Genomic DNA, 57671 nt, shown 5'->3' with positions numbered 1-57671 from the left:
TCAATTACTTTAAGAATAATGAGGGCTTACATAATAACGGTAGCGGCCAGCCTCTGGGCGTTATGTCTATACAGCAGTTGGGTTCTTCCATGCCCACTGTCAACTATCTCATGTTCTACTTTAACGTAAATGAAGGCAATCCTATGTATATACCTTCATCGCAGAGCTATACGTCCCAGTTTAATATAGGAATGTAGCAATCTTTTTTAATGATTTTCTATCAAAACAAGGTGTAAGAAAATGAGAGTTACTATACACTACGACGACGGAAAGGAAGAGGAAATAGAACTGCAGAAACAGGAGGTTATAAGAACAGAGGATGGAAACGTAGCACACTTCAAATATGTTAAGATAAGCAAGGAAGCTAGTGTTTTAGTTCATATTTATCTTCCTACAAGTGAAAGTCCTACCACTAAGCCCGTGGACGTTTCTAGAGAAGTGGAGGAAAAGAAAATATCGATTTCGAGGTATAATAACGTAGCAGATGACTTAATAAGTAGGGCAAGGATGTTCAGACCTCCAAGCGAGACATGTGTCTATTGTGGTGATATTGCAAGCAACACTTTTAACGGGAAGAAGGTTTGTTCCTCGTGTTTCTCACAGTTAAGTAAACATGGTGAAAGGTCTGAGGAATTTAATAAATACTTAAGAAATAAGACAATACATAGATGGAACTCCTGAGCTAAGCAAGTTCTATATGAAGGAAGCATAGCTTTTTTGATCCATTCATTTTTGGTTACTTTCTATTATTGTAATCTACAGTTCTTATGATAGCTAAATTAAAAGTAAGGATTTATTAGTATATGTAAGTAAATCTATCTTTTTTATACAACTTTATTATATTAATCTATCAGATATCTCTATAGTTGTAGCGTTATTTGCTATTAATTTACAGAAATATTCCCTGTCTTGATCCGTGCACTCGCCTCTTATAGGCTTCCTGTTAGACTTCATTTCCTGCTGGACTTCGTTGTATTTTTCCTGAGGTACTATAGTGGTGATTACTTTAGCTCCGTTCTTAAAGGCTAACATTCCCATTACCATGCTAATTGCCTTTCTTCCTCCGGTAATATCAACATAATCCCCAGCGTTAACTTTATCGCTCGCTATTTTCATCAGTTGTATTAAATCTTCCTCAGATGTAATGTCGTCAAATGGAAGCCTTATTTCTTCGATATAAACGTCTTGATACTTTAATTTTATACAACACGAGAACATCGATAGAAGATAATCGTAGGCTTTCTTAACATTAGGATTTCCAGTCGTAATAATTACTATATCAGTAACTAAATCTCCCTTTTTTCTCAGATATTCGAATGTCTCTAGTACACCTCCAGGGGATGTACCTAAGGTCGCAATTAACTTCATAGCAATAATTAAAAATGGTAGTATTTAAGCGCTTTTCATTTCTATGTAAGGTTTAATGCTATACATGGATTCACTAAATTGTAGTAGAGGTGGAAAATTAAATATATAAGAGAGATACTTACGAAATTGTATTTTAGTTATATTAGAAACACAGTTTTAGTAAACTATTTCCACTCTCTGACGGGGTTTCTGTTGTGAAAAGAGGAAAAAGATATTTTATACAATATCACTCTGGTTTCATAAATTTCTAGTTAAAAATGTAAGTAAAAATAAGTTGCTGTTAAATGTATTATACTTACTGAAAGAATTTAAAAAATAATAAAATACATATAAGATTCTATGTTTTCACTTTTGTAATAATTTTTATATATGTTTGTATGTTTGCTTCAATTATAGCCCAGTCTTAGCCTCGTTAATTTCTTCTAAACTCTTTCCTATAGTGTTTGGTAATATTATTATTAAGCTCAATCCTAGAATTACCATAGGAATCTGGAAACCTATCCAAATTGGTATAGCTCCTACTGTGCTGATTAGACTCAGGATTATTGCGGTTGAGATTGCTGCACCTAGGTGTGCGAAACCATCTATGAAGGCGAACGCGGTTCCCCTCGCATACGTAGGAACGTTTTCAGTTCCGTTCAAATAGTTCAGTTGATTACTCCAGCCTACTCCTATTAAATTAGCCAACACGAATCCTGCAGCCATTAGATCCAGATTTGCTGACGTCGCTCCAATAACAGCTATTGCGACTCCTAAAACCATACCCACGAAGTAAGAGAACGTTACAAGTATTGATCTCCTTACCTTTTCTACCACGTATCTTAAGACTATGGCTCCCAAGAAGGTTGCAACGCCTGCATCTCCGTAAAGTAAGGTTACTTGGTTTGCCGATGATGACAAAGAACTAACGCTGCCAGTCCACAACAGAAATTCCGTCAGGTAAGGATACTCCCCAAAGTAGAAGAAGAAAACAGCGAGCATTATCAGTATTACCCTAATTCTGTACTTAGGATTTTTAAACACGTAGAATGGATCCACCTTTCTCTCTTCGAATTGAAGGGGAACTGGTTCAGGTAATCGCTTCATCCCAGTCTTTTCCATTGCCTTCTTCTCCATTTCAGACACAACTCTTTCGGCCTCTTGTACCTTTCCCTGAAGGGCAAGCATCCTGACTGTCTCAGACGCATGACCTCTTATTGCAAGGGTTATGAAAGCTAAAGTTGCTCCTAGCATGAAAATTATCCTCCATCCTATTGCAGGATTTGCCACATCTATGTAAGATGCCATGAATGGTCCTAGACCTAGTCCAGCCCACCCAGCAATGTAAACTAAGTTGAAGTACTTAGCTCTGTTTTTAGCCGGAACCATTTCAACTATGTATGTAGGAACAAGTATCAGATCTCCTCCAATTCCCATGCCGGTTATGAATCTAAATAGCACGAACATGGGATAATTAACCGAAAGCGCGTTACCTAAGCTTCCTACCGCAGTCAAAAGTGCAGTTACCATCAGCATAGGTTTTCTGCCTACTTTGTCGCCTAAGTAACCCAGCAGAAGTGCACCTGGGATATAACCAAACAATCCCATGGAAACTACTGTTGACGCTTCAGCGGATGTTAAGCCGGTGTACTTCAACGACGTGGAAGAGAATGCTATTCCTAACATCTATAACATCATATAGAGCTATAAAGTATCCAAACGCTAGGGCCAACACTATAGAAATTGGTAAAATCATAACAGGGAGTCGGTCTACCCTAGCGGTTAACGTTGATACGATTTTCTTTGAGGTGTAGTCCTTGTCCATGAGAATTAAGAATCACATTTAACGTAAAAGATTATTTTCATAAAAGTTGGGAGAATGTTAAAATAATAATACCTGAGCCATACATTATATTTAAATCGTGATACTTGTTCCCTCTTCTCACAGTTAATTTACTCCTAAGACCTTTCTATAGAGTTTCATGTTTAAACATGATAATAAACATATAGTACTAAAGGAAAATCCTAAAATATAAAAAGAAAGGGAAAACATGAGAAAAAAAAGGCGAGTACTTATTGTGGAAAGGTTACGTTTAATGATGTTCCGGCTGCTTCTCTTATAGTGCTCTCTATTACGTTAACTCCCTGCCAGATGTTGGGGAACATTTTATGGTCGTATATATGCTCCATTATGTACTGTCCGTTAGCTTCCTTCAATGGAAGTATATTATATAGAGGACCGTATGCCATATAAGTTCCGTTAGGTCCGGTTATTATTAATACAGTAACTATGTGAGTCTTTAAGATAGCTAAAGGTTCGTGAGTTCCATTAAACATAGCGTCCAGTTGATAGTGCATTACCAATTGAGCTAATGGAGTTGGCAGGAAATGCTCTGTTTCATTTGCTCCCACTGGAATTAAGTCTCCCTGAGGAATTGGTTCACAGTTAGCAGTTTCATTCATCCACTTGTTGTATAAATAAATATAGTAGAAGTGGACTGGCTCATCAGGTTCATAGGGTTGGTACTCAGTGAATATGAGTCCGGTCGTGTTAGGGAACGGTCTATAAGGATTAGACGTTCCGAAGGTGTAATTCAGTTGTCCAAACCCAGACATGATAATGTAAAGAGGCCATCCATCAGATAATGCGACGTGGCACCCAGTCCACCCTACTAAATACACGTCAACTTGTCCTGGTGGGGCAAAGTCCTCAGAGGATGCGTAGAAGAACTTTCCTGAAGGTACTGTGGCATACATCGGCGGAACTTGATTGTTTGCTACTGTAACAGATGCTGCAGGATAAGTCGTTGAAGAGTTTGACGCTCCAGAGTACGCAGCAAAAAACTCTGGAACCACTGCTCCTGCGATTAGGATAGTTAATACTCCGAGCAGGACAAACTTTTCCCTTCCTTTCAAACTTATCATTTTTTATCTGACTAAAAAAAGAATGTTTTCTTTATTTAAGCTTTACGTAAATAAGTTAAAAAGGTAAAGTTTTTTTATATCTTATAAACTTCCCCTTCTAGAGATACAAAAATGGATAAAAGAATTGCAACAGTCCTAATAGTGGGCTTAGTTATAGGCCTGCTAATTGGGGGCACGGTTGGTTTCTTTTTTAGTCATTCGAGTCCATCTTCAGAGATAACGTCGTCCAGTGAGTACTCAAGTAGCGAAAGTCAAGTGACTCCTACTACTCTGCATCAACAAGAGAATGAAACATTTAATGTTTATATGGACGGGATTCTCTTCACAGATTACTTATATCCTTCAAATATTCCCTCTTCGTCTGATCCGTCGTCTTTTAACATGTACGGTATGACTTCCAACAGAGATCCTGTAATTTCAGGTAACCTTAACGTATCCTGGTTAACTCCGCTCATGGGTAACTTCGAGCAAAATATGACCTTATGGAACGAGATTAATCAGAAGCTTGGAAAATCGTTTGGAGCAGCTTATAGGCAAGCAACGGGTATAGCTGTAGGTCCGACAGAGGCAAATAACATTGTTTATGTATCCAGCGATGCTGGTTGGGTATACGGAGTAAATGAGTTTACTGGAAAGATAATTTTCATGTTGTACACCCCTGGAACGCTAAGTATGTGGGAACCAGTTGTCTATAACGGCATAGGAATTGTAGGATTAGGCAGCGCAATGTTTGACTATCAACAAGGCGCTCTTAACGGATTTGGAGGAGGACATAGAGGACAATACACAGGAATAAATGGTCTGCTTGCTTTCAACGCAACTACTGGGAAACCACTGTGGTTAGATCTAACAAGATCTCAAGCTATGCCTACGGGAGTAGTAGAAAATGGAACTGTATATTGGGACGATGGCGACGGAGTTATTCATGCAACAAACGTAACTAACGGTAAAACTCTCTGGACGTATGAATACGATGGAAGCGGTAATATGGCATCTCTAGACTACTATCACGGTATAGTTATAGCAGGGTTTTCGCAAGCTTACCCAACTAACGTTTCCGCTTTGGTGGGAGTTTATGCATCTAACGGCAGTTTGGCTTGGATGATTAAGTTACCATACGCTACAACCTCAGCCGTAGGAGATGCAGTAATGGCCGTCTATAACGGTTATCTAGTTGACGGATTCTTAGGTTTTGCCAAGGGGAGTATGCCCCTATTAAAGGATATTAATTCAAGACAAGTCCTCCTTGTAGCTAATGCAACAACTGGTAAGATAATTTGGATAGAGAACGTCACTAACGGAACTGTTCATCCTGGCGATACAAACAACGGTTATAACCCAGAGATAGTTAACGGCGTCATTTATGAACCTACAATAGAAGGAAAAGTGATAGCATATAACTTAACTACTGGAAACATACTATGGGAATCTCCGAAGCTATCAAACGGAGTTCTACAAGCTGCACCTACGTATTACAACGGTTACTTATTGGTACCAGCAGGAACTTCAATTGCAGTGCTTAATTCTACAAATGGGAACGTGATAAACGTATTCCATACACAGTTCATAATGAGACAGCAGATGATGGTAGTAGGTAACACTGTAATAGAGGCTAGCGGAACTAACTACTTGTTCGCAGTTCCGTTCTATAATTTGTTACACGATTCCTCTATCTCTGACATAGGAATGTCTTAATTTAAATGAAAAAGATATTTTTATTTTTCCATCTATATAGAGAAAAAGAAGAAAAATGTATATATGAAGGTATATTTACTAAAAAATATTTTAAGTATACCTTATTTTTTACCTATATCTCGAGGTTTATATAAAATATTTATCAAGCTTTACAGAGAAGGGGGTTAAGGGGGCGGAAAGCCTCGCCTTTTAAGGCGGGGATGAATAGCCCCCTTATATTTAAATATTTCTTTGTCAAAAATCTTTTACTGACGCTAACGATGCTCCTCCCCAGCTCGATTGAGGGCTTAATGGGACTGTGGGAGGAGCAACCATCATCTTCCTTTTCCTTACAAGGGACTAGAGCTCAGCAATGAAAGTCCCCTACCCACTCTGTCCAAATGGGAGTGGTTCTCTGAGCCACTCGACTGCCCACCAAATGAGAGATGTAATCCCGAATCGATGGTGGGAACTATGAACCCTCTGGAGGGGAACCCTCGCCCTTCCAGGGCGGGGAGGAAGTCAGTATAAAGCAAAAGCTACATTGTCTTCTTGTAAGAAAAATGGGCGTATCAACATTTTTCTCTCTAAAAATCATGGCAATATTTTAAGTAATATAAATTAATCACGGGATCTGATATCCCTTTTAGCTAAAAGACTTTAAGCTTATCAAAGAGAAGACTTAAAACCACATAAAATATATACCCACGAAAATTCATGGGAGAAAATTCAGTTTTCACGCGTGAATCTTCCGGTCTCATAAAGGACGTAAATGGTATAGATGCAGTTATGCTAAATCTTGGAAATATGTCAGCTGGGGTTGCACTATACATCAGCATAAGCCCTTTTATTCCTCAAGGAGGAATCATTTGGATTGCAGCAATTATAGGTTTGATCCTAACTCTACCTCAAGCTTACATTTACAGCTATCTTAGTGGTAAGATCGCTAGAACGGGTGGAGACTACGTTTGGATTTCCAGAACCTTTAACGGTTTTTTGGGAACTACAATGGCATTTGCTCTTATGATTGAATCTACGGCATACTTCGCTCTTATAGCCTTCTTTTTCTCTCAGGCAATAGGTTCAGTTCTAAGCACTATAGGAAGGATGGATGGAATAACTTCTCTGGTATCGATATCAAATACACTTAGCGCGCCTGTGTATTCTTACTTGTTAGGTGCAATGATATTTGGAATAGCGATAGGCTTCAACATACTGAAGGCAAAGTGGGGTTATGCTTTAGTGACAGTAAGTGGTTTGATAGCAATGGCAGCTACAATAATAGCAATGGTTGTTTTAGCTATGAATTTAGGAGACTTTCATACTGCAATATCTAAGTTCATCTCAGTTGAGGGAATTACTCCTCCTTCAAACTATGCATCCTCTGTGGCTCCGTTTAGCTTAGTTGCTACAATTGGAATTCTTCCCATCATTGCAATATTCACATATCCATGGATGCAGGCAACTCCTGCTGTCGCCGCCGAAGTGAAAAAGGTGAAGTTTGTAAAGTACGGAGTCTTCGTTCCTCTCTTAATAACTGGTGCTCTAGTGACTCTAGGCTTCTTCTTGATGTACCAAGCTGGAGGATACGCATTCACAAATTATGAGTTCATAAATAACGGATTCACCTATACCTTCTGGACCGTAGCTATAGGGCTCACAAACAATTTACCGCTTCAGCTTTTCATGGGAATAGGCTTGTTAATGTGGGAGTTCTCAATTCTAGCTTACGGTGTAGTTGTCTTCGCCAGATACATATTTGCAATGGCCTTCGATAGAGTGTTCCCAGAGATATTTACAAGGTTAAACAAAGGAGGATCTCCGGTTTATACTCATGCTTTTGATCTTGCTCTCACCCTGGGATTATTAGTGTTCCCCGTAGTTTCAATATCAGGCGCTACTTCGCTTTATGGTGCAATAGTAATTGGAATGGTATATTTTATGGTGGTAAGTATAGCTGCACTCCTATACGGTTCTAAGAATAAAGCCCCAGCTCTGATAGTTGCTTCCGTTATTGAAATTGCTTACTTCCTGTTCTTAACATATGAAGCAGTAACGAATCCAACATTTAGCTTCGTAAATTCCAATGGAACTCCAAATCCCATTACCTTAGCTTTCGTAATCCTTTCCTTCGTAATAGGAGCATTGATATTTCTTGCATCTAAGTTCTATAATAAGAAAAGAGGAGTCGATATAGACTTAGCATATAAGGAAATACCTCCAGAGTGACCTCTAATTTTTTTAAGAATTAAGAGAAAACATAAAAGAAAATAACTTAAAGATAATATAAATTTATATTTAAATTTTCTATTTTTTAGACCAGTTTAATATTTTATCTCCTAGGATCATGGCAGATATAGTTACCATAGGAACTCCTATTCCAGGCTGGGTGTATTGACCAACATAGAACAAATTAGATAGTTTTCTGTTTTTCATAGGAAGTCTAAACGGACCTGTCTGATCTAAAGTATGAGATAATCCGAAGGCAGACCCCTTATATGCGTTATAATCCTCTTCGAAGTTCACGGCTCTATATACCTTTTCGTATTTTATATGGAAGCTACTTCTAGTCTTTGCTTTGAAATCATCAATTACTTTCCTGACATAATCTTGATAATTTGGAAGTAAAAGTCCAGGAGAAACTGGTATAAGAAATACCAAGTCCTTTCCCTTCAAAGAGCTGTCAGTAGCTTTCCTATAACTTACGTAGTAAGACATATTTTCAGGGTCAGGTTCATTTCCCTTAGAAATTGAATCAAAGTGTAATTTCCAATTTCCGTTGATGAAGATTCCGTGATGTGGAGCATTAACTTCTCCTTCAACTCCAACATAAGCTAAGACTGCAGATGGAGAAAGTTTTCTTCTCTCCCAGTAGGATTCTCCCCTCATTGTGTATTCCATAGGGAGCAGAGTATCAGCGTAATGATAATCCATGTTAAATATGAACACGTCTCCTCTTTCCACGTCTTCACCTGATCTAACAGAAATGACCTTATCGTTATCTACGTCTATCTTATCTACCTCATGATTGAACTTGAATTGAACTCCAGACTTCTTACAAGCTTCAAATAGTTTAGTTACGTATCCTGCAAATCCTCCTTTGGGGTAGTAAACTCCCTTTCCGTATATTGCATAATTTACCATTGCATAAACTGCTGGGGTGTTGAAAGGAGAACCGCCAAGAAAAACTGAGGAGAAACCTAAAGCCTTCAATAGAAAATCGTCGGAGAAATATCTCCTGTTAAATGAATCTAAGCTGGTAAATATTGGAAACCTCTTTAAGTTGCTTATTATTGCTGGATCGAGGAAATCCGAAAATTTCATCTCTTTAAATAGGAATTTCTCCATAGCCAGAGAATACATGAATTGAGTGTCTTCCAAGTAGCTTTCAAAGTCCTTAAACTGAGAAAGGTCATGATTAAATTCCTCGCTTCTCTCTAGAATGTTTAACTTCCCCGTATATAAGGAAAATAAAGGGTTAACTTTCATTATTTGAGGAGGTTCTTCTCCTACCTCATGGAAGAATTTTTCGAAGACTTCAGCCATCAAGTACCATGATGGTCCCATGTCAAATGAGAATTCCTCATGTGAGAAGCTTCTAGCCCTTCCACCTGGCTGATCCAACTTTTCTATTATAGTTACTTCCTCTCCCTTCTTTCTTAAATAAAGTGCAGTTGAAAGTCCCCCTATTCCAGCTCCTACTATTACTACTTTCATGCCTTTTGCCTCGCTTCCTCCGGTATCTTATCTATTCCTCTTATTACCAGAAGGAAACCCCAATTTCCTCTCCCATCACGATGATGTACGTCGTGAACAAGTATTAACTCCCTAAAGGGTTGGTGTCTTAAACCCCAAGAACGTAAATGTAAATGTCTGTCGTGTATTATCATATCGTGCACAAAAGCATAAGCAGCACCGTAAGCTGTCATTCCTACAGCTACTGCAAAAGGAAGCGGATTTCCAGTTCTTAACCACTCAACAATCAAGAGTATTGCAATGCCCGCGAAAATTATTCCAAATGCATCGTTCTTTTCAAGTTCAGCTTGTTTCTTTCTATGATGATCCTCGTGTAGGAACCAAAGAGCTCCGTGCATTACATACTTATGAAGAAATCTGGCTAAGAATTCCATTCCGAAGAAGGAGAGGATTCCGATTGCAGTGAGCTCTAACGTTTCTAACATAGGATAAAAGGAGAAAGACGACATAAAAGGTTCTATTAGTTGAATTTTAATTTCCCTTTAAAACAAGTGTTAAGAAAATTTTTTACACAATTACTTTTGCTGGATGTTTAATAAACTCTTAGTTATGAAGGATCAGCTTAACAGCATTTTCAAGAAGGGCAGCATAACTTACTATAACAGCACGTTTCTTTTCCCTCGAGAGATTAGGAGAGATGTGACGAAACTTTATGCTTTCGTTAGGGTTTTTGATGATCTAGTTGACTCCGTTCCGCAAAAGGTTAAAGAATTTTACTCACTCAGAGAATTATATTATAAGGAACTTGATAACGGTTCTAGTGGAGACGTAGTATTATCAAATTTCGTTGAGATGATGAGGAGAAGAGGAATTAAAGAGGAATGGGTTGAGGCATTCTTAAACTCTATGGAGAGTGACTTAAAGAAGAAAGTATACTATACAATAGACGAGACCTTAGGCTACATGTGGGGATCTGCAGAGGTAGTGGGTCTTATGATGATGAAAGTACTTAACTTAAGGGATGAAGCTACATACCACGCTAGAATGTTAGGTAGAGCAATGCAATATCTAAACTTCATTAGAGACGTGAAAGAGGACATGGAAATGGGAAGACAATATTTGCCTGTTAACGAAATGAAGGAATTCAAGGTTTCAAGTCTGCTAGAGTGCAACGAAGCTTTCAAGGAATTCATGAGATTTAACCTCAAAAGGTATTTCTTCTTTCAAAAGGAAGCCGAAAGGGGATATCATATGATACCTAGTAGATATTTGATTGCAGTAAAAACTGCTGGCGATATGTACAAGTGGACCGCAAGGAGGATAATGGCCGATCCTTGTGTGGTCAATAGAATGAAGGTAAAACCTAAAAGGAGAAGAGTGCTAGCTCGAGGTTTATATAATTTCTTGGGTGTACCTATTTGGAATTTAATATCTTTCTACCGCATTTAGCCTACGTCGAAATTGATTCAATGATATTTTTCCCTACCTTGCTAATATCAATCCTTTTCAAGGTCAGAAGATATTATAAGTCATTAGCATTCTCTATAGGGATAGTTGCCCCTCTTTACGTAATATGGGACTTCTTAGCTACTCTTAAGGACTCTTGGAGTTTCAATCCTAAGTGGATCTTAGGTATTCGAATTGTTGATCTTCCCATAGAGGAGGTATTTTTCTTCATTGTTACGCCGTTTGCTACCCTCTTAATATACGATTTTGTAAGAACTAAGATAAGTGACAGGGAAGTGAATTGGATTACAAGAGAATTGATGATATTAATAGCCTTGTTTCTTCTCGCAATAGATGTATTTTTGACGGAGTACTCATATACCTTCATAGTATTGATTTATTTATCATCGTCAATTCTGCTTGTTGAGTTCCTCGATCCTGAAATGTTCAGATCCAGGAACTATTGGATATTCCTTGGATTAACATATATTCCTTTTTTGATCTTTGACTATTTCCTGACGTCATTGCCGGTGGTTGTTTATGGTCCTCATTCAATTCTAGGGGTTAGAATATTCGCAATTCCAATTGAGGATGCAATATACTCCTTTTCAATGATGAATTTCTATACTGTATTTTATAGAAAAGGTGTAAAGGTTTGGAATTCCGCATGATTGAGGACATGTTTTCAAGCAAAGACCCTTCAGTTGTGGAGAAAATATATTCTCTAGATAGGAATTCTATAATAGAGTGGATGAGAAAAAGGGAAACCGCACAAATGAAAGTGTTGCAAACGGGTAACGATGATATAGCTGTGGTGATACCTACGGCTGACGTTGAAAATCAACGCGCCAAGGAATCGATGAGAATATTCTCAGGAGCTAAGATTGTAATGGTTGAAAGTAAAGGGAATTTCTTTAATTACGCTAGGAGCGTTAACAAGGGGTTGTCTATTGCGTTGGAAAGTTCACCTCGTTGGGTCGTGATCTCTAACGATGACGTTCACGGCGTAGACAACTTAAAGAAGTTGAAAGACGAACTTTCAACGTCAAGCAAGGGAATGGTTCTAGCCAAACCTTCTAGATACCACTCCTATAAGGTTTCTTTGATTAAGCTGAAACCCTACTTCCTGAAGGGAATGAACTTCATTGGAAAGTTTATGAAAATACCTCCTGCAGAAGTTTATAGTTACCTTCAGACGAAATACGGTGCAAAGCTGGGAGTTACAACTCTTACTATAATAGACTCAATGATAGGATTAATGAGGAACTTTGCTGGAGAGGTGAAAGATTCATTCGTTAACGGAGGAAGCTTCATGGTTTTGAATAGAAGGGCGATAAACGGTAAAGTTTTCGACGAGACCTTCATAAACGGTTATGAAGACGTTTACCTTTCAATGAAGATGAGAAATGATATGGAAATCGTGAACTTTAGAATAAACGAGGAAAGGGGAGCTAGCCTAGGTTTCGGTAAGTTAAGATTTTATAGATCCTTCGTTAACGAGATATATCTTAACTATCTCCTTTGGGGATAACGGTATAATAGACGAATTAAGGATTTTATTTTATAACCTTTCTAATATAGATAGCAGAAGACGTAAGAAAAATTCTCTACTTGATCTTGATTAACATCATTATAAGATTTGCTCAATCGTTCAAAATATTCTATTACATAAACTTAAAAGTTCGGCTCCTAAATGAAATTATCATGAACAGGACAATCACGCTAGCTATAGTCTCAATAGGAACCCTTATGGCAGCTGTAGATACTACAATAGTGCTGTTAGCGTTACCGTCATTGACAATATCTCTCCATACTGATCTATATCATACTATCTGGGTTTTACTTAGCTATTTGTTAGTGCTTTCTGTTCTGTCTACTCAAGCGGGAAGGATAGGCGATATCTTGGGAAGATCGAGAGTATATAATGCTGGCTTCGTCATTTTCACTTTAGCCTCTCTTATGTGCGGTCTCTCGAATGAAGTTTATGAGTTAATATTGTTTAGGCTGATTCAGGCGGTTGGAGGTGCGTTTCTGACCGCAAATAGCTATGCAATAATAGCAGACAACTTCCCTCCTAATGAGAGGGGAAAAGCTTACGGCATAACTACCGTAGGGTGGAATGTTGGAGCGTTACTTGGCATAGTCCTCGGTGGAGTACTAACTACCTTGGTAGGTTGGCAATATATTTTCTTCATAAACGTTCCAATAGGAATTGTTGCAGTAGTACTGGGAATAAGGAATTTGAAGGATTTGAACAAGGTTAAGACTTCTCTAGATATTCCAGGGACGGTATTGCTTGGGATTTCCTTGACTTTGATTTCCGTTGGGTCTATACTCATTGCCAGTAACGGAGTGAACTTATACGAGACTATCTCAATATTTGCTGGATTATTGATACTTCCCTTCTTCGTGTTAAACGAAATGAGGGTTAAGAGTCCCATCATAAACGTTAATCTATTCAGAGAGAAGTTACTGTCCTTTTCGCTTATGGCAAGCTTTCTGCAAGGAATAGGCGGACTTTCAATTACATTTCTGCTTATAATGTATCTTCAGGGAGTTAGAGGGCTTACACCGTTGGATTCTTCCCTATTCTTAACTCCGGGTTACTTACTAGCGAGCATATTGTCTCCCTTCATGGGAAAAATAGCTGATAGGGGAAATCCAGGGAAGGTAGCTGGAGTAGGTTTAATTTTCATTTTCGCTTCCTTAATGGTGTATTACTTCTTTCTGACGCCCAGTTCACCTTTGTTCTTTATTTTGTTGACAACGGCTATAACTGGGATAGGCTCTTCAATGTTTTGGCCTTCAAACGCTACAGCTATTATGTTCAGTGCGCCGAAGCAATATTATGGTTCAGTTTCAGGCGTATCTAGAACGCTAGGAAGTATTGGCACAACCCTAAGTTACGTCTTAAGCATAACGGTTGCGACTCTGTCCATACCTAGATATGTTGCATTCGAAATATTTCTAGGGACTAATGTATTAAACGGAAAAGTAGATAACGTATTCGTTTCAGGCTTACATGTAGCCTTTCTAGTTTCAGCTATAATTATATTGGCTGCTTCCATATTCTCAGTGCTGGGAGGAAGGACAAAGGAAAAGAGGAGAGAAGAGAAGGTTATGGTGAAACCTTAGATACTAAGACTAAATTTGTTTTTTATAAATTATATCAATTAAATTCTACTAGAATAGTATAAATGTTAACGACTTAGATTTAAACTTGTGAATTTAGTCTAGAAAGAATCTTTTTTATCCTTGAAAGTGTCTGTTGTTCGGTTGAATAATACGTTCAAAGACGACTTTTCTTTTTACTTTGCCATGGTAGATCAAGATATAATTCAATACAGCGAAGTCAAGCATCGATATTCAAAGGACGGCGTACTATTTTTCCTTGAAACTTTTCCCTTTCTAGTTTATACAGAGGATGATATAATACAGTCAATAGAGCTAAAACGAAAGGATTTGAAACAGTTTCTGGGTTCTATAATTAATGTAAATGAAACTAACGTGGACGATCTCATCAAAGAAGCCCTCAAGTGATTTTCCCCTCTTTTCATTCGTCGTGTAGATAACCTTAGTTGTCCCTTAACGTTATAGAGACTATGTTATGTTCTTTTATATCTTAAAAAAAGTCAAGTAATTATAATTCTGGATTATCTTATTACTATTTATATTACTATTCTAGTGATAATTTCATCTATTTCAGCATGAAAAGCTCTTCAAAATGACGATTTTTTAACATAAAATAAGGGGCTTAAAAGTTTTTAATAAACTCTAGATTTTTTCTCTCTTATCTTTCTATGAAATCTAAATACATTTCTTAATGATTATATAGTTTATATAAGAAATATAGATAACGTTTATTATTGAATTTAGTTTAAGGATAACCATGTCTGGCTTTAACGGAATAGAAGGAGACGTAAATGCACCTGGAGAAATACCTATATGGATGGCTGTTCTTTATTTCATAGTTGTAGGGGGAGTTTACGTTGCAGCGTTAGCAACTAAAAAAATGAAATTCAGTACCTTAGATTTAGTGTATATAGGAATAGGCGGAGCTCTCTCTGTAGTTTTGGAATTTTATGTAGGTCCAATATTTTCTAGGGCTATACCTAAGATTCCAGGACTAGATATCTCCTTTGGTTTGCGTCTTTTCATGGTCTCTATATTCGCCGCCATAATCAGAAAGCCGGGGGCTGCTGCAGCAATGTTAGCATTGTTCGATATTCTAGGGGATATATTTCACTACGGGTTTGGAGGCGAGCCAATTTATCTAATATATGAGGCATTTACTTACGGTTTCTTCATAGACCTTGTTACGTTCCTTTCAGGAAATCACCTATTTGGAATAGGAATGAAGAAGATGAGTGCTTCTAAGACACTCTTGGCAGGATTCTTCCCAGCAGCAGCTAGATTTTCCACAGTCACCATATCAGAGGAGGAAGAACAAAAGGACCTCTCTTGGGTTCCTCTAGTAATAGTACAAGCTATAGTAATAGGAATCCTAGTTTCTACAGCAGACCCAATATTTTACGATGGATTTTTTAATCCTTTCTTGTACGGAGGTGTAGTCACTTGGTCAGCTCTGATATTCAAGTTCGTAAGTTACATACCTTGGAACGTAATAACGGTTTTCTTAGCTGGTATAGTTGCTAGAAGGGTGGCTAAGGTTTTAGGTTAATTGGTGACTGAAATGAAAGTAATAGAAGTCAAAGATCTTTCTTTTACTTATTTGAATTCACAACGGCCTGCAATTGAGGTGGACGAGTTCTCAATAGACGAAGGGGAAAGCATACTTATAACTGGAAAATCAGGAGAAGGAAAATCAACTTTCATAAGTTGTTTGAACGGGGTAATACCCCACATGACTAACGGTGAGCTAAAGGGAGAAGTAAGGATTATGGGAATGGAACTTAAGTCCACTCCTATGCATAAACTCTCATCTATTGTTGGAACGGTTCTTCAAGACCCTGAGGCGCAGACAATAAATTACACAGTAGAGGAGGAAGTAGCATTTGGTCCCGAGAACCTAAAATTACCTCCAGAGGAAATAAGAGAAAGAATTAATGAATCCCTAGAAATAACTGGAATATCTTCCCTTAGAAATGAGGTAATTTACAACCTTTCTGGAGGTGAACTACAGAGAACCGTAATAGCTAGTATACTAGCTATGAGACCTAAGATCCTAATATTCGACGAGCCAACCTCCAATATAGATCCAGAAGGAACAAATAGAATTTTTAGTATGATCGAGGAGATGAGAGGCAAGAAGACTATCATCATTGTAGAACACAAGGTTGAGAGAGTGTTAAAGTTCGTAGACAGAGTAATCATGATAGAAAAGGGCAAGATCAAATTTGACGTTAGAAAAGACGAGCTTTTAGATCATGTGGATGAAATGTTGAATAACGGAATTGATATACCAGAACATTTCGTATATGCTAAGAAAATGGGTATAAGGTCAACTGACGTATTCGAAGTAAAGAAGAGACTGATCGAGACTGGAAACCACGTTGGTCCATATGAGAGGGATCCAGTTTCAGGAGAGTTGGTGATGGAAGCTTGGGCAAATGTCGCATCAAAGGAGGGAAGGGAACTTGTAAATGCATCAGTGAAGTTGAGGAAAGGAGAAGTGTATTCCTTGATGGGAATGAACGGTGCTGGAAAGTCTACTTTTCTAAAATCGATCGTAGGTTTCCTAGATAAAGACGTTAAGGTAGAGTCAAAGGTTGTAGTTGATGGAGAAGATCTAAGCAGGACACCCTTACCAAAGAGGGGATTGAAAATAGCTTATTTACCTCAGGAGTTCGACCTATCCCTAATTACGAGTACAGTTTTCAAGGAAATAGCCTTTCCCTTGAAAGTGAAAAAGGTTAAGGACTGGAACTCAAGGGCAAAGGAAATAATGGAGGCTTTCAATTTGACAAAATATGCAAACAAGGATCCTTTAACTCTCAGTATGGGACAGAGGAGGAGAGTAGCGATGGCTTCTTCTGTAGCGTCTGGAGCTAAGATAATATTAATGGATGAGCCTACCTCTGGTCAAGACTTCTTCCACAAAGAACTTCTAGGGAAGGAGATAATGGAGATGAGAAGAAAAGGATACTCGTTCATGATTGTTACCCATGACGCAAGATTTGCATATCGTTATTCAGATAGGATAGGTTTACTTTATAAGGGTAGGATGGTTCTGGAGGGAACGCCTGAGGAAGTTTTCCTTAAGTCGGCAGATTATGGCCTAGATCCTCCATCAGATTATCTTTTAAGGTGCAGACCTTGATAACCTATCATCTCCTGTCTATTCTCTATAGCAATCCGATTACTGATAACATACTTAGTTGGTTCTTTTATCTCTTCGGTATTACGTTTCCAATTTATGCCTTGATAGGCTTGATAGGAATAAAAGGCTTTCTCGCCATAACTAGATATGAGAAGGGAGATTCTTTTCTGTATAGACTAAATCCAGTCACTAAGTTAACATTGGGATTAGTTGTCATGATCATAGCCTCAATAACCATCTGGTGGGTAGGAGCTATTTTGACGGTTATAGGCTTAGGGTTATACCTTACATTAAACAACGGAAAAAGAAAGTTTCTCCTTGGGCTCTATCTAGCATTCTCTTCTATTATAGGAACATCTTGGGGACTTGCTGGATTTACTCCTCCAGACATACTTCATTTAGCCTTTGGTAATTACAATCCAGTTGTAATCTGGGTTTGGCCTTCATATTTCGCAGTTATGGGTTACGTCCACTTCATGACTCTACAAGCAATGGAGTACGCGTTTCAGGTTTCGATGAGGACTACGCCAATATTCATTTATTCGCTGATTCTAGTGATGACCTCAACTCCTTCACAAATAGTGAGGGCTTTGAGCAAGGTAAAAATACCTATAGAAGTAATCTTCTCTCTAGTCATCGCAATGAGAAGTCTACCAAGGATATTTGAGGCCATGGATACATCGGTTAAAATGCAGTTCATAAAGGGGAGAGGATACAACTCTTCTAAGTTTACTATGCCTATATATACCTTAATTGGAGCATTCTACGCTATGGTACCTACCATGATATACCTGCTTAGAGGAGCCAAGTACACTCAAATATCTGCTGACACTAGAGCGTTTAGGGCATACAAGGATAGAACTTATCTTAACGACATAAAGTTCACCGAGTCAGATTACGTTATTATGGGAGTTCTTTTGGCAGGCATAATTCTAGCGTTATTTGCCATAACTATGGGTTACGGAAGAGGAATACCATACGTAGGATATTGAAAAAATTACATTACTATTTCTTTAAATTTTAACCTTAAATGTATTGCTGCTATCAGTATCCCTAAAATAAAGGAAAGGAAAGCTAACGCAGTAGCTTTAATCAAAAAATAACTATTCAAATGAAACGGATCATATAATTCCAGTCCCTGAAATATTAATAAAGCTACACCTAAAGTCATGGTTCCTGCAATTATGGCCTTAGCGAAATTAGTTAGCCTAATAAATTGTAGTCTTTTTCTCCATACTTCTCCAACTCCATAGAACAAAATTATTCCTATAGTAATAAAAGTGTATTTTAGAAAAAGTATTTTAATGAAGTCTTCCCACCATCCAATCAAATTATTAGCTTCAAATAATTGAATAAAAATGAAACTAGTATAGAAAATAGTCCAATCGGCTAGTCTACTGTTCTTAAATGGTCCGTATACTCTAAGCCATGGCATTCCCTTGGACTCCCTTAATCCAATATCAGACGTTCTATTAATTAGTACAATAGGATCTTCTAATAGCCACATGAAACTTTTAGATCGTTTTATATTTCCTTCATAATCTATTTTAAAATTTTTTATAAATCTTCCAAAAGGAAATAATAATTCTATACCCCTATCAGTAGGAGATGTTAAAAGGTCTAGAGCCATATGAAGTAATACACCAAGTCCTAGATATTGATTAAAAAATAAAATTATTCCAGCAAAAAACAGATTATGAAATAAAGCTCGATGTAATTGAAACCTAGAAAATATAGCCCTACTCGTAAAAACATATTCCCTATCTAAGTCTGGTAAGGCTGCACCTATTCCTACTAGTATAGCTAATTCAAGGTTGCCATGAAATAATACAAGTGATATTGCTAAGGCAAACGTTATATGCGTATGCAGATTCATATCTAAGGCGGGAAGTTTACGTTTAAATCTCTTATCGTACTGTATATGAGTAATTAGATCAAAATATTGTTCTTAATAGTTGTATTTCAAGTTTGTTTCATTTTTTTCGCCAGAGACCCCGTCAGTAAGGGCGGGGTAGTTTATCTATTATTAAAGCTAAGATAACTTCTGTAGTAATAATCTCATCCATTTCTTAGCTATACGATAGTCTTCTTCGATTATGCTTTCGTTAAAGGAATGAATGTTTGAACCCACGTTGTCTACTCCGACTCCGTCTGCAATCTCATTGTTATTAAGTATTCTTGCGAAGTACTCCATGGGACCGGTTCCAGGGCTATTTGGTATAACGTTAGGGTCTTGACCATAAGTTTCCCTGGCAGACTCAATTAAAGCTTTGGCTATTCGGCTCTTTATGGAAGTTCTGTAGGGTTTGACCTTTCCCCACACTTTTAACTGAAATCCGTTAGGAAGAATCTTCTTCAGGGAGTCCAATACGACTTCAGGATCTTGATTGGGAACTAGCCTAAAGTCAATCTTAACGAAGGCAGAAGACGGTATAACGGTCTTTGATCCTTCTCCTGTATAACCGCTTTGGATTCCGGCTATATTGCATGTCGGTTCTTCCACCAACTTTCTCATAAAGTCTGAAGGCACTTCTTGAGCTAAAGCTTCTTCCATTCCTTTTTTATCTCCTCTCATGAGCTTAATCTCGTCATCGTTTAACCACTTCACATTATCATAAAATCCTGGAAGTTTAACCTTATTCCCTTCCTTCAAGCTGTTTAGGAACTTGACAAGTTCCCAAGCCGGGTTTCTGGTAATCGGAGCGTACATTGAATGTAGGTCTTTCTCGGTGTTTGAAGTTATCTCTACGTAAAGTAGTCCCTTAACCCCCAACACTATCTCTGGTGCACCGTCAGGTCCTCTACCAGACCCCTCCCACAGGACGAAGTCTGATTTTAGTCTATCCTTATAATCCTTCAGGAATTCCTCCATGTAAGGACTGCCTATTTCTTCAACGCCTTCAAAGAGGAACTTCACATTAACCTTGAGCTCCTTCTCCTTAGCCATTTCAATTATAGTTTGTAATCTAGCCATTAGGCTGCCCTTATCATCAGCAACTCCACGGGCGTAGATTTTACCGTCTTTTTCTGTGGGTTTGAACGGGTCAGTATTCCACTTATTAAGCGGTTCAACCGGTTGAACGTCATAGTGATTGTAAACTAACAAGGTCATGTTGGCTCCTACATTAATTTCACCTACTATGTAAGGATTAATTGCCTTATGTTGTATCAGCTCAGCTTCTATGTTATGATCTTTCATGTAATCCACTAGGTATTTAGCTCCCTCTACTCCCTTACCCTTAGCTGAGGTTGTATCTATAGTTAGGAACTCGTATAGATCTTTATCCATGATTTGATACAATAGATCTGGAAAATAAATTTCCGCGTCTTCACTTTAAGGCGCTAAAACATATATATATAGAATAGATATGGTAAAATGAAAACGTAAATTGTAGAAAGGATTGTAGAAAATAAAAGTATGCTATTTATATTATTTCTATGTTTATTTATATATAGATGTACATTTATATAATTTCTTTTTTTAAATAAACGCAAAATTTTCTTCTTAATCTTATTTAATTGAATTAGATTTTCATATAAGTCGAGTTAGACTTGCCAGAGTCTTAAGTTTGCACAAAAACGATATGCTTTATTTATTTTACTTTGTGATCAGGTCAACCTCAACGTCTACAGAAGATAGGAACTCCCTGACTTTTTCGTGCTTTAAAACGGACAGATCTAATTTTTCCATAGTCTTTTGAGCCTTCTTACTAAGTTCCTCGAATTTGCTCCATATTCCTTTCTCCTTTAGGTATTTCTTGTGAGAAATTAGGAGTCTCAAGTCGTTCATGAAGTCTATTTTATCTAAGTTTTCCTCATATTTCCCTTCCATTATCTTGATCTCGTTTTCAATATTCCTTAACTCCGTTGCATATTTATCCTTTGTAATTCCCCTGATCCTCTGTAGTTCATCCTTTATTAGTTCCCTCTTTGCGTAAAGGAAATTCAACTTCTTCTCTAGTTTTTCGTTCTCCAAAACTACGTCGGCTATCTCCTTGTTCAAATCGTCTTCCTTTATTGAATCTAAGTCAATATTTTTCATATTTCTGCACATTATATAGAAGAGGGATAGGAAAGTTAATTCTGCAACCAACTCAGGTGTTATTGGTACTCCAGTTACTGTTGATGCTGTTGCAACTATGTTCTGTGGTATTCCCATAGAATTATAAATCTCATCTAATATTTCATTATGTCTCTCCATAGTTGATCATCTCTTTCCTCTCAACTCTTTAAATAATACATGTCCTCTGTTTTTACCCTTAACTGTTTTGTAACCTTCATCTTCGAGCCACTTTAACGCTATCGTTTAGCTCTGAGCCTTCCTCTTCAATTAGCTTTTGAACTAAAAACACAACAGTTTAGTATCTTCTCTTGGTTTTTTCCTTTATATTGGTGACTTCGCACTTCCAATTAAATCTAAAGCTATTGAAACGGAAGAAAGGAAAAGGGAAATTATAAAGATAGGAAGAAATTAAAAAAGGAAAAAATTTAGATAAAAGCCTGAAAATTTCTCGTCTTTTCCCTTACACCACGATCTGTAATTTTCCTAAGCTTTCTTTGTAAAAGGTATAGAAGTCCTTAGTAGCAGATATTAAGTGCCATCTATCCTTCTCGTCCAGGAGAGACTCCAATGATGGACCAATCTTGCTTCCAACTACGACGGGTTCGCTTATGTGAACTATCTCATCTTCGAAGTAATGGGGGAAAGCTATTGACATAACCTTATTCTCATTAAGTACAATACTTCTGACTATCTCCTCTATAATGGTGCCAGGTCCCCAAGTTGTTCCTCCCATTACCTTTATTATATCCCCTGGGATATCCTTCACATATTTTTCTACTTCCTCCTTGTTAACCTTGTCTCTCACTGGCTCGTCCTTAATAGACACCGTGCTCCACAAAACCACCGCGTCGTCTCCGTGTTCTCCTCCTACATAACCACCAACGTAATTTACTGGTACTTTCAATACCTTAGCTATGTAAGACCTCAATCTCATAGTTTCGACTTGATCTCCGGTGCTTATAGTGTATTTTCCAGATAGTTTCATAAATATTGAAGCCATCATATCAACCGGATTGCTTACCATAATGTAAATTGCGTCGTTCCTCTTTGGAAGTTCTCTAGCCAGTCCCGCTATTATTTTGGCATTTTCCACGAATAAATTTCTCCTGTCCATTCCGGGCTTTCTAGGCTTTCCCGCAGTAATGACTATTACATCACAGGATGACACGTCTTCTAAGGAGTTGGTTCCCATAACTTCTGTCCTAAGCCTTCTGGAGGCAAGTGCGTGCCTAAGCTCATGCTCGAACTTCTGGGGGAGGTCGGGGATTATATCGTAAAGTATTGCCTCGTCCGTATACCCTCCCATCAAAACGTTGAATGCGATCGTTTGTCCTATCTTTCCAGTTCCTATGAATCCTATCGTAGTCATTTTGAGTCACATATATATTATTGTAGTTTACTTTTTTAAGTTTTGCGTATTAATTTTATAATGGTAAAAAAGAAATGAATGATCCCTTATTAGATATGATAGTACAGCATTATGAGTCCTATTCTCTCAAGGACGAGGATGCACTAAAACTACATTTGTTAGATGCCATGGCAACAGGATTCGCTGCTAGAAACAAGGCTCCAAAGATAAGGGGAATTGATGGAGAAGTTCCCTCATTGGAAGGGAAAAACTCCCTGGACTCAGCTGCCTTCGTTAATACCTTTCTCATCAGATATCTAGATTTTAACGATACTTTCCTTGGCCTCGAACCCCTCCATCCAAGTGATATGATAGGAGGTCTTTTGGCTCTCGGATATGCCAGAGACTTAACAGGAGAGGACCTTCTAAGGGCAATGGGATTGGGATATGACGTGAGCGTAGCGTTGTGTAGAACTACCTCGTTAAGAAGGAAGGGGTTCGATCATGTGAACTTTCTAGGTATAGGTTCAACAGTAGCTTTGGCTTCCATGTTATCTTTAAGTCATGAGAAACTAAGAAACGCAATATCCTTGACAGTAGTTCCTCATGTGGCACTCAGGGAAAGCAGATCCGGAACGCTTACCCATTGGAAGGCAGGGGCAGCGGCAGAAGCTGTAAGGAACTCCCTTTTCGCCACATTGCTAGCTGAATCTGGAATCGAAGGTCCACCACTACCTTTCTACGGTAAATACGGTTTCGTAAGCGTCGTTGCTAACGACATGAAATTGGAGGAATTTAGACCAGACAGGGAGGTTATCAATGTGGCATTAAAGGAGTTTCCAGTTGAGTATCATGCCCAAGCAGCTGTGGAGGCTTCCCTCAAGGTCAATACTGAGGGAGAAATAAAGGAGGTTTTGGTTGAAACCTATGATGCTGCTATATCCATATTAGCAGATAAAGAGAAGTGGAACCCAACCAACAGGGAGACTGCAGATCACAGTCTACCCTTTATTGTGTCATACTCAATTCTCGAAAAGAACTTTTGGCTGGACAGTTATTCTCACATTCTAGATCAAGGAGTAAGAGACGTCATGGGGAAGGTTAAGGTTAAGGAGGTTCCTGAGTTCACGTCTATGTATCCAAGGAAACTACCGGTGAGGATAAACGTAGTCTCACGTATAAATGACTCATCATATGTGGATGTTCCTAAAGGTTACCCAGGAAATCCCATGACGTGGCACGACGTAGAGATGAAGGCGATAAGGCTGGGGCTTCCGGAAAGCGTTATCAACATGTTGAGCCATATTGAGGATGTGAAGGTGAAAGAAATTGTTATGGAACTTTCAAGATAACTTTGTGATAGCTCCAGGGGTGTTTAATCCGTTTTCAGCTCTTCTGGCGAAGAGGGCAAATTTCAAGGCTATTTACTTGTCAGGCGGAGGTCTAACCTCTTCCCTTGGGCTTCCTGATTTGGGCGTAATAACTTTGGACGAAATAACGTGGATGTTGAGGAGAATAACTGACGTAGTTAACTTGCCGATCATAGTAGATGCTGACACGGGCTTCGGCGAGGCTTTGAACGTGTATAGAGCTGTGAAAGTACTTGAGAAGGCTGGAGCCACGGCTATTCATATAGAGGATCAGGTGATGCCTAAAAAATGCGGTCATCTCCAAGGTAAGGAAGTGATATCAACTAAGGAAATGATAGCCAAGATAAAGGCCGCCCTGATGGCAAGGAAAGAATTAATGATAATAGCAAGAATAGACTCAAGGGGAGTAATGGGATTACGCGACGCAATAGAAAGGGGAAAGGCCTATGTTGATGCTGGGGCAGACGTCATTTTTCCGGAAGCTTTAGAGAGCAAGGAAGAGTTCTTACAATTCAGGAAAGAAATTGGAAGCGATGTTAAGTTAATGGCTAACATGACTGAGTTCGGGAAGACACCCCTAATCACTGCAGAGGAATTCAAGTCTATGGGTTACAACGTCGTTATCTTCCCCGTTACGGCGTTCAGGGTAGCTGCAAAGGCTATGGAGGAAGCATACAACGCTATCGCCAAAGATGGATCTCAAAGAAGCCTCATGGGTAAGATGATGACTAGAAGGGAGCAATACGACGTAATAAACTATGACTTCTATGAAGACCTAGATAGTTCCATGGCGAAAGGTTTATAGTTTAGTTTTCAGAAAATTATAGTTATGATGCAAGAGAAAATTAAAAAATTAATCGCGAAACCCGTAGTTACCGTTACCAGAAAGATGACCGTTTTAGACACGGTTAAGTTGATGGCATCTCAAGGAATTGGATCAGCACTAGTTGTAGACGATGATGGAAAACCTGTAGGTATATTTACTGAAAGGGATCTTCTCATGTCCGTTGCAAGAGGAGATTCACTAAATACTGCCGTGGAGAAGATATGCACAATGGGCAACCTGATCACAGTAGGCGAGGACGATCCAATCGGTAAGGCGGCGGAGTTAATGCATGAACATAATATTAGACACTTAATAGTTACAAACAAGGAAGGTAAACCGGTTGGGGTTATTTCAATTAGGGACATAATTAACGAGAAACACTTACTATCTGCAATCTCATCGAAGCCAGACGACGAATGGGTGGGGGGTGATTAATGCAGGTAAGCAGAGGTCTTGAGGATGTAATTATCAAGACTACATCGCTTACCTTCATTGACGGAGAGAAAGGAATTCTACGTTATCGTGGATACGACATACAAGATCTCGTGAAAGCGTCTTATGAAGAATTAATTTACCTAATGCTTTATGGAGAATTACCTAACAAGGAGGAACTTGAGAAAGTTAAGGGAATTATAAACGAATCGTACGAGGTTCCTGAGAGCGTCATTAACGTTCTATTTTCCTTGGGAAGGTCATGTGATCCGCTGGGTATGATGGAGACCGCTTTCGGTGCTATGGCTTCTATCTATGATCCTAAGTGGGATAGAAACACCGACAAGGAAACTGCTCTAAAGATTATCGCAAAGGCTTCTACAATTACTTGCAACATTATGAGGTCAAAGGAAGGTCTTAAGCCGAGGACTCCAGAGCCGTCGGAGAGTTACGCAAAGAGTTTTCTAAGATCAACCTTTGATAGGGAACCTAGGGCGGACGAGATAAGGGCTATGAATGCAAGCCTAATCCTCTATACAGATCATGAAGTTCCAGCTTCTACCACAGCAGGTCTAGTTACTGCATCCACACTTTCAGACATGTATTCATGTATAGTTTCAGCTTTATCAGCACTTAAGGGTCCATTGCATGGAGGCGCAGCTGAAGGTGCGTTCAAGCAATTTCAGGAAATTGGTTCCCCAGACAAGGTGGAGGAATGGTTCTCAGAAACCATGAAGGAAAAGAAGAGGATCATGGGATTCGGGCATAGGGTCTACAAGACCTACGATCCTAGGGCTAGAATATTTAAGGAGTTAGCTGACTCTCTCTCCTCCAAGAATCCCAAGGCTAGGGAGTATTACGTGATAGCTTCGAAGCTGGAGGAGGTAGGCCTGAGGGAGCTGCATGAAAGGAAATTATATCCTAATACTGATTTCTATTCAGGAATAGTATTTTATTCTATCGGCTTTCCAGTTTATATGTTCACCCCATTATTCGCTCTTGCGAGGATGTTAGGATGGACCTCCCACTTTATAGAGTACGTGGAGGAACAACATAGACTGATAAGACCTAGAGCTGCATACGTCGGTCCTGATAGAAGAGCTTTTAAGCCAATTGAGGAGAGGTCTAAGAAAGTATAACTTATAGAAAATAATATTGATACTATAGTAATATTAAAATCTTATTTAGAGATTTAAGAAATTAAAGAGATGTAAGTTACATGTTAGATGTATGTATTCTCTCTTCATTTTTATTTTCTTTTTTACTTCTCTTTTATAATTTTGTATTTAAAATTAATGATTTTTATAATCATTTTATTTTTTAAAAATTTTCATTTTTAATTATTTGTGTCCAAACTTATATTTCGATTTTCATTCTGCTAACAGAATACACATCATAAGGTTATCTTTTTAATAAATAATTTATCTTAAAATATCTAAAGTTATACAAAATTTTATAAATGAGGTTATAACTATTAAGTAGTTCCTTTTAATAAAATAAATAGTATAGATTTGCTCTCCTCAAAATACTTAAATATTTTAAGCGTATGGTAATTTCTATGTATAAATATCTAGGGATTCTCATAGGTTCCCTATTCATTCTAAGCCTAGGGCAAATAGGAATAGCATATTCGATACCTCAAACCGGCTACATAGGGCCCACGTTACAAGGAACGACGATGAAACCACTTCCATCAAATCAAGAAGTATGTATCTTCATTATGATACCACCAAAGAATATGAATTTGCTATATTTTATTGCACAGGAAGTACACAACGGACAAATCCATCCTCTTTCTAAATCTCAAGAAATATCGATGTTCGGAAACGTGGAGAAGGAGAAGGAGGTAGTTTCTTTTTTAAAGAAGGAGGGATTTAACGTTACCTTCTCCTCACCCTTCTCAGTTACTGCCATTGGAAGGACATATCTGATTAATCAAGCGTTCGAAACGAGTCTATTTACATATTATTACAATGGTGAAGAATATTATAAACCATCAACCATGCCAGTCATACCTAAACAACTTAGGGGAACTCTCGTAAGTCTCACTAACTTTACTGACTTCTCCCCTCAATACATCAGTATACCTCAAACAGGAGGAGTTTTGTCTCCATCTCAGATACCAGGAACCCAGTTTTCCGCAGTAATGTATACTCCTCAAGAACTACAGGGAGCCTATAATGTCACCGGTCCTGAAGGTAAAAATGTAACAGTGGTTATACTAGATGCGTATGGAGACCCAGAGATAAGGCAGGACGTTGCTGCGTTCGATAGGATGTTCAACCTTCCACCCGTTAACCTAACCATAACTCCTGTTGGTCCTTATCATCCTTTGTTGGGACTCTTGACCGGTTGGTACGAGGAAGTTGCACTTGACGTTGAGGCAGTGCACTCCATAGCACCTTACGCTAAGATAGATTTAGTTGTTGCATCAAATGCCGGTCCAGCTCTTTATCAAGCAATAGACTACATAGTGAGCGAAGATCTGGGACAAGTGGTCGATATGAGCTTCGGATTACCTGAAAACTTAATTACAGCAACTGGATTTTATTATTACTATCAAGGACAACCTCAAATTAATTATCCATGGGTAGATTATTACTTTGCACTGGGAGCCTCGGAGGGAATTTCCTTCTTTGCGGCATCTGGAGATGAGGGAGCTTATGGGGGTACTCCAACCTATTACGGCGGAGTATCATTCCCGTCTACTTCGCCTTTCGTAACATCTGTAGGAGGTACCTCACTGTTCGTTAACATAACCTCTGGGGAACTTGGAATGCCCGGTTCTAACGCAACGTATGGATATGAAACTGCGTGGAGTGTAGAACCTCAGTACGAACAACCATCAGTTAGCACAATATCCTCAGACGGAGGTTATAGTACGCTTTTTCCCGCTCCTTGGTATCAAATTCCAGTTATCCATTCAAAAGTTAGGACTACTCCTGATGTATCAGCAGACGCCAACCCTTACACTGGAATGGAGATCGTAGTAACTGGAGAAAATACAGTTATAGGAGGAACAAGTTTAGCTGCACAGCTCTGGGGAGGTTTCGCAGCTGACGTAATATCCTATGTTGGACACCCGATAGGACTGTTCAACCCTTATCTTTACGAGATATATAATAACAAGACTCAATACGAAATGGCGTTTCACCCAGTTACGATTGGTTTCAACGGAGAATATGAAGCCAATTCGTCCTATAACTTGGTAACAGGGATAGGGTCTCCAAACGTAGGAGAGCTTGAGGTAATCATGAAGCAACTTGTGAACCAGCCTTCACTTAAGATATCCATTTCAACGTTTCAAAGCGGTACTAAATATCCTTGGTATCAATATTCCACTAATTTCACAGTTGTGGCTTCAATATCCTTACCAAACTCCTCAATAATTACATCCGGCACATTCAGTGCGTACGTCTATACTACGCAGGGGTTTCTAATGAGTATACCGCTTCACTTTAACGGTTCCTATTGGGTTGGAGAAATACACGTAAGTAAGGGAGATCCGCCAAACGTATGGAGCTTAATGGTAAACGGAACGATAGATGGCGTGAAAGGAGTAGCCTTCACTGACGTTGACGTAGGAGATGGAATTAACGTGCTAACGCCGGAAGCTAATATAGGTATAAGCTCTCCTTTCACTTATCAAGTGTGCATATATCAACCAAATGGATCTCCTGTTAAGGTAAATTCTTCAACTTCTCATTTCATTCAGAACGGGAAGGACGTCTTTAATGTCACGTTATTACCAACAAGTACGCCAGGATTATATCAAGGCGAAGGAGAGGTAATTCCGCCAAATCCAGAAGGAGTTTACATTGTGATAACTAACAGCAGTGAATTTAACGTTTACTCATGGGAAGTTGTGGGAGGTTTCATATACGGGTTAGTTTTAATGCCAGTTAATGACGGAGCCGGGTCCATTAATCCAGGGGAGAACTTCACTGTATTAGCGACCTCTTATGATAAATTAGGCTTAGGTTTCTTCACTGGTAATAGCACTGTTTACATTTACAACATGCAAGGTAAGCTTGTATATTCAAAGGAAATGGTTCCAGCCCCAGCTGTTACCCAATTCTTCCGGTATAACTTGTTAAGTTACGACGAGGCTAACATAACCCTGCCAAGCAATTTCACGCAAGGGTTCTATAAGCTCATTGTATCCTCGGAGATAAACACCTCTGTGGGGATGTGTCTTCAGAACTTCACCACTGGGTTCTACGTCGGTTCAAATCAAGGAGAGGGACAAGCTAAAGTAGCAAGTGAAGTATACCAAGGACAGAACGTGACAGTTTACGCAGACATAACCTATGCCAATGGAACACCCATAACGGATGGAGAATTCGTAGCTACACTCATACCAGAGCAATCGATATACGATTCAATCATTCAGGAATTTAACTATGGTGTTCCAATGCAATACAATTCAACTATCCACGAATGGGAGGCAAAAATCCAAGTTCCCTCAATATATTCTAGGGAGGGACTATATTCTGCCTCGGGACCTGCGATAGTGGAAATATCAGGGACATCAGCTCTAGGTAATAATCTAGTGATCAACTCCTCCACCTTCGTGATGCCCTACACCTTCATGAAGGGTAACGTGACGTCTCCAGAAGAATTTACATCAATATACTCTCCTTCTCTATCTATAGATAACACCTCAGCTAAGGTAAGTAGTTCAGTACTAAATAAGATCGTGGTAAATCACGGAACCTTAGTTATATCTTCGTCTCAGGTTAGATGCGTAGAGGCTATTGACTCAAACGTAACAATAGAGGGAAGCAACGTAGGAAATAGCTATACCGCATTTCTCCTTAGGAACTCCAACTTGACTCTAGTTAACGTAGATCTACATAATGTACACTACGCGTTCAACATTTCAAACTCTACTGTGAACGAGATAGGCGTGTCGTCATATAATATTACATCAATATCTACCTTGCCGACTCCTACAGTTACATCCATTTCGCCCATTAACGTGACTACCAACTCTACCACGATAACAGTCAAGGTAAGCGGAGAAAACCTCAAAGTAGTTCAGCTTACGGTGAACGGAGAGAATGTAACCCACTTTACGGTACAGAGATCTTCCTCTGGTTTAACCCTACAGATACCTTTCAGCAACTTGCCAGGAGGGCTTTACAGTTATCAGTTGAAGGTATTCGACGGATTGCCTTATACGCTGTCTTTTAACGTTTACAATTCATATCCTCAAGTCGAAGAGGCTGGATTGACCCACGCACTTTCTCAAGCTAAGAGTTCCATAATCTCCTTGTCCACTTATCTTGATATAGCATATATAATAGCCATAATAGGCGTAATTCTAGGTTTGAGTTCCTTGTTAATGTCCAGGCGGGTGAGAAAATGAAAGGGAGATCATTATTTATAGTTTCAATTTTTATTATATCAGTTCTAACTTTAATGCCTGCCATAGGAAGCTCAGCATTTAACGTTACGGCCCACCAGAACTTGTTAGTTGCTCCTAGGTACTTCAACATAACCTCGCCTTCCTCCTACTTCAACCAAGATCCATATTTCTACTCCTTTGAGGCTTACCACGCTAACATTACCGGAAAACCCGAGGTAATTAACATAGGAACTAACGTACTCTTTAACGATACCGGACTCTCTCCCATAGCTAGAACAGTTAACATACCACAAGGAAACTATTCCATGGAGATATTGAACGTGAGCATTAGAGAATTTAACGGAACCCAATATGACAGACAAGTTTACATATTCGCTGATGGAGTTCCGATATTCTGGGGATCCACTCAGGAGATCCATAACTCAACTGCTGAGGCTATTGTAACTCCTTTCGAGAACCTATTGAAAGGAAACGTTACCTTCGACCTAGTAATAGAGAACTTCTACGACGCAAAGGTTAACATAACCGGGCTATACGAAATGAACGTGTCCCTCTTGCTGTATCCAGGAAGTGTTCCCTATCAACTTCCCAATGAATTCATACCGTTGTTTATCAACGATTCAGGGTACAATTACTCCTATGTAGTATTGAACCCCATTAAGGACTCAGTTTCGTCCAACGTGTCTATACCTATGGGAACTTACAAAGCTCAGCTTTTACTGTATGAGGAAGGAGGAGGCTTAGACGAGTTTTGGTACGCCAACGAACCAGCAACTAGGCAGATCTTAGTTTATTATAATGGATACCTGGCTGGAGATGTCAATCCGTTTGAGACAATTTACACTGGAGGAATTGACTTATTCTATTGGAAGCCAGTTACTTCAGCAGATACTTTGTCTTATCACTCTCCTTACTTTATAGACTTGACTCCAATGTTGACTATTTCTCATAACGCAAATATTACGTTTAAAGTTACTAACTTGAAGACGGCCCTTCAGCTTACTGGCTCTACAGCTTATGACTGGGACCTCTCTGGAGTGCTAATGTTGTGGGTAAACCAAAGTAATCCAATGATTGGAGGAAAATTAATCAGCTACACTGGAGACTTCATAGATTCATCGCCTATATTCATCTCTGGATATACGCCAAGTTCATGCTATTACCTTGAGGGCGGACACTTCCTGATAAATTATAGCTCAGTGTTGATATTCAATCATGGGAAAGAGATCGCGTCAACGCAGCAAGAAGGGAAGTTCACTGCCAGACAAACTTTCAATTCTGTATATCAGTACGTATACTTAGATGAGGAGTTCCAGGAGAGTGTAAAGGATGAGGGAATTTACAACTATACTCTAAAAGTAGAGGGCAATTATCCTTTATCTATGTACTCCGATGCTGTAGCTATTCCGTTGACTCCAACCTCTAAGATCCCATACAATTTATCTTACGTTCAAAACGGATCATTGACGTTGTCCCCAACCTTCCAAGAGAGATACACCTTCAACAACGACTCAGGTTATTGTACCCTTCACGAGAATGTGAACAGTCTTGGTGGATTCTCGGGAATAATTGAGGTAATAAATAAATATGGTGGAAGCGTGCTAGTGTCTTTAACGTCAAATAATGCAGTAACATCAAAAACCTTGAACCTAACCTTCGTTCAAAACGATAGAGGTTTCACTGAAAACTTCTATGCCCAGGGAATACAGAACAGCACGGTTAACATTAGCGGATACTATTCTCACATCTCTGAGAAGTATTCTTACATTGGAGACCCATCTATCTATGAGACCTTCAGTATAATTAAGGGAATATACCATATGATATATGGAATCGAAATTAAATTCCTAAAGTTAATTTTACACATATAAACGGAGGAAGAGATAAAGTAAGGAAAGTAAGCTCTTTTCCCTTTTCACATTATATTTATTTTATTTTACCTTATATCTAAGTTTTCTGTCTATCTATATTAACTGGTCTGATTTTATCCTTCCGTTTTATCTTATTTTTATCTAAACGTGAAAGCTCTCAAGATGACGCGGAATGGAAGAAAAATAAAGGAAAAATATATCCTCCTTCTATTATTACCATCATAATTTCTCTAGCCTCTCCCTGAAAATGGAGATTACGTATTTTTCGGCCTGAGAGAAGGTCAACTTAGGCGGCATAGGTCTCTCGTTCGGGTCAACAACCGCCTCAAGGAGAGCTGGCTCCTTCAGGTTAAGAAATTTCTCTACTACGCTCTCGCTTTCATCGAAGTCGCTCATCCTCATTCCAACGAATCCCATTGCATCTGACAACTTCATGAAGTCTGGATTCCACAAGTCGACTCCCCACTCAGGATATCCCATTACCTCTTGTTCGAACTTTATCATGCCTAGTTTTGAATTGTTATAAACTATGATCTTTATCGGTAGATTGTACTTCCTTGCAGTGATCATCTCCATCATTGTCATTGCAAATCCTCCATCACCTACGAAGGCTATTACTTGTTTTCCCGTTGCAAGTGAAGCTCCAACTGCGGAAGGAATTCCGACCCCCATTGAACCGAGCCAAGGAGAGAAGATGAAGGTCTGTTTTCCGCTGGCTCTAAAATGCCTAGCCGTCCACATTGTAACATTACCTACGTCAGTTACTATGACTGCATCCTTTTCGCATCTCTGAGAAATTAGGCGTGCAACCCTCTGGGGTTTAAGGGGAGATGAGCGTTCATTTTCTTGTTTCTCGAGATCCTTCAACCAGTCCTCCTTAATTTCTTTCATCTTATGATAATATTTCTCTTCTTTTTCTTTCACCTTTTCCCTAATCTTAAGGAATGACCTTACTGGAACGGGAAATTTTACGTTAGGATGAATTCTTTTTCCCATGTTGGAAGGATCAATGTCAACTTGAATTACCTTTATGTCCTTAGGAAAGAAATTCACATAAGGGAAAGAAGTACCTAACATTATGAGAAGATCAGTATGGTCGATAGCCTCCATTGACGGCTTAGATCCAAGAAGACCTAATCCTCCCATAACCTTGGGATCATCGTCAGGAAGCACACCTTTTCCATTTAAAGCGTAGATTACCGGTGATCCAATTTTCTCGGCGAACTGGTTTATTTCAGTTGAGGCTCCTCTGCTACCTCCTCCAATTAGGATCGCTGGCTTCTTAGCCTCATTAATCATGTTTACAACATCAGTGAAGTCTATAATGTAGTCCATCTCAGGGGTCTTTGTCTCCTCAGCCTTGTGGTAATCTGTGCTCATCCTGAGCACGTTAACTGGTAGGTTTAGATGTGCAACCCCCTTCTTGGTTACGGCTTCCCTTATTGCTCTCCTAATAAGATATTCGGCATTCTTAGGATCTATCACCATTTCATTGAACACTGAAACGTCGTCCATGAGCTTCAGTAGGTTCACTTCCTGGAAGTAATCGTGACCCAACATGTCAGTTTCAACTTGTCCCGTTAATGCTATCAATGGTATATGATCCATCTTTGCATCATAAAGTCCGTTGATTAGATGTATTGATCCAGGTCCTGAAGTGCCCATGCAAACCGCAGGCTTTCCCGTTATCTTCGCTTCAGCTCCAGCCGCAAAAGCCGCACCCTCTTCATGTCTAACCTGAATATACTTTATCCTCTTCGATTGTCTAATTGCATCTACGAAAGGATCTATAGAATCCCCTGGAACTCCGTAAACTCTCTCTATTCCGTTCTCTTCAAGGACCTTTGCTATTACTTCTGCAACGGATGTCATGTTAAATACTTATCATTGAGAACTTTTAATCGCATTTTATAAAAAATTCTTAAAATTTAAACCCTATATTTTTTATATAAAAAACTCTATTTCGAAGTTACAACTTAAGGTAAGAATTTTATCTAACTTTTGCAGATATATTCATATGGACTTTGAAATGAAAAAAGGTTTGAATAATCTTAAGACTGGTTCATTGCTTTCTGGAGTAGGACTATTACTATTTGAAATACTGTCGAGACTATTTGTATTTCTGGGCTTTGTTGGGATAGCATTAGGTTTCGTTGGATTATATTACCTACTTAATGGCTTCGGATCCATGAACAGAGTTGGCTTACGAACGTCTGGAAGAACGGGAGTATACTTGATAACTGCGGGTCTCGTTATCTTGCTTATTTCGTCGATTCTAATTTTAGTTTTTTTAGGTAGATTAATATTAAGTGGAGTAGTTCCTTCGCCTCTATCCTTAAGAGCTTTAAGGGGAGAAATAGGAGTATTAGCAGGTTTCGGATTTTTATCGCTAATATCGTTAATTCTTCTTTTGGTGGGAGGAATACTTACTGGTATAGCGTTCTACAATCTAGGGAATAGAATAAATAACGACGTTATCAGAGTCGGAGGTATATTCGTTGCTATTCCTTTCTTAGAGTTCATAGGATATTTCCTTACATGGTTAGGAATAAACGAAAATGTCATTACGTCGTTCAACAGTTATAACAATTATCAACAGTATCAACCCAATTACGTTCAAAACCAAGTGGGATTTGTTCCATATCAAATAGGAGTGGGAACTATAAATTCTATGGGACAAGCCTTCTTTACTCTATTTTCTCAAGCTCCCATTCAGATAAGGGAAGCACATCTCATGGACGGCAGCATTATTATATCTACTTCTACTTCTATTATTCCACTTCAACTATCACCAGGTAACAATAATGTCTCCATAATTTTTACGGCATTTCAAGGCAACCCCGGAAGGACTTATATGATTAGGCTTTTCTTCATGAATGGAAGTTTCGCAGAAGTTGCAGTTAAATTCATATAATTCGAAAGTTTTACTATAGTAACTTTTAATTTAATAAATAATAATAATAATCTAGGAAAGGGCAATTACTAAGTAAAATTATTTAAATTATTTTAACTAGTTTCTTTCGACAGACTTTATTAGCTAAACAGTTTTTTTCTTCCGTGTGCTAGAGGGAAAATCTTACTTTGACTTGAAGAGAATTCTTGCCATTTTAATAGGAACGGACTTAATAGGTCTTAGTGTATTCTTTTATGGAAACGCGGGGACCTATAAGTTAGCCGGCATGGTCAAATTAGCTGGCTCCACATACCCAATTTATTGGTATTATGTTCACGGACCAATAGTATTAACGTCTATAGGCATATTTTCTTTAGGCATCTTGATAATTACGCTCTCTAGGTTAAAAGTTAACTTACAGAAGATTCTTCCTTTCATGGTTTTATCAGCTTTAGTTTCTGTCATAATAGTGACAAGGGTATTCTATTTAGGTGTAGCTCCAATTGAAGTCATGTTACCGTTACCAGCAAAAACTGATGAGTACGTAATTCAAACCTTTTCGGCATGGGAAATAGTTCATGGAATAAATCCTTACACGGTAAACCTTCATAACTATATGCTCTCAGTTTTACCTCCTCAGCAATATACCCTAATATATGGAAGCAATGCTCCGCCATATACCCTTAATAAGGTAGTAGGATTCGTTGATTTCTTCGATTATCTTCCTCAAGCAGCTCTATTTTACGTTCCTGCAGTCTTGTTAGGTATGTCTGGCGTAGTCTGGAATGCGTTAGTTTACTCTAGCGGTCTTTTCCTTTCGTTTAGGAGAATGAAAGGAAACTCAAAATATATCTTTCCAGCTGTTATAGCTGGCTCAATGTTCATTTTCCTGGAACCTGCAGTGATGCCCGTACCATCTGCAGGATGGATAGTTCCATTATTAATAGCGGTCTCCTATCCTGACTACCCGCTTCTGGCTGGAGCAATGTTGGGATGGGCTTCTACGTTCAAGATCTATGTACTACCGTTTTCGTTGTTTTACCTCATAGAGGCAAAAAAGATGGGATATAACGTCTCGAAAATGATTTACGGTGCAATTTCCACGGCAGTGTTTCCTACGATTCCTTTCCTAATAAGCGATCCTAAAGCAATGATAAAGGACGTGATGGCACCGTTGACCCTGAACCTAAGACCCCTAGATGGTGGTCCAGGTATCACAAGTCTTCAGTTTTTGGGAATATTCATTCCTAAGGACGTACAAACTGCTATATTGGTTACTGTATTGATAGCAGGGCTATTACTTTCTATTTCCCGTAAGTTAGGATTCGTTTCCTTCATAATTCCTTCAATAGCATTCTTCTGGTGGTATAGACCAGAGCCACAGTACTTCATGTATTTTCCTTTCATAGCCTTAATTGCAGTGATGACTGGCTTCTTCGGCGAGGTTAATATAAACGAGACTAGATCTGAGCTATGGATGTTTTCTTCCTTTAGCATTGGACTCGCTGGACTTTCAATACTTTTCCTAGCACAATATGCTTTCATGACTCCTAACGTTAATTCTCTTTTGCTTTTCTTGTCAATATTGACAGTCTTATTTATAATTCCTTTATCATTGCTAATTGAAAGATCAACTAGGTTCATAGATAGAATTAGGGAGAGGTTTTTACAATGGGGAGTATTATTTTTCACAACTGTAGGAATGCTCGGAATATCCTTAGCAATCTCAGCGTACTTTTTAAACGGTCTTTGGTACATAGTGATGGGACATAACTACGAAAGTGACGCGTACTTATTAATGTCATTAGCCTCACAAGCTATCTCTCAAGGCCAGAATCCATATCTTTTCAATTTCTTCCATCAGATGATATCTGATCCAAATTTTGGAAAGCTTTTCCTAGCCTTCAAGTATTCAAATACTCCTATGGATCCGTCATCTTTGAAACCTACTCCGGTGTTTACCCCGTACTATGATCCATCAGGACCTTACTTTGACCTGGGAGTAAAGGTTAATTACGTTACTTTCTATGATTACCCTCCAGGTTTAGCAATAGTTTTAGCACCTGCACATCTGCTTAATATTCCCATAAGTTTTTGGGAATCAATTATGTACTCAGTGTCAATTGTAGCCTTGTTTATTTCTATTCATGATGAGAAGATGATGCTTTACACAGCAGTCGCTTTGCTTTCAGGTATCTTCATTTCCTTCTTTGGCGAGGCCTTTTCAAGCGATATAACACCTTGGGTATCAATAATTGTTCTTGCAATAGCTTTAAGGAGGATTCCCATCTTAGCCGGAACTTTAAGCGGAGTTGCAGCTGTAATGATGCCTGAGGCTACAGTTCTGATTCCTTTTATTTGGATTTTAATATATTTTGAGATGGATAATACATATTTCAAGAAATTCCTCTTCTCTTCTATTACTGCCGGTTCAATTATAACGTTGCCTTTCCTAGTACTTTATCCTAAGACACTGCAAATGATGCTATTTCCAATAATTTTCAAGTTACCCGTAGACGGCGTTAGCTTTTCTTCTATATTGACGGTCTATCTTTTTCACTCGCAATGGCCAATATCATCGATAGAACTCCTACCTTACATAGTGTTCATCTTATCTTTGATAATTTCCCTTCTTATCTATTATAGGTTGAGGGAAGGAATATTACTATTTCCAATGTTTGTTATAATGACTTTCACTAGAGCCAATTTGGAATATATGGTATTCTATCCTTTATTGGCACTATTTGCTTGGGCAACAGTATCAGCCAGAGAACCAAAGCATGTTAAGAAGTTAATATCTATAAATAAGTTGAGATTAAAGTAAATTACACATACAGTTTTCATATAGGTATAATCATTTTTAAAAAATATTTTTGATTATAATCTATAATCTAGCTAATTGTGAAGAAAATGTGGAAAAAACCACTATTCCTATTATTACTACTAATATATCTAAATGAAATGAGAAGTTTTTAAAATAAAAACTGCGAAGGAAAGTTAGGCTTTATTAAAAAACAAGTATTGACTTGGAGTTGGAGCTCTTGAAGGCAAATTCTGAGACTCCGCTTACCTTAACTTTAGGCATCAGATCCTCCTCCTTAATTCCTTTAACTCTCATTCCGAATTCACAAGCTGCTATCTCTAAACTCTCTTCACCTAACTCTATTAGGCTGTTAAGGTAGTAAGAAAGGGGTTTAGCGTTATTTAGAAGCATTTTTTCGTTTTCCTTTGTTAAGCTTTTTAAAGCATCCATCGTGAAGAACATATAAACTTCGCTACCTCCTGAGACATATCCAATAGCAGTTATTATTCCCATGTATAATTTTTCCAAATCTCCTGAAACCATGAAGAATGAAAACTTTTCACCCATTTTCCTTCACCCTTATAAACTTTACAAGTGCATACCAAAACCACATGAGAAAGACTATTACAATCGAATAACCTATTATTCTTAAATCCATAGGAGTTATCCCACGGAATAAATAGAAAAACGTATCAAATTCAACAGCTAAAACTACTGGCATTATCACGTCTATTCCTCCAAATGTCCAAGTTTCACCGTTAAGTCCTTGAACTATCTTTACTAGATTATACCAAAATACAGTAAGACCTGCAAACACTAGGAAGTAACATATCCAGAGGGTTGCGGTTAAATATCCTTGTAACTGCTCTGGTACTACATAAACTGCGTAGTCGCCGTGGGCTATGGCTAACTCATTTGAGGCAGTTAAATATATAAAGCTGAACTTGTACCACGCCACCGCAAACAAGGAAAGCACTATAGGAGCAAGTAACCTTCTAACATATACAGGGTTTACATTTAGAGACATTTTTATAACCTCTCCTGAACTTTTACCGCTAAATAGACTCCTCCCAACATGCCAAATATGAATATTATTCCGTCGTAGCCTATCTGCGCGAAGTTAGTCCACATTAGTCCTACGTTGCATCCTAGTGCCATTCTGACACCTATTCCAACTAGAATTCCTCCAACGAAGCCTATAAATAATCTCTTCTTTTCCTTTGGTATCCTTATTTTGAAGTCTCCACTTAAGTATGAGGAGAAGAACGCTCCCACACAAAGCATCACTACCATTAAGGTGCTGGTATCAACTATTGGGAGAGAGTCGTTAAACCATGGAGTAGTAAGAAACAAGTGCTGCCCAAAAAGGAACAAAATATATTCAAAGAATCTTCCCCCATCGGACGACGTAATTACCAAATAGTTAAAAGTATATCCCGCACCTATTACGAAAACTAGCAACATATCTAAAGCTAGAATTACCGTAGTAAGGTTAGTTCCGTAAGGTTTCTTCAAAAATAATAAGTCCTTCGCCTCTTTCCCTATTTCCATTCTCTTTATTGAAGTAGGAACAGGAGATCCCATAGCTTTTATCTTCGGAATGGATGGCATCATTCCCTTTGACATGGAACTCATCATCTTCCACTTCTTTTTTGTTCTAATCTGTAAATAAATTCCTAATCCTATTAGAGGAATCGAGTAGATAAGTGTTGTTATCATGACCGACAAGTTAGAAACATTATGGAATATAAGGTAGGGTAGATACTCCACGTATCCTCCTGACGTTGTGGAGAAAATTCCATTCTCCATTGTGTAGAGCTGGAAAGGCCATATAGCTATGGCGAAAATATACGTTCCTATCATCATGCCAAAGAGCTCTATCCAGTTTTGCACGTATCCAGAAGCTGCCCTATACAACATAGATAAATTGCACCCTCCAGCCAGAGCAGCTCCGAAGCCGAATATTATAGATCCAACGAGGATGTACCATCCTCCGAAGTAATTGAAGTAATATTGATCGCTAGCGGGAATAAGTCCTATCCCTACCAGCAACCCTGCACCTAAGGCTGATAAACCGAAGAGCAGAAGAAGTGCGCCGAACCTCTCATAACTTCTTACCGTAAAAACCGAAGTCATTGCGTTGACGAAGCAATAGTTACCTCTCTGTGCTGACCAGCCTAAAATGAATCCTGAAAGTGCGAAAACTCCAAAAACAATGGGCCAGCCGTAAGAAAAAACCGGCTCTAGCACCATAGGTGGCAAGATTAGCTCACCTTTTGAATCCTAAACTTGTATACCTCCCCTTCTTTTATTATAGTGTAAGGATACCCATTAGACTTAGCTAGAGACGGTAAGGTAACGTCAACCGCGGGCTGGTGATCGGTCAGGATCTCTAAAACCTGACCAACCTTCATTTTCTTTAATTTTTTACCAGCGGTCATCTCTGGAATAGGACATGATTCACCTCTAACATCCACCACTTCGTCCGGCTTTTTAGTTTTGAGTTCTTCACTCATTTTATGCACCTAAACTAAACAAGTTTTTTTAACTTATTTAAGTATTCAGTCTTTTTAAATCCTTTATTAAACTTGTTTGTAAAAAAGTAGTTAAACTATCTTCAGTTCAGGTAAAACTTGACGTTATTTCACCTAAGTCTCCCACGTGAACTAAGTAGCGTCTACAGTCATCCTTTTCTGATACTTCTGTCCTAAAACCGAATTTCTGTAATACCATCATAATGTCATGTTCTTGAGATGATCCTTTCTCAACAATTATATCTAGAAGGTCTCCTTCCTTCATTTTCTTTAACTTTGAATAAACGATCAGCTGTGGAACTGAACAACAAAGTCCCATTAAATTAACTTCCACCTTCATTAGAATCACTGTCCTTATGATTTTTTCCTTCAGAGTCATCATGTATCAAATAGAAAATGTGTATCAACCCAACATTTCCTGTAACCATGTTTATTGCGTCCTCATCAAATAGCTTAGTGTTTCCGTAGTCTAGCCTTGCAGATATTAACTTGTTGCCTTCAATCACTGCAGTTAATAACCATCCTCTTCCCTCGGGGGACGCAACTATCATGGCCTTTCCTTCGGCTTCTAGAAACGAAGGAAGGAAAGATTCCACATTTCTTTCTTCCTTTATTTTGTTGAAGTACATGTAAAGTTTTCCTATTCCTCTTTCATCTCTAATTATATCTTTTACTCTAGATAAATCAATTGGAGTGTCAGCAGTTCCACCGCAAATGAACGTGAACGTTGCATAATCTCCGTTGTCCTCTATTTCGTATTTACAGTTGAAGCTTTTGGCTACCTCTGGAAGCGTGTACATTATTGCAGGGGGATTATCTACTAGAACCTCTATTGTTTCATATGGTTTTGCTGAGAGTATAGCCTTCTTCGTCTCTATCTCAGGGACAGGGCATGTCACTCCCCTCAAGTCAAGCCGTCTCATGGGTGTAGAAGCGAAAAGTTGTATTCGAGTTTTCCTTTCCTTCATGGACTTTACGTTATTCACATTGTTCAAAAAGGAAGAATACTTCTCCAAATTCTTAGCTATTCTCCACTCCATGGGCTTGAAAACAATCGATGAAATTGAGACACAATCTACCTTAACTTCAGCATCTACTGCAAGATCAACCGTGACTACGAACTTTCCGTTCTCCTCAACTATCTTAACTTGGTTTCCTTTAACATACGCGAACACATTCAAAGACGAACTCATCCATCTTAACTTAGCTGAGTATCCGTAGTCCATTTTCTTCACTTCCCTAAGTCCGTAAACTAATGCACTCTTCTTTATGTCCTTGAACACGTCAATGTGTTCTGGGTTAATTCTAGCCCTCAATTGGACACCCTTAAGATATATACTATTTCCTTAAACTTAAAAATCTATCATTTATTTCAATATTTTTTTAAGAAAAAAGTCAAGGAGTTACGTCTTATTTTATCTGTTATTAAATCAATTATATTTATAATTTATAATTTTTTTTAAAAATTATAATACTTATTAACCTTTAAGCTAAATGTTTGATATATGGACTCCTGTGGTTGTGTAACCGAAAGGAAATATGTATCTGATTTTCTAGCTAGACAAGTGTTTAGAGGGAAAGGAAAAGAGACTGGACGCGGAGAGGTGCAAGGAAGGAAATTCAAGATATTTCAGGATGAAGGGAAATTCAAGTACCAGTGCGATCAATGTGCAGTATTGATTATAACATTAGAGGCTACCTTGGAAGAAATAAACAAGGGTAACAAGAACGAGAAGCAGATCCTCGAGAGAATTAAGAGAATAAAAGGACTTACGGTAAATGACCTAATTATCCAAACCGTGAAGGAGGTGTTAAGGATTGTCAACTGATAGAAGGGTATCCTACATTGTGGAGTCCTCTTTGGGCAGCTATATTCTAGGACAAATGATAATACCACAACTTGAGGAGGGGAGACATGGTGTAGGTGTCTCTGGCATGTTCTTCATTGATAACAACGTTTACTTGCTCATGAAGGGTAACCCTATAGCTGAAAGGCTCTCTTCGCTCAGTAAATCCATGGGAATTTACCTTCAAGCCTGCGATCAATGTACGTTTATGAGAAACCTTGCAGATAAACTGATAGAAGAGGCAAGGATCGGATGCTTTCCAGACTTTTATAAAGCAATTCTAGATAAGACAGACCTAATAGTTACAATTTAAAAACAAAACACTTTTTTCAAGAATAACTGAAAAAAGAGTTTAAAAACAGACTAAGCTTTTATACATTACTTAATTTACTTAATTTATGAACTACAAGTTAATTCTCTTGGCTGGATTTGTAGTAATCCTTGCGGTTGGATTCGGTTCGGCTTATCTAATGCTCAACGTGCCTGGTGTGACGTCCTCTATTCATCCATCAGTATCTACCGTGTCTACTTCAACCTCTAGTGCGCCATCATCTCTATATTTCCTCACGTTAACTCAAAAGGGAATAGCAATGGTAATTAATCCCTCTTCTGCTGAGAGCTTTCTGGGATTTCAGCATGTGGTCAACATATCCTTAAACTCTCCAGCACAGGTATATTATTGGGAGGAAATACCTTATGGAGATACGATTTCATTGAATCAATACGTCTTTGTTCCACTTAACAACGGGACAGTAGAGATATTTAATTCAACTAACATGAAGGTAGTTGATACACTAACGGTGGGTCACTCGATTGGTTTTATAGGAGTTGCATACTCTCCTCACATGAACTACGTTGCAATAGCTGACGGTCCTTCAGGAGTTGTAGAAGTAATAAACGTACATACCCTCCAGAAAGTTTGGAGCGAGACCTTCACTATGAGCAACGGCAAGACAATGTATCCATGTGATGTAAGATGGACTCCAGACGGAAAGTATTTATTAATACCAATGAAGTTGAACGATTCCATCGTTATGTTGAATTCAGCAAATGGAAAAGTTGAAACGGTAAAGGTTACATCTCAGGGATCTGAGCCTTATATGCTTTCATCTAATCCAGAAGGAACAATGGTGGCGGTCGAATTCTCAGGTAATAACTCTGTAGGGTTTTACTCACTCCCTAGCTTATCACTCATGGGTATGGTCAGGATGCCCAGCACCGTAGTAGCTCAGAGGGGAACGTTTACTCCTAACGGTTCATATTATCTTGAGGCTTCAGCTGACTCTAATGAGGTAGCTGTAATATCGACTTCTTCTTTCTCTCTCGTTAAAGTGATTTCCCTGCCTTCAACTTCAGCCCCAGGACTGTCAGAAATAGGCATAACTCCTGACGGTCAATACGCTTATACTGTAATTCACGGAAACGTCAAGACTGGAGGTATGATAGTTCTAATATCGTTGAGCTCGTTGTCAGTATCTACACAAGTACCTTTAACCACTGCTCCCTCCATAGTTCTACCTATGACTGGGAATGCAGAAAGCTATCTAGTAGACAACGTTTTGCTACCTCCGGTCACCGGACTCCACTGTTAAGGTGTCTAGAATTGAAAGCTATAAATCCTCTCTTTTATTTTTTCTTATTCCTAGAAGCTACCGTGCTAATGCCAATAGTGATAAACGGGATTAAGGTTCTCAAGTTGTGGTACTCTCCTATGGCTGATACTGGACGGGTTACGTTTTTATATCCATTCATTGAGTTTGTAACGGCGTTCTTCTTACTCTCCTCCATCATTGGATTTCTACTTTACAGGAAAAAGGGAAGCAGGTTCATCCTTGTACGTGGTCCTATGAGGTTGAGGAACGTTATTAAGGCAGTGATAAGGGACAAAGTGGGAAGGTGGATGGTAATTGCTTACACTTTTTCATATTTCATTTCATACCTGATAACGTCTGATCTATTGCTAATCCCTGGAATTAACGTAGATTCTTACTTCACTCAACTCACCATGTTGACTTACGAGGGAAGTGGATTTAACGTATTGGAGTTCGGCAATAATCTGGCTTTAGTGGAGAGCCCTTATCTTATGTTGATGGGTATTGGAGTGGACGCTGTATTAACCTTGTCGTTGATATTATCATATTACATGATATCACTAATTTACGTGTCTATGAACTTGTACTCGTTTCCAGTTCCAAGGTCTTTCAGGCTATCTGCTACATCTACTGCAGGAGGATTTCTCACTGCTTCGGTGCCGTCCTTAGGGACAATCGCTGGAATATGCTGTTTAACTCCTACTGCAATGAATTCATTGCTTTATTTAGCTTCTGGTACACTTCCTTTAACTAAAGGGGTAGCGTGGAAGTACGGTACGTTCATCCTTGGTACATGGACAGGGGGTATACTACAAGCCTTAGCTTTGGGATCAACAGTGATTACTGGCATGCTTATCCTGGGTATCTCGGCGTATTACATCTACAAAATATCGAATAGGATAGCTAACAAATTTGAGGTGACGATAAGTGGTTGAATCTCAAAGGAGTTCATATTGGATGGTTATCTTCAGGCTTATTGCAGGGTCAATATGGATATTCGCAGGAGTTTTCGACAAACTTCTTAATCCTAACTTCTTCAACCCTACATCGTCCCAATACGTTGGATTTACTATACAATATTTTGCTGAGGGATCTCCTATAAAACAATTCCTTTATGCTGTAGCGTTTCCCCATCCAATATTGACTGGACAGCTAGTTATGATAGGTGAGATATCCTTTGGAGTTCTCTTCATGATGGGGGCTCTAACGAAGCTAGCATCTACTGTTGCATTTTATACTAACTTGGTATACTTCCTCTCTGCAGCGTGGACTGGAGCAGAGGAATATGGAATAAACCTGCTCCTAATGGCAATAGACATATATTTCCTTCTTGGTGGTGCTAAAGATTTCTCAGTTGATTCTTTGTTTCAAGGGTCCATACTTTGGTCATCGAAGTTATGGTTCGTTATAGGGTCGTTAATCTATTTAGGTGTTGTAATCCTCTTGTATCTCCATGGTTTATGAAATGTAACTAAGAGCGGAGTGAACTACCCTGCCATAACGGGCAGGGCTTCCTGCTTTATGACTTCACCTAGCAACGCAGAGGACGAAGCCCCACAGTGAGAGTCGTTCCGACCCGATCTCAAATTGTCATCGGTGTCCCAAATGGGACTATTGAATGGAGCAGAGGCGTACCACATAGTCCCTAGCTTGAACCAAGGCGTCTTGGTTACGCTTACTCCGTTAGTAACTATCATTAAACATGGATATTGTGTATGTATGTTTTTATCCTCTCTTCCCTTCTCTTTTTTATCTTAACATGGAGTTCAAAGGGGACGGAAGACCAACATGAGGAGATGGATAGCACCCTTTGCAGTAAAAATTAAATATGAAAAAATTCATATATCTAGATCCTAATCTTTTACTTTATTTTTATTTTTAAAATAAGACAAGCAATTATTATCCTTCTATATTCCTATTTGTGATAGTGGCATTCCTATTATCCAACCGTAGTTGTTAACTAGATACATTGTGTTTCCCACGATTACAGGGTTAGATATTCCGAAGAATCCGCCTACTTTGTAAACGTTAATTAACGAGCCGGTCGTTGCATTCATTACGTAAATTGAATTACCCCCTAACTGTATCAAATAACCATCTACGTAAGTTGGAGAACCTCTAGGAGCTCCGGCGAACTTTGGCGGAAGAGGAATTCCTGGTAAAACAGCCTTCCATAGCAAATTACCGTTGTCAACATTTAACGCTATTGAAAGTTAATCAGTGTTATTCCTAGAGCGAGGAACATAACTGCAGCTATTGATCCTAGTAAGTATACTCCAACAATTACATATCTTAATTTCTCGATTAATGAATTAACAGAGTCCATATCTTTAGCTCTTATTTTTCAATATAGGTTTATCTATAAACCAAACACGAATATATTTAATACATTTCCATCAACTTAGTTCATAAAATATATTTAAAATATCCTGTTCAGGAAAAAATAAACTTCCTATATAAGATTTATTAATTTAGTTATAAGATCAAATCCGTCTCTAGGTTACGTAATAAAGTTTATTTTATGTTATCAAACAATAGTATAGACATGGTTTGGAAAGAATTAAAAGATGAGGCTAAGAAATCTGTAAAGGAATTAACTGATGTAGGGAAAGAGGTAGGTAAGTCGTCTTTAAGTGCAGCTTCAGGAATAACGAAGGATGGGATAGAGATTGGAAAGGAATTAACTAAGTCGTCCATTGAATTAGGTAAATCAACTGAGAGAGAAATAAAGGATACTACAAAGGTTGCCGTGGATTCAACAAAGGAGCTCATGGAAGACCTAAAGGATGGAGTCAAGGATGCAATGAAAGGCCCTATAAGGGAAATGAAGAAATTGGGAGATAAGGATCAAGGGAAAGAAGAAAATAAATGACGTATAGAGAGGTGTATGGTTAAAATGGTAGTAAACGTGAAAATTCCACACGAATGCTCAGTCTTAACGCAGTTTATCAATATTTGCGTTTATCATTCTATAAAAGCTTTTATTGAATAACTGGTTGATCGGTATATGATATCTATAGTAATTCCAGCTTACAATGAAGAGAAGAGAATAGGAAAGACTTTGAAACAGCTCTCGAGCTTGACTAACACTGAGATAGTAGCTGTATTTGACGGAAATGACAATACCCCTCAAGTAGTAAAGAAGTTTCCAGTGAAATTATTAGTTTCAAAGAGTAGGCTAGGAAAAGGAGGTGCATTAAAGGTCGGAATAGAAAAGTCATCTTCAGGAAGAGTTTTACTCCTTGACGCGGATATGCCTATCACGAAGGAGGACATGGAAAAACTACTAATAGAGAAAGGGGATTTGGTATTGGTAAAACGAAAAATCATTGGAATGCCGTTTAAGAGGAAGTTTCTTCATAATGCTTTCATTTTCATGACTAAGTTATTCTTTCCTTCGTTAAGGGGCTTAACGGACTTTCAGGGTGGAGTTAAAGTTCTTGACAAGAGAAAAGCCTTGTCTATAAAGGACGAACTAGTGATGCAGGACTTCTTATTCGATGTTAATTTAATCTATGCTTTCAAAAGGAATGGATATCAAGTTAAGGAAGTCGAAATAAGTTACATCCACGACGAAACTGACAGTAAGATATCAAGGAACCTGCTAAAGGTGATTATGCTAATGTTCCTTTCATTGGTGAAACTTAGGGTGTTTTACTCTCCCCTGAACGGCGTACTTGAAACTAAAACCTTCATGAGAATGCAAACCTTCATTTTAAAGGTACTAAGATGAACATTTCTTCCTGAGCTAAGATATTTTATACATTTCACTTGATATATGTACGTAGATATGATATAATATCTACACAATATTCTTATAAGTTTTTTATATCTTCTTTAGTTTTCTTTGGAACGACGCTAGTTATGAATATTATGAGCAATGATGACAATAAATGAGTATAGCTATTATAATGTACAAGATAATTATCTCCCAAGCAAGGAACTCAGTAACGGTGCGAAACTGGAACTTCTTAAACTATCTTATTAATGTCAAAGTAGAGTTTCTAGGTAACATACTTCAATAATTATACTCAAATCATCTTTCAATCTTTTAAGAAGAGTACTTTTTCTTTAAACTTAATGACTGGGTTAAGAAGGGATTTAAGTAGATGGGAACTTACTTACCTTTCTTTAGGAGGTATAATAGGCTCTGGATGGCTATTTGCACCTTTGGCAGCTGCGGCTTATGCAGGTCCTTCGTCTATTTTCGCGTGGATTTTGGGCGGTTTAATGATGCTTATAATAGCCTTCTCGTATGCAGAAGTATCATCCTCTATTCCAGCGTCAGGAGGAATTGTAAGGTATCCCCATATGACACATGGAAGACTAGTTGGTTTCACTATGTCTTGGATTTACTTAATATCAGCAGTTTCTACAGTGGCGATAGAGGCTGTTGCTGCTACTACTTATTTGTCCCATTTTTTCCCCTCACTTTACGACAATGGTCTTTCAACCTCAGGGATAGTTTTAACTTACGTTCTCCTGGTTGTATTCTTCTTGGCAAATTATTTCGGAGTTAAGCTGTTAGGCAGGGTAAGTCATGGTTTGGGTTGGTGGAAGCTACTTATCCCTACTATTACTTCGATCTTGCTTTTCCTGGATTTTAACCAGAGTAACTTCGCCTACATTTTGCCAAATAACCTTGCAGGTCCAGGAGGAATAGACGGAATCCTTTTTGCGATACCTTCATCTGGTATAATCTTCTCATATTTGGGTTTCAGACAAGCTATAGAGTACGGCGGAGAAGGAAGAAATCCTCAAAGAGATATACCCTTTGCCTTGGTGTCATCTATAGCCATAGCGATGCTGATCTTCACCATGTTACAACTGGGATTTATAGGTGCACTGAATTGGAATGTTGCAGGTTTACCCTACGGAGATTGGAGCGGTTTATTAACATCGTCAATAAGTGACTCTCCAATCATCTCGCTTTTTCAAGAAGCGTCAATCTTGTCATATGTGTGGGTTTCTATCCTTGCTTTTGATGCAGTGTTCTCCCCATCTGGGACAGGGATAATATACACTGGAACAACAGCTAGGACGTTTTATGCCTCTGCAGTAAACGGTTATCTTCCGTCAGTCTTTTCAAGAGTTAACTTTAGAGGAATACCTTCTATCTCGTTGATTGTATCAGTTATTGCAGCTGCCTTGTTTCTCCTGCCCATTCCATCATGGTATTCAATAGTTAGCATATCAACTTTAGCTACAGTCCTAACTTATGTGACAGGAGGGATTGTACTTCACGTGTTCAGGAACAAACTCCCTCAGATGTCTAGACCTTACAGTTTGAGAGGATGGAAAATAATTGCACCGCTCTCAACAATAGTAGCTGGACTGTTAATATATTGGTCAGGCTTCACTACCCTCTTCTACATAACCGTAGCTTCGATACTAGGTCTTTCAATCTTCGCCATGTATCCTAGAATTATCACTGTAGCAAGTATTGTAGTTGAACTACTTGGAGCTTACTTTACAGTACAATCGGGATTCAATATCGTATTCACCTCAATTTACTTGACTTTGATTACATTTATTGCAATTCTTAGTGTTAAAATATCTAAACTTCCTACAGATGAGAAGAGAGCAGGTTACTGGATAATATTTCTGATAATGCTTCTGACGGGTCTCTCCTATGTGGGTCCCTTTGGAATAATCGACGTTATAACTTTTCCATATGATATACCCTTAGTAATCTTTGCGATGCTGGGGTTACATTTCATGGGAGTCAGGCTATCTAAGTACAGACTGGAAATACCAAACTACACTTCCATTACAAACTCGTCTGAAGCCAGGAATTACGAAGACAACTGATTTTTCCTTATCTCCAATAAAGATATATTTTATTATAAATAATATATATATATTAATTGGAGATTATCGAGAAAAGAGGTTTTATTTTTAATGTAGTGGTAATAAAAAATTATAAAACCTAGTCATTTAAATGAAGAAATCAGATCTAGAATTGCGATTCTCTATGATCTAATCTAGAACAAGAGTCCGAATGATATCAAAATATATAAAAATTCTTCCTTGTAGCGACACTAGGTTTTAGCATTTTGCCAAGGTGTGATTAAGCGTTAACACGAAGGACAAGCTTCTGCTTTCATTACGGAGAGGAGATCAGAATAGCATATGTTACTTGAAAGTCCATGTGAATTCATCAACTTCACTAGAGACCCGTCGTAAAGGGGTAGTTTACGTCCTATAACTTTGATCCAATATCCCATTTCCTGGTAATCCTTATTTTATTATTAAAAGATTAAAGACTATTACTATCATTAACGGAATTAGTTTCAATTTGCTCATTCTCTTCTAATATTTAGTTATGAACAATATGATGAGAAAAGGAATATCTGGAATCTTAGGCGCTTTAATTCTTCTAATAGTTTTGATGGGAAGTTTAACCTTAGTGTTCGTTGTGCAAAGGCAGGAATCAAGTATTTTCATAGGACAACAGCAAACTATGTTACAATCTTTATCGTCAAGTCCTATATCTGAGATTTACTCTCCTAATGGTCAACCAGAACTTATGTCGGATTCAGGAAATCCTGTGTATATAACACATTTAATACTACCAAACGGAGAAATCCTTAACGAGGACTTCACGGTTACTTCCATCCCCATCCCTGTAAGTAAATTAGAGAGCGGGTATCCTTGGTTTGTTGTAGTCACGAATGAAGGTGCAGATTATAACGTAAGCGATTTAACATTTCCTCCAAGCGATCCCTCAAATTATGAAGTAACTGGAATCTCAGAGGCCATAAAGGTTCCGCAACCACCTTTGAACGCTCCCGTAACTAAAGATTTGGAATATCTTTCCTTAAATTCAACTGTATTTTATGAGTATGTTCTACCTCAACTACTTTCCCTTCCTTTTCACAATGATAAATGGGTTCAACCTCAACTACATAACATAAATGGAGTTAGCGTAGGGGGACTATCCAATACTACTTTGATATATGAGTTTCCTCCATCCAACTTGAGCTTCGATATAGTGACAGATTACTATACACTCCAAGGAGCACCAGACTCAAACTTCGGTATAGTTTTATCAACAGCTAGCAATTCCCCTAATTATTATTTGGAATACTTTTACCTTAACTCTATTTCAAAGGACGAAGGATGCCTTTACTGGAATCAGATATATCCATCTGGAAAATCTTATAGTTCAACTTACATGATAACTCAAGTTAAGGACCCTCTGCAGGAAAATGGTTTGACGCTTTATAACTTCCAATTAATTAAAATATCTGGATCATGGTATTTAAAGATATCCTCTAATGGAAACGTTGGAGTAAACTATTGCGGCGTGCCGCTTACTGGATTTCCTCTGGCGTTCAACTTGGAAGACTATCCTTCGACCTTGCTGGTTAAATTAACTAGCTCGCCAATATATGAGGTATATGTAATAATCCCTCAGCATTCATCTGCTATGTATGCGTTAAGTGAATGAAAAAGAGAACAGTTGTATTCTTTTATATGTCTAATTTATATATATTGCTTTTTTTTCTTGTATAGCAAAAATTAAACGAAATATTATACATCTATATGTTCACTTCTCTCTTTTTTCAGCAAGCTGTCCCTAATCTGATTTATCTGCTCTATATCCTTAGAATTTAGAAACTGGGAAATCCAAGAGAAGTTTATCTTCAGGAGGAGCTCCACTATGTCTTTGCGTCTTGGATTAGATAACTTCCATTGGTCGAAAAGCTTCAATGCCTTCCTCGTCATTTCCAAAATTCCGGGATAGAGTTTTTCTAGTTGAGATGCTGTTCTCTCCATGTCGTGTTTAGGTACAGCACAGGGAGTATTTCTATTATGAATTCCGTGCACCATAGCTAAGCATTGGAGCAATCTCCTCTCAGCCTTATAAGTTCTAAAGGCTGAAAGCCTTAATTCACCCTTTTCAAGCCTACATGATGCTATAATGAAGTCGCGCAGGCTCATCCTAGCGTAAGTTTCCTTATCTCTTATAGGCATTTCTTTTTTCATTTCCTACTTTTTATTTAAAAAAGTCGTCTTCAGTTTTAGATCTAAAACTGAGGGAGTGTAATAGTCTACATTGTCAGAGATATCATGAGAGGTAAACCTTAATTTCATGAATGAGTTTTTCTCGCATGAGTGCGCTTTCTGGCATCATTAACTATGCCTCCGGTTTAAGCTCTGTGGTTTCCACTGCAGCTCTTATTGCCACCATTTATTACTACAGGAAGCAAACTCAGCTACTTCAAACTCAGCTTGAACAATTACAAGGAGAATCATCTATCCAGGAGTGTCTTCAAGTTAGGGACTCAATCATAAGGCTCCATCAAGTCCTCACACCCCTCATTGGAAAGGAAATAGAAGAAATGATAGAATTTAGACACAGACTAAACGAGGAATGTTCTACCCCTTTGAAGTGCATGGTTTACGTTCACAACTTGTTTACAAAGATATCAGACGACGAAGGAGGTCTTTCTTCCTTCACCGAGAGACTTTCGAGATTAGTAAGAGACTTGAGGTCCATGAAAGTTAAAAGATTTGAAAGATTTTCAGAGCTCATAGACAATATGATAGAGTCAATATGCGATTCTGATGAGGGCTGTAAGACCTTAGACGATTTGGAGAAACTTCAGTTAACCTTCGGGAAAGGAGATGAGTCCCAAATGAAGGAAATAGAGTCTCCCATTATTGACGATATTGAGAAAGACGAAATAAAGGAGGAGTATCTAAGGGAGGAAGTACTTGGATCACAGGAAGACTTCTTTGACGTACTGGACAAGCTTGATTTTCTTGTTGAATGTAAGTGCGGAAAAAGAAAGTGTAATGAGGTCTTTCCTATCTCCGATCTAATGGAGGGAAAAATAAACCCAATAAAGGAATTGATTGAGGACCCTGATAATTTCTGTAAAAAATATGAGGTTAGTATAAACTGTAAGGAGTTAGTTCCTATGCTAAAGGACATCGAACCTCTAGTGGAGAAAGACTCCAAGAGGCTTTACGCAATGGTTTACTTGAATCACTTGGCTAACGAGTTTCGCCGGATAGTTAACAACATAGTGTTTCCCTCCCAAGTGGACCTCAACATAAGGCTTCGAGCCGAACTTGAGAGAATAACTTGCACCAAGTTGGAGGACTGAGACACGAGTAGACTCACTTAAACGGATTAGGGTCATCTGTCCCCTTAACGTTAAGATAAAGGTCTTATGAATATTTGTCTCTTTTTCATTTTGTAGTTTCTAAATTATCCTAGAAAAGACTACGTTTGGTACTTCGCAGTCCAGTTCTAAAACTCTTGACTTTATCTTGAATTCTCCGTTTACTATAGAGATAATGTCCTTTCTAACTAAAGATATGATCTGGCTGTTTTTCAATCTATCCATGAATAGTAACATAGAGATCTCCACTTTGAACTCTTCATTTTCCTTCATAAGGAAAATTTTAGAGGGATGAAACCTGATTCTTGACGGGGGAGTCTCTATCCAATTATAAGATGTCCTCATCTTCCTGCATTTAATTGTCAACGACTCCTTGTTTTCGTCAAGAATGGATATTTCGCTTCCATCTACGTCTCCATTTCTTGTAACAAGGCTTACTGGCATATAATATCTTACATCGTCAGTTAACATAGATATCCATTCTTCACATTTCCCTTCTTCTAACAAGGAAATTTCTTTATAAAGAAATTTTATTAAAGCCTCCTTTTCTTCTTCAGTTAAACCATCACTTATTATCATTCCGTATCGTCCTCGAGGTAGTTTATGTACTCCTTTAAGAAGGAAATGGTATTACCTTCATAATTGCCTCCGTAGAAGAAATCTCCAAGTCCCTCGAAAGAGGAAGCCGATTGTCTTGCACCGCCATAGTATTTCAAATCTATTTCCATATGGGAGAGCTTCATAGAGTTCTCAGTCATTCCTTCCCACATTACAATGTCATCATGTTCCACTGCCCCTCCTGCTCCAAAAAGTCTAAGGAATGTCTCTCTGCTCTTTGTTTTTAGTTGGTTAGGCTCGTCAATGTCAAATGCCATCCATGTCCATATCTCAGTTTCTGTATTAGATATTGGTCTCCAAACCCTGAAGACCAATATGGGAACAGGGGGTTCCTTTTCAGAAGGCGAGTAGGCAACGTTTCCTATTGCTAAGTTGGGGAATATATGACCTAACATTTCGTACGTAGCATACTTAGTCCACACTATAAACTCCTCTCTGGAAAGTTTGTTCTTTGCCTTTTCTAATAAGTTAGGCCACCAGATGGGATAGAATAAAGGTCTAGGTATGTCAGGGAAATCGTCGCTTGAGGGACCAGTGAACAGAACACCATGTCCTCCTTTTAACCTTATAACTCCTGTAATGGAAGTTAGTCTCAAGTCTTGAATTCCTACCCCAACTTCCCTGAGCCATCCATGAGCTGTCAAAAAGTGCCACGCATCTCCTATGAAATTATCTACTATGGTCTTCCAATTTGCCCTTATTATCCAGCGCTGAGGAGAGGAGAATTCTAATCCATCGCTCCTCTTAGCTATCATGTCTATGTAAAACTTTACATCGCCTAAGAACTCCTGAAGGTTTTTCTTTGGCTTTATGGAGCAGAAGATTAATCCCTCATATGTTTCGCACGAAATTGGTATAAGACCGAAATCTGAAGTATCCATCTCTCCATAGATTGTGTTTTGCATCGGTGCACCAAGGAAATTTCCCTTATGTGAAAACGTCCATCCATGATACTGACAACGAAATATATCACCTCTTCCAGCGTCCTCTCTGAGTATTTTAGCTCCACGGTGAGGACATAAATTGAGGAATCCCCTCACGTGGTCCTTGTTGGTCAGGATAACCGGAATATCTCCCACGTAACGTTGTAGATAATCCCATCTTTGGAATTCTGAGGTATGACCCACAAATATCCATGACTTGGTGAAGAGTTTGGTTCTCTCCATCGCATAAATGTCTTTGTCTGCAAACAACCATAACGGAACTAAGTTTCTGTTCATTGAATCTGCAGATTTCTTTAATCTATCAGTTAACTTCACTGATAGCACCCTTTATGAAGTGGGTGTATACGTTCAGAGTGTTCTCAAGTTCACTTTCCTCCACAAACTCGTTATATACATGAGAATTGAATTCATTTCCAGGTCCGTAACAAAGTGATGGTATGTTCCTAGCTCTAAAAAGCCTACCATCGTTATCCGCAGGATCTATAACCTCTACCAAGTTCTTTCCTACTTCACGAGCTGATTTTAGGAATAGTTCCTCCCATTTTCCAAGATAATAATTAGGTTCAGTTGAAAACTCTACTTCAAAGCCCATTTCTCTGATTAATTCTGATACATAATTTATATCTACTCCATGTGGTATCCTAATGTCAAGCTTCGCTGTAGAATGATCTGGAACCATAGTAGGTACAGTTCCTGAGCTTAAAACTCCCACACTAATTGTAATTTTAATAGTATCTTCTCCAAATATACGCTGACTATTGTTGTATGCCTCCCTAAGTGGTTCTGGTATCTTCACTGACATATTACTTAGCATGTTCTTTAATTTCTCCAGTGAGTTTAGGAGATTAGTCAGAGAACTTTCTCCCCTCCAAGGCAAACTGCCATGTGCAGTCTTTCCGGCAATATTAATTCTAGCTATGATCATACCTTTTTCTCCCACTACCAAATTAGTAGAGCCTGAAGGTTCGCTAACAAGGACTAATGAAGGCTTTATCTTATTAACATAAATCGACGTGCTATGAAGGGATCCTACTTCCTCGTCAGGAGAAAGAAACATCCCTAATTGGTTAGGATACTCTTTCAATAGCTCCATAAATACTGCTACCCCTCCCTTCATATCATTTGATCCTCTACCCATTACTTTTCCATTTTCAATTTCTCCCGAAAAAGGAGGAAAGTTCCAAGCCTTTTCGTCTCCAGGAGGAACAACGTCGAAATGACCCAACAGTAGAATTTTTGGATCTGTAGCGCCCGCAATTATAGATGGCCACCCATTGTCTAGATCCAAAACTTGGACTTTAACATCGTTCTCCTTCAACCAACTTGCTATAAATACTGATGCCTCTTTTATTCCCTTAGAATTCAAGAATGGCTCCATGCTCACAGAGGGATACTTGACCAATTCTGATGTTAGGTATGAGACTTCTCTCATTCTGGTGGCACCTCTTTAAAGGTCATTTCCAGATCTATTCCTTGCTTTAATCTTATCCTTCTTATCACCTCATATGCAACTATGCTTACTATAGGCATTCCTACAATTATTCCAATATTTAAAATTAAGTTTGTTGGAAATATTGCGCTACCGAAGGTAGAATATGCAACAACTCCATAGCCTACAAGGAAGGCCACAGTTATGGCTATCATTAATGCTGAAAGTATACCGTAGCGAACCAATTCTTTACCTGCACCAAATTGGGAGTTTTTACCCATCTTAACTGCTGCCAAAGAAGCTGTAAAATACTGATACATTAAGTAAATGATTGTTGAGGTTATAGCACTGATAGTTAGACCGAAGTATATTTCCATAATATCAAAGAACACAGCTAGAATGTAAATTGTACTAATCGCTATTATCGGGGTTCTGAGCTTTTCGCTAACCTTAGAGAAGATCGTAGGAGCCAACCAGTCAAAAGAAATTGCAAATAAAGTTCTAGATGGTATGGAAGTTTGAATGATAGAATATAATACATACCATGTGAAGGCGCTAGCTATCATTAGAATTAAGATTGGCAAATTCTTCAGAAACGGTAATGCGACATAACTTAAAAGTGAAGTTGTAGCTATAGGGATTCCAACTCCATTAGGAGAGTCCCAGCCATTTATACTTGTATAATTGTAGAAACCTTCACCTACTACCAACTGAAGGAGAGCTATAAGTATCACCGAGATAAAGGCTATTATTATATAAGAAATTACTAGTCCAGAAAACATTGATCTTTTTGCGCTCTTTACCTCTCCTCCGAAATATGTTGGAGCATTATTATATGCATAAAGAAACGCTACTAGAACTGAGGCTAAGACCATGGTAGTTACGATGTTTATGTGAGGAGAAACCGTTGCCATAGAGGAGAGTGACTGATACGTAGGTCCGCCAAACTGTGTAGAAACGCTATTAAATACCTGGGAATATCTTCCTGCAACGAGTAATAGACCTCCTATCATCGCTGCAGTTCCAAGTATTTGAACTATTGTAAGCGCTGTAATTATCCTTGCAAAATACTTAGTTCTAGCTATAGAAACTAAGAAAGATATTGTCAATATCACTATAGTTCCAGCTACAAAAGGAAGCCCCGTTTCATTACTAAAGGAAAAATCGTTCGCAATGGTTATTAAGGCTGGATCGTGAAAGTACACTCCTAAGATCTCCAATGAGG

55 protein-coding genes (2 of these 55 only partly in view) are annotated in these 57671 nt (G+C 38.5%); 30 read left to right on the top strand and 25 right to left on the bottom strand.

The features are described from left to right. A protein-coding gene (locus RQ359_RS10185; RefSeq protein WP_256202153.1) for a hypothetical protein crosses the window boundary here: on the top strand, positions 1-197 show its 3' portion. 145 nt of this gene lie to the left of the window's left edge; 197 of the gene's 342 nt are visible here — the last part of the coding sequence; its start codon lies off the left edge, out of view; its stop codon occupies positions 195-197. Between the two features lie 43 nt (positions 198-240). Further along, positions 241-681, top strand: coding sequence for a hypothetical protein (locus RQ359_RS10180; protein WP_054839170.1), 441 nt, complete (start codon positions 241-243; stop codon positions 679-681). Between the two features lie 156 nt (positions 682-837). On the opposite strand, the gene crn1 is transcribed toward RQ359_RS10180, so the two are convergent. From crn1 to RQ359_RS10165, 3 genes are all read right to left on the bottom strand, one after another. Beyond that, positions 838-1368 carry a CRISPR-associated ring nuclease Crn1 gene (crn1, locus tag RQ359_RS10175; RefSeq protein WP_156016552.1) on the bottom strand — a complete coding sequence of 177 codons (531 nt, stop codon included), beginning with the start codon at positions 1366-1368 and terminating at the stop codon, positions 838-840. A gap of 390 nt (positions 1369-1758) precedes the next feature. After that, positions 1759-3033 carry an MFS transporter gene (locus RQ359_RS10170; RefSeq protein ID WP_240900052.1) on the bottom strand — a complete coding sequence of 425 codons (1275 nt, stop codon included), beginning with the start codon at positions 3031-3033 and terminating at the stop codon, positions 1759-1761. A 387-nt stretch (positions 3034-3420) separates the two neighbouring features. Then, complete coding sequence (locus RQ359_RS10165) at positions 3421-4263, bottom strand: DUF929 domain-containing protein (RefSeq protein ID WP_162308978.1); 843 nt, start codon at positions 4261-4263, stop codon at positions 3421-3423. 120 nt (positions 4264-4383) lie between these two features. Between RQ359_RS10165 and RQ359_RS10160 the strand changes: the two genes are divergently transcribed. Beyond that, positions 4384-5967, top strand: a complete 1584-nt coding sequence (locus tag RQ359_RS10160; RefSeq protein WP_156016556.1) for an outer membrane protein assembly factor BamB family protein — start codon at positions 4384-4386, stop codon at positions 5965-5967. Positions 5968-6663: 696 nt separating this feature from the next. Beyond that, the gene (locus RQ359_RS10155; protein WP_457921196.1) at positions 6664-8175 is read left to right on the top strand and encodes an APC family permease; all 1512 of its coding nucleotides are present in this window, start codon (positions 6664-6666) and stop codon (positions 8173-8175) included. Between the two features lie 78 nt (positions 8176-8253). Here the strand turns inward: RQ359_RS10155 and RQ359_RS10150 are convergent, their stop codons facing one another. Together RQ359_RS10150 and RQ359_RS10145 are read right to left on the bottom strand one after the other, a co-directional pair. After that, entirely contained in the window at positions 8254-9663 is a 1410-nt protein-coding gene (locus RQ359_RS10150; protein ID WP_156016558.1) for a phytoene desaturase family protein, read from the bottom strand. Continuing rightward, positions 9660-10127: a sterol desaturase family protein gene (locus RQ359_RS10145; protein ID WP_240900056.1), complete on the bottom strand. Its 468-nt coding sequence runs from the start codon at positions 10125-10127 to the stop codon at positions 9660-9662. Before RQ359_RS10145 ends, RQ359_RS10150 begins: the two co-directional genes overlap by 4 nt. A gap of 124 nt (positions 10128-10251) precedes the next feature. On the opposite strand from RQ359_RS10145, the gene RQ359_RS10140 reads away from it, so the two are divergent. From RQ359_RS10140 to RQ359_RS10105, 8 genes are all read left to right on the top strand, one after another. Further along, complete coding sequence (locus RQ359_RS10140; protein ID WP_156016562.1) at positions 10252-11091, top strand: phytoene/squalene synthase family protein; 840 nt, start codon at positions 10252-10254, stop codon at positions 11089-11091. Beyond that, complete coding sequence (locus RQ359_RS10135) at positions 11061-11759, top strand: lycopene cyclase domain-containing protein (protein WP_156016564.1); 699 nt, start codon at positions 11061-11063, stop codon at positions 11757-11759. Before RQ359_RS10140 ends, RQ359_RS10135 begins: the two co-directional genes overlap by 31 nt. Beyond that, positions 11744-12619 carry a hypothetical protein gene (locus RQ359_RS10130; protein WP_083477015.1) on the top strand — a complete coding sequence of 292 codons (876 nt, stop codon included), beginning with the start codon at positions 11744-11746 and terminating at the stop codon, positions 12617-12619. The genes RQ359_RS10135 and RQ359_RS10130 overlap by 16 nt, the downstream gene beginning before the upstream one ends. 173 nt (positions 12620-12792) lie before the next feature. Next, positions 12793-14223 (top strand): MFS transporter, encoded by a 1431-nt coding sequence (locus RQ359_RS10125; protein ID WP_156016566.1) that lies wholly within the window; start codon positions 12793-12795, stop codon positions 14221-14223. A 141-nt stretch (positions 14224-14364) separates the two neighbouring features. Beyond that, positions 14365-14628, top strand: coding sequence for a hypothetical protein (locus RQ359_RS10120; protein WP_054839024.1), 264 nt, complete (start codon positions 14365-14367; stop codon positions 14626-14628). Positions 14629-14977: 349 nt separating this feature from the next. Next, positions 14978-15769: a hypothetical protein gene (locus RQ359_RS10115; RefSeq protein WP_156016568.1), complete on the top strand. Its 792-nt coding sequence runs from the start codon at positions 14978-14980 to the stop codon at positions 15767-15769. Between the two features lie 12 nt (positions 15770-15781). Then, positions 15782-17368, top strand: coding sequence for an ABC transporter ATP-binding protein (locus RQ359_RS10110; RefSeq protein WP_156016570.1), 1587 nt, complete (start codon positions 15782-15784; stop codon positions 17366-17368). Beyond that, positions 17365-18360 carry an energy-coupling factor transporter transmembrane component T family protein gene (locus tag RQ359_RS10105; RefSeq protein WP_240900058.1) on the top strand — a complete coding sequence of 332 codons (996 nt, stop codon included), beginning with the start codon at positions 17365-17367 and terminating at the stop codon, positions 18358-18360. Before RQ359_RS10110 ends, RQ359_RS10105 begins: the two co-directional genes overlap by 4 nt. Before the next feature lie 5 nt (positions 18361-18365). Here the strand turns inward: RQ359_RS10105 and RQ359_RS10100 are convergent, their stop codons facing one another. The 4 genes from RQ359_RS10100 to RQ359_RS10085 all read right to left on the bottom strand — a co-directional run bounded on the left by RQ359_RS10100 (position 18366) and on the right by RQ359_RS10085 (position 22800). Then, positions 18366-19244 (bottom strand): metal-dependent hydrolase, encoded by an 879-nt coding sequence (locus RQ359_RS10100; protein WP_457921195.1) that lies wholly within the window; start codon positions 19242-19244, stop codon positions 18366-18368. Positions 19245-19400: 156 nt separating this feature from the next. Next, positions 19401-20657, bottom strand: coding sequence for a M20/M25/M40 family metallo-hydrolase (locus RQ359_RS10095; RefSeq protein WP_156016574.1), 1257 nt, complete (start codon positions 20655-20657; stop codon positions 19401-19403). A 309-nt stretch (positions 20658-20966) separates the two neighbouring features. Next, a complete protein-coding gene (locus tag RQ359_RS10090; RefSeq protein ID WP_156016576.1) occupies positions 20967-21569 on the bottom strand; it encodes a hypothetical protein in 603 nt (200 codons plus the stop codon). A 322-nt stretch (positions 21570-21891) separates the two neighbouring features. Continuing rightward, positions 21892-22800 carry a lactate/malate dehydrogenase family protein gene (locus RQ359_RS10085; protein ID WP_054838900.1) on the bottom strand — a complete coding sequence of 303 codons (909 nt, stop codon included), beginning with the start codon at positions 22798-22800 and terminating at the stop codon, positions 21892-21894. 74 nt (positions 22801-22874) lie between these two features. Between RQ359_RS10085 and RQ359_RS10080 the strand changes: the two genes are divergently transcribed. From RQ359_RS10080 to RQ359_RS10055, 6 genes are all read left to right on the top strand, one after another. Then, entirely contained in the window at positions 22875-24131 is a 1257-nt protein-coding gene (locus tag RQ359_RS10080; protein WP_054838901.1) for an MmgE/PrpD family protein, read from the top strand. Continuing rightward, entirely contained in the window at positions 24109-24954 is an 846-nt protein-coding gene (gene prpB, locus RQ359_RS10075; protein WP_054838902.1) for a methylisocitrate lyase, read from the top strand. Before RQ359_RS10080 ends, prpB begins: the two co-directional genes overlap by 23 nt. Before the next feature lie 24 nt (positions 24955-24978). Beyond that, entirely contained in the window at positions 24979-25410 is a 432-nt protein-coding gene (locus tag RQ359_RS10070; RefSeq protein ID WP_054838903.1) for a CBS domain-containing protein, read from the top strand. Beyond that, positions 25410-26546: a citrate synthase gene (gene gltA, locus RQ359_RS10065; protein WP_054838904.1), complete on the top strand. Its 1137-nt coding sequence runs from the start codon at positions 25410-25412 to the stop codon at positions 26544-26546. Before RQ359_RS10070 ends, gltA begins: the two co-directional genes overlap by 1 nt. Positions 26547-26965: 419 nt before the next feature. Then, positions 26966-30778, top strand: a complete 3813-nt coding sequence (locus RQ359_RS10060) for a S53 family peptidase (protein ID WP_054838905.1) — start codon at positions 26966-26968, stop codon at positions 30776-30778. Continuing rightward, positions 30775-32649 (top strand): peptide-N4-asparagine amidase, encoded by a 1875-nt coding sequence (locus RQ359_RS10055; RefSeq protein WP_054838906.1) that lies wholly within the window; start codon positions 30775-30777, stop codon positions 32647-32649. The genes RQ359_RS10060 and RQ359_RS10055 overlap by 4 nt, the downstream gene beginning before the upstream one ends. 219 nt (positions 32650-32868) lie before the next feature. Here RQ359_RS10055 and RQ359_RS10050 read toward each other — a convergent pair whose 3' ends face one another. Next, entirely contained in the window at positions 32869-34521 is a 1653-nt protein-coding gene (locus RQ359_RS10050; protein ID WP_054838907.1) for a thiamine pyrophosphate-dependent enzyme, read from the bottom strand. 145 nt (positions 34522-34666) lie between these two features. Between RQ359_RS10050 and RQ359_RS10045 the strand changes: the two genes are divergently transcribed. Both RQ359_RS10045 and RQ359_RS10040 read left to right on the top strand, forming a co-directional pair. Then, positions 34667-35563 (top strand): DUF973 family protein, encoded by an 897-nt coding sequence (locus tag RQ359_RS10045; RefSeq protein WP_156016578.1) that lies wholly within the window; start codon positions 34667-34669, stop codon positions 35561-35563. A gap of 145 nt (positions 35564-35708) precedes the next feature. After that, positions 35709-38366 carry a hypothetical protein gene (locus RQ359_RS10040; protein WP_156016580.1) on the top strand — a complete coding sequence of 886 codons (2658 nt, stop codon included), beginning with the start codon at positions 35709-35711 and terminating at the stop codon, positions 38364-38366. Positions 38367-38549: 183 nt separating this feature from the next. Here the strand turns inward: RQ359_RS10040 and RQ359_RS10035 are convergent, their stop codons facing one another. The 6 genes from RQ359_RS10035 to RQ359_RS10010 all read right to left on the bottom strand — a co-directional run bounded on the left by RQ359_RS10035 (position 38550) and on the right by RQ359_RS10010 (position 42195). Beyond that, entirely contained in the window at positions 38550-38912 is a 363-nt protein-coding gene (locus RQ359_RS10035) for a DsrE family protein (protein ID WP_156016582.1), read from the bottom strand. After that, positions 38905-39372 carry a hypothetical protein gene (locus RQ359_RS10030; RefSeq protein ID WP_240900060.1) on the bottom strand — a complete coding sequence of 156 codons (468 nt, stop codon included), beginning with the start codon at positions 39370-39372 and terminating at the stop codon, positions 38905-38907. Before RQ359_RS10030 ends, RQ359_RS10035 begins: the two co-directional genes overlap by 8 nt. A gap of 2 nt (positions 39373-39374) precedes the next feature. Beyond that, positions 39375-40607 (bottom strand): YeeE/YedE thiosulfate transporter family protein, encoded by a 1233-nt coding sequence (locus RQ359_RS10025; protein ID WP_156016585.1) that lies wholly within the window; start codon positions 40605-40607, stop codon positions 39375-39377. Positions 40608-40609: 2 nt separating this feature from the next. After that, entirely contained in the window at positions 40610-40861 is a 252-nt protein-coding gene (locus tag RQ359_RS10020; protein ID WP_156016587.1) for a sulfurtransferase TusA family protein, read from the bottom strand. Positions 40862-40967: 106 nt separating this feature from the next. Then, the gene (locus RQ359_RS10015; RefSeq protein ID WP_054838912.1) at positions 40968-41219 is read right to left on the bottom strand and encodes a sulfurtransferase TusA family protein; all 252 of its coding nucleotides are present in this window, start codon (positions 41217-41219) and stop codon (positions 40968-40970) included. After that, positions 41203-42195, bottom strand: a complete 993-nt coding sequence (locus RQ359_RS10010; RefSeq protein ID WP_054838913.1) for a sulfurtransferase TusA family protein — start codon at positions 42193-42195, stop codon at positions 41203-41205. The genes RQ359_RS10015 and RQ359_RS10010 overlap by 17 nt, the downstream gene beginning before the upstream one ends. Positions 42196-42384: 189 nt before the next feature. On the opposite strand from RQ359_RS10010, the gene RQ359_RS10005 reads away from it, so the two are divergent. The 5 genes from RQ359_RS10005 (at position 42385) to RQ359_RS09985 (ending at position 45782) form a co-directional block, all read left to right on the top strand. Further along, positions 42385-42708 carry a hypothetical protein gene (locus RQ359_RS10005; RefSeq protein ID WP_054839195.1) on the top strand — a complete coding sequence of 108 codons (324 nt, stop codon included), beginning with the start codon at positions 42385-42387 and terminating at the stop codon, positions 42706-42708. Positions 42709-42763: 55 nt separating this feature from the next. After that, the gene (locus RQ359_RS10000; RefSeq protein WP_156017933.1) at positions 42764-43039 is read left to right on the top strand and encodes a DsrE-related protein; all 276 of its coding nucleotides are present in this window, start codon (positions 42764-42766) and stop codon (positions 43037-43039) included. A gap of 85 nt (positions 43040-43124) precedes the next feature. After that, positions 43125-44318 carry a YncE family protein gene (locus tag RQ359_RS09995; RefSeq protein WP_054839196.1) on the top strand — a complete coding sequence of 398 codons (1194 nt, stop codon included), beginning with the start codon at positions 43125-43127 and terminating at the stop codon, positions 44316-44318. 11 nt (positions 44319-44329) lie between these two features. Beyond that, positions 44330-45253, top strand: coding sequence for a hypothetical protein (locus tag RQ359_RS09990; RefSeq protein WP_054839197.1), 924 nt, complete (start codon positions 44330-44332; stop codon positions 45251-45253). Beyond that, positions 45246-45782, top strand: a complete 537-nt coding sequence (locus RQ359_RS09985) for a TQO small subunit DoxD (RefSeq protein WP_054839198.1) — start codon at positions 45246-45248, stop codon at positions 45780-45782. The genes RQ359_RS09990 and RQ359_RS09985 overlap by 8 nt, the downstream gene beginning before the upstream one ends. 23 nt (positions 45783-45805) lie before the next feature. Here RQ359_RS09985 and RQ359_RS09980 read toward each other — a convergent pair whose 3' ends face one another. The 3 genes from RQ359_RS09980 to RQ359_RS09970 form a co-directional block, all read right to left on the bottom strand. Beyond that, on the bottom strand, positions 45806-46015 hold the full coding sequence (locus tag RQ359_RS09980; RefSeq protein ID WP_054839199.1) for a hypothetical protein: 210 nt from the start codon (positions 46013-46015) through the stop codon (positions 45806-45808). 210 nt (positions 46016-46225) lie between these two features. Further along, the gene (locus RQ359_RS09975) at positions 46226-46498 is read right to left on the bottom strand and encodes a hypothetical protein (protein ID WP_156016589.1); all 273 of its coding nucleotides are present in this window, start codon (positions 46496-46498) and stop codon (positions 46226-46228) included. A 23-nt stretch (positions 46499-46521) separates the two neighbouring features. Continuing rightward, the gene (locus tag RQ359_RS09970; protein WP_256202160.1) at positions 46522-46644 is read right to left on the bottom strand and encodes a hypothetical protein; all 123 of its coding nucleotides are present in this window, start codon (positions 46642-46644) and stop codon (positions 46522-46524) included. A 219-nt stretch (positions 46645-46863) separates the two neighbouring features. Here RQ359_RS09970 and RQ359_RS09965 point away from each other — a divergent pair, with 219 nt between their 5' ends. From RQ359_RS09965 to RQ359_RS09955, 3 genes are all read left to right on the top strand, one after another. After that, positions 46864-47190, top strand: a complete 327-nt coding sequence (locus RQ359_RS09965; RefSeq protein ID WP_054839201.1) for a hypothetical protein — start codon at positions 46864-46866, stop codon at positions 47188-47190. A gap of 135 nt (positions 47191-47325) precedes the next feature. Next, positions 47326-48051 carry a glycosyltransferase gene (locus tag RQ359_RS09960; protein ID WP_054839202.1) on the top strand — a complete coding sequence of 242 codons (726 nt, stop codon included), beginning with the start codon at positions 47326-47328 and terminating at the stop codon, positions 48049-48051. 347 nt (positions 48052-48398) lie between these two features. Further along, positions 48399-50129 (top strand): APC family permease, encoded by a 1731-nt coding sequence (locus tag RQ359_RS09955; RefSeq protein ID WP_156016591.1) that lies wholly within the window; start codon positions 48399-48401, stop codon positions 50127-50129. Between the two features lie 266 nt (positions 50130-50395). Here RQ359_RS09955 and RQ359_RS09950 read toward each other — a convergent pair whose 3' ends face one another. Continuing rightward, positions 50396-50545 (bottom strand): hypothetical protein, encoded by a 150-nt coding sequence (locus RQ359_RS09950; RefSeq protein WP_156016593.1) that lies wholly within the window; start codon positions 50543-50545, stop codon positions 50396-50398. Between the two features lie 107 nt (positions 50546-50652). Between RQ359_RS09950 and RQ359_RS09945 the strand changes: the two genes are divergently transcribed. Then, the gene (locus tag RQ359_RS09945) at positions 50653-51771 is read left to right on the top strand and encodes a hypothetical protein (RefSeq protein WP_054839087.1); all 1119 of its coding nucleotides are present in this window, start codon (positions 50653-50655) and stop codon (positions 51769-51771) included. 83 nt (positions 51772-51854) lie between these two features. Here RQ359_RS09945 and RQ359_RS09940 read toward each other — a convergent pair whose 3' ends face one another. Continuing rightward, the gene (locus tag RQ359_RS09940) at positions 51855-52298 is read right to left on the bottom strand and encodes a hypothetical protein (protein WP_054839088.1); all 444 of its coding nucleotides are present in this window, start codon (positions 52296-52298) and stop codon (positions 51855-51857) included. Positions 52299-52435: 137 nt separating this feature from the next. Between RQ359_RS09940 and RQ359_RS09935 the strand changes: the two genes are divergently transcribed. After that, a complete protein-coding gene (locus RQ359_RS09935; RefSeq protein WP_175576964.1) occupies positions 52436-53437 on the top strand; it encodes a hypothetical protein in 1002 nt (333 codons plus the stop codon). 99 nt (positions 53438-53536) lie between these two features. Here the strand turns inward: RQ359_RS09935 and RQ359_RS09930 are convergent, their stop codons facing one another. The 4 genes in view from RQ359_RS09930 to RQ359_RS09915 are tightly spaced (each overlapping or abutting the next) and all read right to left on the bottom strand, a layout consistent with a single transcriptional unit that may run on beyond the window. Beyond that, complete coding sequence (locus RQ359_RS09930) at positions 53537-54034, bottom strand: aromatic-ring-hydroxylating dioxygenase subunit beta (protein WP_054839086.1); 498 nt, start codon at positions 54032-54034, stop codon at positions 53537-53539. Next, positions 54031-55332 carry an aromatic ring-hydroxylating oxygenase subunit alpha gene (locus RQ359_RS09925; RefSeq protein WP_156016597.1) on the bottom strand — a complete coding sequence of 434 codons (1302 nt, stop codon included), beginning with the start codon at positions 55330-55332 and terminating at the stop codon, positions 54031-54033. The genes RQ359_RS09930 and RQ359_RS09925 overlap by 4 nt, the downstream gene beginning before the upstream one ends. Continuing rightward, entirely contained in the window at positions 55319-56449 is a 1131-nt protein-coding gene (locus RQ359_RS09920) for a M20 family metallopeptidase (RefSeq protein ID WP_156016599.1), read from the bottom strand. The genes RQ359_RS09925 and RQ359_RS09920 overlap by 14 nt, the downstream gene beginning before the upstream one ends. Further along, positions 56446-57671 carry the 3' portion of an APC family permease gene (locus RQ359_RS09915; protein ID WP_156016601.1) on the bottom strand. 397 nt of this gene lie beyond the right edge of the window, so 1226 of the gene's 1623 nt are visible here — the last part of the coding sequence; its start codon lies off the right edge, out of view; it ends in the stop codon at positions 56446-56448. Before RQ359_RS09915 ends, RQ359_RS09920 begins: the two co-directional genes overlap by 4 nt.

The sequence above is a fragment of the Sulfuracidifex metallicus DSM 6482 = JCM 9184 genome, assembly GCA_032834875.1.
Lineage (GTDB): Archaea > Thermoproteota > Thermoprotei_A > Sulfolobales > Sulfolobaceae > Sulfuracidifex > Sulfuracidifex metallicus.
The sequence above is the reverse complement of the archived record's forward strand: the minus strand, read 5'-3'. Positions and strand labels throughout refer to the sequence as shown.

Coding starts and splice junctions, on each gene's coding strand:
- RQ359_RS10180 (WP_054839170.1), top strand. CDS start 241: ATGAGAGTTACTATACACTACGACGACGGAAAGGAAGAGGAAATAGAA.
- crn1 (WP_156016552.1), bottom strand. CDS start 1,368: ATGAAGTTAATTGCGACCTTAGGTACATCCCCTGGAGGTGTACTAGAG.
- RQ359_RS10170 (WP_240900052.1), bottom strand. CDS start 3,033: ATGTTAGGAATAGCATTCTCTTCCACGTCGTTGAAGTACACCGGCTTA.
- RQ359_RS10160 (WP_156016556.1), top strand. CDS start 4,384: ATGGATAAAAGAATTGCAACAGTCCTAATAGTGGGCTTAGTTATAGGC.
- RQ359_RS10155 (WP_457921196.1), top strand. CDS start 6,664: ATGGGAGAAAATTCAGTTTTCACGCGTGAATCTTCCGGTCTCATAAAG.
- RQ359_RS10150 (WP_156016558.1), bottom strand. CDS start 9,663: ATGAAAGTAGTAATAGTAGGAGCTGGAATAGGGGGACTTTCAACTGCA.
- RQ359_RS10145 (WP_240900056.1), bottom strand. CDS start 10,127: ATGTTAGAAACGTTAGAGCTCACTGCAATCGGAATCCTCTCCTTCTTC.
- RQ359_RS10140 (WP_156016562.1), top strand. CDS start 10,252: ATGAAGGATCAGCTTAACAGCATTTTCAAGAAGGGCAGCATAACTTAC.
- RQ359_RS10125 (WP_156016566.1), top strand. CDS start 12,793: ATGAACAGGACAATCACGCTAGCTATAGTCTCAATAGGAACCCTTATG.
- RQ359_RS10115 (WP_156016568.1), top strand. CDS start 14,978: ATGTCTGGCTTTAACGGAATAGAAGGAGACGTAAATGCACCTGGAGAA.
- RQ359_RS10110 (WP_156016570.1), top strand. CDS start 15,782: ATGAAAGTAATAGAAGTCAAAGATCTTTCTTTTACTTATTTGAATTCA.
- RQ359_RS10100 (WP_457921195.1), bottom strand. CDS start 19,244: ATGAATCTGCATACGCATATAACGTTTGCCTTAGCAATATCACTTGTA.
- RQ359_RS10095 (WP_156016574.1), bottom strand. CDS start 20,657: ATGGATAAAGATCTATACGAGTTCCTAACTATAGATACAACCTCAGCT.
- RQ359_RS10090 (WP_156016576.1), bottom strand. CDS start 21,569: ATGGAGAGACATAATGAAATATTAGATGAGATTTATAATTCTATGGGA.
- RQ359_RS10085 (WP_054838900.1), bottom strand. CDS start 22,800: ATGACTACGATAGGATTCATAGGAACTGGAAAGATAGGACAAACGATC.
- RQ359_RS10080 (WP_054838901.1), top strand. CDS start 22,875: ATGAATGATCCCTTATTAGATATGATAGTACAGCATTATGAGTCCTAT.
- RQ359_RS10070 (WP_054838903.1), top strand. CDS start 24,979: ATGATGCAAGAGAAAATTAAAAAATTAATCGCGAAACCCGTAGTTACC.
- gltA (WP_054838904.1), top strand. CDS start 25,410: ATGCAGGTAAGCAGAGGTCTTGAGGATGTAATTATCAAGACTACATCG.
- RQ359_RS10060 (WP_054838905.1), top strand. CDS start 26,966: ATGTATAAATATCTAGGGATTCTCATAGGTTCCCTATTCATTCTAAGC.
- RQ359_RS10055 (WP_054838906.1), top strand. CDS start 30,775: ATGAAAGGGAGATCATTATTTATAGTTTCAATTTTTATTATATCAGTT.
- RQ359_RS10050 (WP_054838907.1), bottom strand. CDS start 34,521: ATGACATCCGTTGCAGAAGTAATAGCAAAGGTCCTTGAAGAGAACGGA.
- RQ359_RS10045 (WP_156016578.1), top strand. CDS start 34,667: ATGGACTTTGAAATGAAAAAAGGTTTGAATAATCTTAAGACTGGTTCA.
- RQ359_RS10035 (WP_156016582.1), bottom strand. CDS start 38,912: ATGGGTGAAAAGTTTTCATTCTTCATGGTTTCAGGAGATTTGGAAAAA.
- RQ359_RS10030 (WP_240900060.1), bottom strand. CDS start 39,372: ATGTCTCTAAATGTAAACCCTGTATATGTTAGAAGGTTACTTGCTCCT.
- RQ359_RS10020 (WP_156016587.1), bottom strand. CDS start 40,861: ATGAGTGAAGAACTCAAAACTAAAAAGCCGGACGAAGTGGTGGATGTT.
- RQ359_RS10015 (WP_054838912.1), bottom strand. CDS start 41,219: ATGAAGGTGGAAGTTAATTTAATGGGACTTTGTTGTTCAGTTCCACAG.
- RQ359_RS10005 (WP_054839195.1), top strand. CDS start 42,385: ATGGACTCCTGTGGTTGTGTAACCGAAAGGAAATATGTATCTGATTTT.
- RQ359_RS10000 (WP_156017933.1), top strand. CDS start 42,764: ATGATAATACCACAACTTGAGGAGGGGAGACATGGTGTAGGTGTCTCT.
- RQ359_RS09995 (WP_054839196.1), top strand. CDS start 43,125: ATGAACTACAAGTTAATTCTCTTGGCTGGATTTGTAGTAATCCTTGCG.
- RQ359_RS09980 (WP_054839199.1), bottom strand. CDS start 46,015: ATGATAGTTACTAACGGAGTAAGCGTAACCAAGACGCCTTGGTTCAAG.
- RQ359_RS09970 (WP_256202160.1), bottom strand. CDS start 46,644: ATGGACTCTGTTAATTCATTAATCGAGAAATTAAGATATGTAATTGTT.
- RQ359_RS09965 (WP_054839201.1), top strand. CDS start 46,864: ATGGTTTGGAAAGAATTAAAAGATGAGGCTAAGAAATCTGTAAAGGAA.
- RQ359_RS09960 (WP_054839202.1), top strand. CDS start 47,326: ATGATATCTATAGTAATTCCAGCTTACAATGAAGAGAAGAGAATAGGA.
- RQ359_RS09955 (WP_156016591.1), top strand. CDS start 48,399: ATGACTGGGTTAAGAAGGGATTTAAGTAGATGGGAACTTACTTACCTT.
- RQ359_RS09950 (WP_156016593.1), bottom strand. CDS start 50,545: ATGGGATATTGGATCAAAGTTATAGGACGTAAACTACCCCTTTACGAC.
- RQ359_RS09945 (WP_054839087.1), top strand. CDS start 50,653: ATGATGAGAAAAGGAATATCTGGAATCTTAGGCGCTTTAATTCTTCTA.
- RQ359_RS09940 (WP_054839088.1), bottom strand. CDS start 52,298: ATGCCTATAAGAGATAAGGAAACTTACGCTAGGATGAGCCTGCGCGAC.
- RQ359_RS09935 (WP_175576964.1), top strand. CDS start 52,436: ATGAGTGCGCTTTCTGGCATCATTAACTATGCCTCCGGTTTAAGCTCT.
- RQ359_RS09930 (WP_054839086.1), bottom strand. CDS start 54,034: ATGATAATAAGTGATGGTTTAACTGAAGAAGAAAAGGAGGCTTTAATA.
- RQ359_RS09920 (WP_156016599.1), bottom strand. CDS start 56,449: ATGAGAGAAGTCTCATACCTAACATCAGAATTGGTCAAGTATCCCTCT.